52 protein-coding genes (1 of these 52 running past the window's edge) are annotated in these 57,671 nt (G+C 44.4%); 33 read left to right on the top strand and 19 right to left on the bottom strand.

The genetic code is table 11. The annotated features are described in order from the left end of the window. The 11 genes from fabD to BCU12_RS17955 all read left to right on the top strand — a co-directional run. Positions 1 to 32, top strand: partial view of an ACP S-malonyltransferase gene (fabD, locus tag BCU12_RS18005; RefSeq protein WP_102405629.1) — the 3' portion only. The gene continues 895 nt to the left of window position 1, outside the view; only the last 32 of its 927 coding nucleotides appear in the window; its start codon lies beyond the left edge, outside the window; the stop codon is at positions 30 to 32. 39 nt (positions 33 to 71) lie between these two features. Then, the gene (gene fabG, locus BCU12_RS18000) at positions 72 to 809 is read left to right on the top strand and encodes a 3-oxoacyl-ACP reductase FabG (protein ID WP_102405628.1); all 738 of its coding nucleotides are present in this window, start codon (positions 72 to 74) and stop codon (positions 807 to 809) included. A gap of 234 nt (positions 810 to 1,043) precedes the next feature. Then, positions 1,044 to 1,277, top strand: coding sequence for an acyl carrier protein (gene acpP / locus BCU12_RS17995; RefSeq protein WP_005595964.1), 234 nt, complete (start codon positions 1,044 to 1,046; stop codon positions 1,275 to 1,277). 90 nt (positions 1,278 to 1,367) lie between these two features. Beyond that, positions 1,368 to 2,609: a beta-ketoacyl-ACP synthase II gene (gene fabF, locus BCU12_RS17990; protein ID WP_102405627.1), complete on the top strand. Its 1,242-nt coding sequence runs from the start codon at positions 1,368 to 1,370 to the stop codon at positions 2,607 to 2,609. A 105-nt stretch (positions 2,610 to 2,714) separates the two neighbouring features. Further along, positions 2,715 to 3,518: an aminodeoxychorismate lyase gene (gene pabC / locus BCU12_RS17985; protein WP_102405626.1), complete on the top strand. Its 804-nt coding sequence runs from the start codon at positions 2,715 to 2,717 to the stop codon at positions 3,516 to 3,518. Continuing rightward, a complete protein-coding gene (gene mltG / locus BCU12_RS17980) occupies positions 3,515 to 4,531 on the top strand; it encodes an endolytic transglycosylase MltG (RefSeq protein WP_102405625.1) in 1,017 nt (338 codons plus the stop codon). The genes pabC and mltG overlap by 4 nt, the downstream gene beginning before the upstream one ends. Then, positions 4,528 to 5,163, top strand: a complete 636-nt coding sequence (gene tmk, locus BCU12_RS17975) for a dTMP kinase (RefSeq protein ID WP_102405624.1) — start codon at positions 4,528 to 4,530, stop codon at positions 5,161 to 5,163. Before mltG ends, tmk begins: the two co-directional genes overlap by 4 nt. Before the next feature lies 1 nt (position 5,164). Further along, complete coding sequence (gene holB / locus BCU12_RS17970) at positions 5,165 to 6,127, top strand: DNA polymerase III subunit delta' (protein WP_102405623.1); 963 nt, start codon at positions 5,165 to 5,167, stop codon at positions 6,125 to 6,127. Continuing rightward, the gene (locus BCU12_RS17965; protein WP_102405622.1) at positions 6,118 to 6,885 is read left to right on the top strand and encodes a YchF/TatD family DNA exonuclease; all 768 of its coding nucleotides are present in this window, start codon (positions 6,118 to 6,120) and stop codon (positions 6,883 to 6,885) included. Before holB ends, BCU12_RS17965 begins: the two co-directional genes overlap by 10 nt. Before the next feature lie 444 nt (positions 6,886 to 7,329). After that, positions 7,330 to 8,763 (top strand): PTS glucose transporter subunit IIBC, encoded by a 1,434-nt coding sequence (gene ptsG, locus BCU12_RS17960; protein ID WP_102405621.1) that lies wholly within the window; start codon positions 7,330 to 7,332, stop codon positions 8,761 to 8,763. Between the two features lie 158 nt (positions 8,764 to 8,921). Beyond that, positions 8,922 to 9,329 carry a hypothetical protein gene (locus tag BCU12_RS17955; protein WP_102405620.1) on the top strand — a complete coding sequence of 136 codons (408 nt, stop codon included), beginning with the start codon at positions 8,922 to 8,924 and terminating at the stop codon, positions 9,327 to 9,329. Positions 9,330 to 9,394: 65 nt separating this feature from the next. On the opposite strand, the gene BCU12_RS23080 is transcribed toward BCU12_RS17955, so the two are convergent. The 3 genes from BCU12_RS23080 to BCU12_RS17945 all read right to left on the bottom strand — a co-directional run bounded on the left by BCU12_RS23080 (position 9,395) and on the right by BCU12_RS17945 (position 12,024). Beyond that, positions 9,395 to 9,490, bottom strand: a complete 96-nt coding sequence (locus BCU12_RS23080; protein ID WP_017034046.1) for a MetS family NSS transporter small subunit — start codon at positions 9,488 to 9,490, stop codon at positions 9,395 to 9,397. Between the two features lie 2 nt (positions 9,491 to 9,492). Continuing rightward, a complete protein-coding gene (locus BCU12_RS17950) occupies positions 9,493 to 10,962 on the bottom strand; it encodes a sodium-dependent transporter (RefSeq protein WP_102405619.1) in 1,470 nt (489 codons plus the stop codon). Between the two features lie 477 nt (positions 10,963 to 11,439). Continuing rightward, the gene (locus BCU12_RS17945) at positions 11,440 to 12,024 is read right to left on the bottom strand and encodes an outer membrane beta-barrel protein (RefSeq protein ID WP_102405618.1); all 585 of its coding nucleotides are present in this window, start codon (positions 12,022 to 12,024) and stop codon (positions 11,440 to 11,442) included. Between the two features lie 130 nt (positions 12,025 to 12,154). Here BCU12_RS17945 and BCU12_RS17940 point away from each other — a divergent pair, with 130 nt between their 5' ends. Together BCU12_RS17940 and BCU12_RS17935 are read left to right on the top strand one after the other, a co-directional pair. Further along, positions 12,155 to 12,244: a YnhF family membrane protein gene (locus BCU12_RS17940; RefSeq protein ID WP_102405617.1), complete on the top strand. Its 90-nt coding sequence runs from the start codon at positions 12,155 to 12,157 to the stop codon at positions 12,242 to 12,244. 12 nt (positions 12,245 to 12,256) lie between these two features. After that, the gene (locus tag BCU12_RS17935; protein WP_102405616.1) at positions 12,257 to 13,444 is read left to right on the top strand and encodes a patatin-like phospholipase family protein; all 1,188 of its coding nucleotides are present in this window, start codon (positions 12,257 to 12,259) and stop codon (positions 13,442 to 13,444) included. A 21-nt stretch (positions 13,445 to 13,465) separates the two neighbouring features. Here the strand turns inward: BCU12_RS17935 and pyk are convergent, their stop codons facing one another. Continuing rightward, positions 13,466 to 14,911: a pyruvate kinase gene (pyk, locus tag BCU12_RS17930; RefSeq protein ID WP_102405615.1), complete on the bottom strand. Its 1,446-nt coding sequence runs from the start codon at positions 14,909 to 14,911 to the stop codon at positions 13,466 to 13,468. Positions 14,912 to 15,172: 261 nt separating this feature from the next. On the opposite strand from pyk, the gene BCU12_RS17925 reads away from it, so the two are divergent. Together BCU12_RS17925 and BCU12_RS17920 are read left to right on the top strand one after the other, a co-directional pair. Then, the gene (locus tag BCU12_RS17925) at positions 15,173 to 16,390 is read left to right on the top strand and encodes an ROK family protein (RefSeq protein WP_102405614.1); all 1,218 of its coding nucleotides are present in this window, start codon (positions 15,173 to 15,175) and stop codon (positions 16,388 to 16,390) included. Between the two features lie 122 nt (positions 16,391 to 16,512). Next, positions 16,513 to 17,460: a chemotaxis protein CheV gene (locus tag BCU12_RS17920; protein WP_102405613.1), complete on the top strand. Its 948-nt coding sequence runs from the start codon at positions 16,513 to 16,515 to the stop codon at positions 17,458 to 17,460. A gap of 357 nt (positions 17,461 to 17,817) precedes the next feature. Here BCU12_RS17920 and BCU12_RS17910 read toward each other — a convergent pair whose 3' ends face one another. The 4 genes from BCU12_RS17910 to BCU12_RS17895 form a co-directional block, all read right to left on the bottom strand. Continuing rightward, positions 17,818 to 20,889: an error-prone DNA polymerase gene (locus BCU12_RS17910; protein ID WP_102405612.1), complete on the bottom strand. Its 3,072-nt coding sequence runs from the start codon at positions 20,887 to 20,889 to the stop codon at positions 17,818 to 17,820. 12 nt (positions 20,890 to 20,901) lie between these two features. Next, on the bottom strand, positions 20,902 to 22,329 hold the full coding sequence (locus BCU12_RS17905) for a DNA polymerase Y family protein (RefSeq protein ID WP_102405611.1): 1,428 nt from the start codon (positions 22,327 to 22,329) through the stop codon (positions 20,902 to 20,904). A 3-nt stretch (positions 22,330 to 22,332) separates the two neighbouring features. Continuing rightward, positions 22,333 to 23,010 (bottom strand): translesion DNA synthesis-associated protein ImuA, encoded by a 678-nt coding sequence (imuA, locus tag BCU12_RS17900; RefSeq protein ID WP_102405610.1) that lies wholly within the window; start codon positions 23,008 to 23,010, stop codon positions 22,333 to 22,335. A 210-nt stretch (positions 23,011 to 23,220) separates the two neighbouring features. Further along, positions 23,221 to 23,961, bottom strand: coding sequence for a YciK family oxidoreductase (locus BCU12_RS17895; RefSeq protein WP_102405609.1), 741 nt, complete (start codon positions 23,959 to 23,961; stop codon positions 23,221 to 23,223). A 102-nt stretch (positions 23,962 to 24,063) separates the two neighbouring features. Here BCU12_RS17895 and sohB point away from each other — a divergent pair, with 102 nt between their 5' ends. Beyond that, complete coding sequence (gene sohB / locus BCU12_RS17890) at positions 24,064 to 25,131, top strand: protease SohB (RefSeq protein WP_198599371.1); 1,068 nt, start codon at positions 24,064 to 24,066, stop codon at positions 25,129 to 25,131. Positions 25,132 to 25,306: 175 nt separating this feature from the next. Here sohB and rrtA read toward each other — a convergent pair whose 3' ends face one another. Further along, the gene (rrtA, locus tag BCU12_RS17885; protein WP_102405608.1) at positions 25,307 to 25,870 is read right to left on the bottom strand and encodes a rhombosortase; all 564 of its coding nucleotides are present in this window, start codon (positions 25,868 to 25,870) and stop codon (positions 25,307 to 25,309) included. A gap of 3 nt (positions 25,871 to 25,873) precedes the next feature. Between rrtA and BCU12_RS17880 the strand changes: the two genes are divergently transcribed. Continuing rightward, positions 25,874 to 26,536 carry a DTW domain-containing protein gene (locus BCU12_RS17880; RefSeq protein ID WP_102405607.1) on the top strand — a complete coding sequence of 221 codons (663 nt, stop codon included), beginning with the start codon at positions 25,874 to 25,876 and terminating at the stop codon, positions 26,534 to 26,536. A 22-nt stretch (positions 26,537 to 26,558) separates the two neighbouring features. Here BCU12_RS17880 and BCU12_RS17875 read toward each other — a convergent pair whose 3' ends face one another. The 3 genes from BCU12_RS17875 to BCU12_RS17865 form a co-directional block, all read right to left on the bottom strand. Beyond that, positions 26,559 to 27,878 carry an anti-phage deoxyguanosine triphosphatase gene (locus BCU12_RS17875; RefSeq protein WP_102405606.1) on the bottom strand — a complete coding sequence of 440 codons (1,320 nt, stop codon included), beginning with the start codon at positions 27,876 to 27,878 and terminating at the stop codon, positions 26,559 to 26,561. A gap of 94 nt (positions 27,879 to 27,972) precedes the next feature. Then, on the bottom strand, positions 27,973 to 30,474 hold the full coding sequence (locus BCU12_RS17870) for a cache domain-containing protein (RefSeq protein ID WP_241909869.1): 2,502 nt from the start codon (positions 30,472 to 30,474) through the stop codon (positions 27,973 to 27,975). A gap of 113 nt (positions 30,475 to 30,587) precedes the next feature. Then, on the bottom strand, positions 30,588 to 33,941 hold the full coding sequence (locus BCU12_RS17865) for a response regulator (protein ID WP_102405605.1): 3,354 nt from the start codon (positions 33,939 to 33,941) through the stop codon (positions 30,588 to 30,590). A gap of 157 nt (positions 33,942 to 34,098) precedes the next feature. Here BCU12_RS17865 and nagZ point away from each other — a divergent pair, with 157 nt between their 5' ends. The 6 genes from nagZ (at position 34,099) to BCU12_RS17835 (ending at position 40,911) form a co-directional block, all read left to right on the top strand. Next, positions 34,099 to 35,142, top strand: a complete 1,044-nt coding sequence (nagZ, locus tag BCU12_RS17860) for a beta-N-acetylhexosaminidase (RefSeq protein ID WP_102405604.1) — start codon at positions 34,099 to 34,101, stop codon at positions 35,140 to 35,142. 274 nt (positions 35,143 to 35,416) lie between these two features. After that, complete coding sequence (locus BCU12_RS17855; RefSeq protein ID WP_102405603.1) at positions 35,417 to 37,105, top strand: ABC transporter substrate-binding protein; 1,689 nt, start codon at positions 35,417 to 35,419, stop codon at positions 37,103 to 37,105. Between the two features lie 113 nt (positions 37,106 to 37,218). Then, on the top strand, positions 37,219 to 38,196 hold the full coding sequence (locus BCU12_RS17850) for an ABC transporter permease (protein ID WP_102405602.1): 978 nt from the start codon (positions 37,219 to 37,221) through the stop codon (positions 38,194 to 38,196). Between the two features lie 12 nt (positions 38,197 to 38,208). Further along, on the top strand, positions 38,209 to 39,153 hold the full coding sequence (locus tag BCU12_RS17845) for an ABC transporter permease (protein ID WP_198599370.1): 945 nt from the start codon (positions 38,209 to 38,211) through the stop codon (positions 39,151 to 39,153). Further along, positions 39,146 to 39,970: an ABC transporter ATP-binding protein gene (locus BCU12_RS17840; protein ID WP_102405600.1), complete on the top strand. Its 825-nt coding sequence runs from the start codon at positions 39,146 to 39,148 to the stop codon at positions 39,968 to 39,970. The genes BCU12_RS17845 and BCU12_RS17840 overlap by 8 nt, the downstream gene beginning before the upstream one ends. Then, positions 39,967 to 40,911 carry an ATP-binding cassette domain-containing protein gene (locus BCU12_RS17835; protein ID WP_102405599.1) on the top strand — a complete coding sequence of 315 codons (945 nt, stop codon included), beginning with the start codon at positions 39,967 to 39,969 and terminating at the stop codon, positions 40,909 to 40,911. The genes BCU12_RS17840 and BCU12_RS17835 overlap by 4 nt, the downstream gene beginning before the upstream one ends. A gap of 105 nt (positions 40,912 to 41,016) precedes the next feature. On the opposite strand, the gene yfbR is transcribed toward BCU12_RS17835, so the two are convergent. Together yfbR and BCU12_RS17825 are read right to left on the bottom strand one after the other, a co-directional pair. Continuing rightward, positions 41,017 to 41,619 carry a 5'-deoxynucleotidase gene (gene yfbR, locus BCU12_RS17830; RefSeq protein WP_102405598.1) on the bottom strand — a complete coding sequence of 201 codons (603 nt, stop codon included), beginning with the start codon at positions 41,617 to 41,619 and terminating at the stop codon, positions 41,017 to 41,019. A 136-nt stretch (positions 41,620 to 41,755) separates the two neighbouring features. Further along, the gene (locus tag BCU12_RS17825; RefSeq protein ID WP_102405597.1) at positions 41,756 to 42,970 is read right to left on the bottom strand and encodes a pyridoxal phosphate-dependent aminotransferase; all 1,215 of its coding nucleotides are present in this window, start codon (positions 42,968 to 42,970) and stop codon (positions 41,756 to 41,758) included. 217 nt (positions 42,971 to 43,187) lie between these two features. Here BCU12_RS17825 and BCU12_RS17820 point away from each other — a divergent pair, with 217 nt between their 5' ends. The 7 genes from BCU12_RS17820 (at position 43,188) to BCU12_RS23155 (ending at position 50,995) form a co-directional block, all read left to right on the top strand. Then, on the top strand, positions 43,188 to 44,495 hold the full coding sequence (locus BCU12_RS17820) for an isochorismate synthase MenF (RefSeq protein ID WP_102405596.1): 1,308 nt from the start codon (positions 43,188 to 43,190) through the stop codon (positions 44,493 to 44,495). Continuing rightward, positions 44,492 to 46,231 (top strand): 2-succinyl-5-enolpyruvyl-6-hydroxy-3-cyclohexene-1-carboxylic-acid synthase, encoded by a 1,740-nt coding sequence (menD, locus tag BCU12_RS17815; protein ID WP_102405595.1) that lies wholly within the window; start codon positions 44,492 to 44,494, stop codon positions 46,229 to 46,231. The genes BCU12_RS17820 and menD overlap by 4 nt, the downstream gene beginning before the upstream one ends. Then, the gene (gene menH, locus BCU12_RS17810) at positions 46,221 to 47,000 is read left to right on the top strand and encodes a 2-succinyl-6-hydroxy-2,4-cyclohexadiene-1-carboxylate synthase (RefSeq protein WP_102405594.1); all 780 of its coding nucleotides are present in this window, start codon (positions 46,221 to 46,223) and stop codon (positions 46,998 to 47,000) included. Before menD ends, menH begins: the two co-directional genes overlap by 11 nt. 62 nt (positions 47,001 to 47,062) lie before the next feature. Beyond that, positions 47,063 to 47,929: a 1,4-dihydroxy-2-naphthoyl-CoA synthase gene (gene menB, locus BCU12_RS17805; protein ID WP_102405593.1), complete on the top strand. Its 867-nt coding sequence runs from the start codon at positions 47,063 to 47,065 to the stop codon at positions 47,927 to 47,929. A 262-nt stretch (positions 47,930 to 48,191) separates the two neighbouring features. Continuing rightward, a complete protein-coding gene (gene menC, locus BCU12_RS17800; protein WP_102405592.1) occupies positions 48,192 to 49,178 on the top strand; it encodes an o-succinylbenzoate synthase in 987 nt (328 codons plus the stop codon). Then, positions 49,178 to 50,653 (top strand): o-succinylbenzoate--CoA ligase, encoded by a 1,476-nt coding sequence (gene menE, locus BCU12_RS17795; RefSeq protein WP_241909868.1) that lies wholly within the window; start codon positions 49,178 to 49,180, stop codon positions 50,651 to 50,653. The genes menC and menE overlap by 1 nt, the downstream gene beginning before the upstream one ends. 135 nt (positions 50,654 to 50,788) lie before the next feature. Beyond that, positions 50,789 to 50,995: a hypothetical protein gene (locus BCU12_RS23155; RefSeq protein ID WP_133153895.1), complete on the top strand. Its 207-nt coding sequence runs from the start codon at positions 50,789 to 50,791 to the stop codon at positions 50,993 to 50,995. Positions 50,996 to 51,078: 83 nt separating this feature from the next. Here BCU12_RS23155 and BCU12_RS17790 read toward each other — a convergent pair whose 3' ends face one another. The 3 genes from BCU12_RS17790 to BCU12_RS17780 all read right to left on the bottom strand — a co-directional run bounded on the left by BCU12_RS17790 (position 51,079) and on the right by BCU12_RS17780 (position 54,611). Continuing rightward, positions 51,079 to 52,002 (bottom strand): putative sulfate exporter family transporter, encoded by a 924-nt coding sequence (locus BCU12_RS17790; protein ID WP_102405590.1) that lies wholly within the window; start codon positions 52,000 to 52,002, stop codon positions 51,079 to 51,081. Positions 52,003 to 52,130: 128 nt separating this feature from the next. Continuing rightward, the gene (locus tag BCU12_RS17785) at positions 52,131 to 54,005 is read right to left on the bottom strand and encodes an MFS transporter (RefSeq protein ID WP_102405589.1); all 1,875 of its coding nucleotides are present in this window, start codon (positions 54,003 to 54,005) and stop codon (positions 52,131 to 52,133) included. A 15-nt stretch (positions 54,006 to 54,020) separates the two neighbouring features. Continuing rightward, a complete protein-coding gene (locus BCU12_RS17780) occupies positions 54,021 to 54,611 on the bottom strand; it encodes a TetR-like C-terminal domain-containing protein (RefSeq protein ID WP_102405588.1) in 591 nt (196 codons plus the stop codon). A 177-nt stretch (positions 54,612 to 54,788) separates the two neighbouring features. On the opposite strand from BCU12_RS17780, the gene BCU12_RS17775 reads away from it, so the two are divergent. Next, positions 54,789 to 55,685, top strand: a complete 897-nt coding sequence (locus tag BCU12_RS17775; protein WP_102405587.1) for a TIM44-like domain-containing protein — start codon at positions 54,789 to 54,791, stop codon at positions 55,683 to 55,685. 161 nt (positions 55,686 to 55,846) lie between these two features. Then, positions 55,847 to 56,167, top strand: a complete 321-nt coding sequence (locus tag BCU12_RS17770) for a DUF1244 domain-containing protein (protein ID WP_102405586.1) — start codon at positions 55,847 to 55,849, stop codon at positions 56,165 to 56,167. Between the two features lie 55 nt (positions 56,168 to 56,222). Here BCU12_RS17770 and BCU12_RS17765 read toward each other — a convergent pair whose 3' ends face one another. Further along, positions 56,223 to 56,471: a YkgJ family cysteine cluster protein gene (locus tag BCU12_RS17765; RefSeq protein ID WP_102405585.1), complete on the bottom strand. Its 249-nt coding sequence runs from the start codon at positions 56,469 to 56,471 to the stop codon at positions 56,223 to 56,225. Positions 56,472 to 56,629: 158 nt separating this feature from the next. Here BCU12_RS17765 and BCU12_RS17760 point away from each other — a divergent pair, with 158 nt between their 5' ends. Next, complete coding sequence (locus BCU12_RS17760) at positions 56,630 to 57,067, top strand: YcgN family cysteine cluster protein (protein ID WP_102405584.1); 438 nt, start codon at positions 56,630 to 56,632, stop codon at positions 57,065 to 57,067. A gap of 96 nt (positions 57,068 to 57,163) precedes the next feature. Here the strand turns inward: BCU12_RS17760 and BCU12_RS17755 are convergent, their stop codons facing one another. Further along, positions 57,164 to 57,511: a hypothetical protein gene (locus tag BCU12_RS17755; RefSeq protein WP_102405583.1), complete on the bottom strand. Its 348-nt coding sequence runs from the start codon at positions 57,509 to 57,511 to the stop codon at positions 57,164 to 57,166. Positions 57,512 to 57,671 lie beyond the last annotated feature (160 nt).

Genomic DNA, 57,671 nt, shown 5'->3' with positions numbered 1-57,671 from the left:
ATGCTGCTTCACTTGACGCTGTAAAATCTTAATCGCAAGCATTATATAGCTAAGACAAAAAGGAAATTCAAATGATCAATCTAGAAGGCAAGATTGCCCTTGTAACTGGCGCAAGCCGTGGTATCGGCCGTGCAATTGCTGAATTGTTGGTTGAACGCGGTGCAACGGTTATCGGCACAGCTACTAGTGAAAATGGTGCAGCTGCAATCAGTGAGTATTTAGGTGAGAACGGTAAAGGTCTTGCTCTGAACGTGACGGATGTTGACTCAATCGCGGCGACATTGAAGACAATCAATGAAGAGTTTGGTGTTATCGATATTCTAGTGAATAATGCTGGTATTACTCGTGATAACCTACTAATGCGCATGAAAGATGACGAGTGGAACGACATCATTGATACGAACCTGACACCGATTTACCGTATGTCAAAAGCGGTACTACGTGGCATGATGAAGAAGCGTAATGGCCGTATCATCAATGTTGGTTCAGTTGTGGGTACTATGGGTAACGCAGGTCAGGCTAACTACGCAGCAGCGAAAGCGGGTGTTATTGGCTTTACTAAATCCATGGCTCGCGAAGTCGCTTCTCGTGGCATTACTGTTAACACCGTTGCTCCAGGTTTTATCGAAACTGATATGACTAAGGCGCTTAACGAAGACCAACGCGCAGCAACATTGTCGAACGTTCCTGCAGGCCGTCTAGGTGACCCTCGTGAAATCGCTTCAACAGTCGCATTTTTGGCGTCTCCAGAAGCGGCTTACATCACAGGTGAAACTTTGCATGTTAATGGCGGCATGTATATGGTTTAATACCAAAGTTTTCTACACAAGAGCGAGCTTGTTTCCAAATTTGCTCTACAATGTGGAGAATATGATTATATCATGCTCAACATTTGGGCATGATATAAGTCAAAAATGTACTGAATTTCGGTTAAAATCGCTAAAATTGTGGTTTGACCAGCAAGGTCCCCCTTGCAACTTTCAATAGTTTGAATAAACTACGGAAACATCGCATTTAGGCGACATCTGTAAAGGAAAAGAAAAATGAGCAACATTGAAGAACGCGTAAAAAAAATCATCGTTGAACAGCTAGGTGTAGACGAAGCAGAAGTTAAAAACGAAGCATCTTTTGTTGACGATCTAGGTGCAGATTCTCTAGATACAGTTGAGCTAGTAATGGCTCTAGAAGAAGAATTTGATACTGAGATTCCAGACGACGAAGCTGAGAAGATCACTACTGTTCAAGCTGCAATCGACTACGTAAACAGCGCTCAGTAATATCTCTCCCAGGCGGCTTTCTAGCCGCCTGTGTTTTTCTTGTATTTCAACCCCTTTCATAGAACCAATTCAATTCCGGAGAATTATATCGTGTCCAAGCGTCGTGTTGTTGTCACTGGCATGGGTATGCTGTCACCGGTAGGCAACTCTGTAGAATCTTCATGGAAAGCCCTGCTAGCCGGTCAAAGCGGTATCGTGGATATCGATCACTTTGACACTACCAATTTTACTACTCGTTTTGCAGGTCTAGTCAAAGACTTTAACTGCGAAGAGTATATGACGAAAAAAGATGCTCGTAAGATGGATTTATTCATCCAGTACGGCGTCGCAGCAGGAATCCAAGCAATGGATGACTCTGGCCTTCAAATCACTGAGGAAAATGCTCCACGCGTTGGCGTAGCAATAGGTTCAGGTATTGGTGGCTTAGAGCTTATCGAAAAGGGTCACAGCACTCTTATCGAAAAGGGTCCTCGTAAAGTAAGCCCATTTTTTGTTCCATCAACAATCGTCAATATGGTTGCTGGACACTTGTCTATCATGCGTGGCTTACGCGGACCGAACATCGCAATTTCTACAGCTTGTACTACAGGTCTTCATAATATTGGTCATGCTGCACGTATGATCGCTTACGGTGACGCTGAAGCTATGCTAGCTGGTGGATCTGAAAAAGCATCATCAGAGCTTGGTATGGCTGGGTTTGGTGCTGCTAAAGCGCTTTCAACTCGCAATGATGAACCTCAAAAAGCTTCTCGCCCTTGGGATAAAGACCGTGATGGTTTTGTTCTTGGTGATGGTGCGGGCATGGTGGTACTTGAAGAGTATGAACATGCTAAAGCGCGTGGCGCAAAGATTTACGCTGAACTTGTTGGCTTCGGTATGTCTGGTGACGCTTATCACATGACTTCTCCAAGCGAAGATGGTTCTGGTGGCGCACTGGCGATGGAAGCTGCAATGCGTGATGCTGGCATCACTGGTGAGCAGATTGGTTACGTTAATGCTCATGGTACATCAACCCCTGCGGGTGATGTTGCTGAAGTGAAAGGCATTAAGCGTGCTTTAGGTGAAGCAGGATCAAAACAAGTACTCGTCTCTTCAACTAAGTCAATGACTGGCCACCTTCTTGGTGCGGCTGGCTCAGTTGAGGCAATCGTTACAGCGTTGTCATTGGTCGACCAAGTGGTTCCGCCAACCATCAATCTGGATAACCCAGAAGAAGGATTAGGCATTGACCTTGTTCCTCATACTGCTCGAAAAGTAGAGATGGAATATGCGGCATGTAACTCATTTGGTTTTGGTGGCACTAACGGCTGTCTCATCTTCAAAAAGATCTAGATAACCGCAAGCCTGAATTGACTTGTATTAAAACGGCTTAATGCTTAGCATTAAGCCGTTTTGTTTTTTAGGAAATGTATTCCAACTAAGGACAGGTACGTAAGCATGTTTTGGGTAAATGGACATCCTAGTAATCATATTTCTCTCACCGATCGTTCGTTTCAATATGGCGATGGATGTTTTACCACAATACTGACTTGTCGTGGTGAGCCTGTGCAGTGGCCGCTGCATCAAGCTAGAATGGAAAAATGCTTAACAGTATTAGACATCCCTCAGCCAAATTGGAACCAAGTACACGAATGGCTTAGTAAAGCCGCCTCAAATGCCTCAAAGGCAGGCTTACGTCTTAATATAACGCGTGGCGAGGGCGGTCGAGGTTACAGTTCTTCAGGTATCTCTGATACTAACATTGTAATTAGTCACTTTGATTATCCAGAACATTATACTCAGTGGTCACAGTTGGGTATTGAGCTTGGCGTGAGTGAAAAACGTCTTGGAATCAACCCATTACTTGCTGGCCACAAGCACAATAATCGATTAGAGCAAATATTGGCAAAACAGGATATAGATAAGCAGGGGCTTGTCGATGGCTTGGTGCTTGATATCTCGGATCATGTTGTGGAAACGACGATGGCCAATATATTTTGGGCGATAGACGGGAAGTTATATACTTCGTCATTGAGAAATAGTGGTGTCGCTGGAGTGATGCGCCAGCAAGTCATTGAAGAGTTAAAGCTTAAAGCCATTTCGTTAGAGGTTGGAAATTACCCGCTTAGCCATTTGATGAGCGCTGATGAAGTGTTTATCACCAATTCAATTTGTTGCGTTATCCCAGTGAATAAAATTCTAGGTAAAACCTTTGAGGTTGGCGCATTGACACGAGAACTTCAGGAGACATTCAGTTCGTGATTAAAAAGCTATTCATTCTAATTATTTTGGCGGCGGCATTTGTTGTTGGGGCCTTTTACTATGTGTCTGCTCAGGTTGATACCCACTTAGACCAACCTTTGAAAATAGAGGCCCCTCAAGTCATTACTATCAAATCAGGGACAAGTTTTAATGGGGTTTTGAACCAATTTGCTGAGTCCGGTTGGGTTGATGAGAGCCAATACGATCCCCTTATTCATCGTTTGTACCCGGAGTTAACGAAAATACGAGCGGGTACTTTCCTACTCGAACCTGAACTGAGTTTACGAGATAGCTTAGCTTTTCTAATTAAGGGTAAAGAGCATCAGTTCTCGATTACTTTCGTTGAAGGAAGCCGGTTTGATGAATGGCGTGAATCACTGGCTGCCGCAGAGCATCTAGAGCACACTATCGATGACCTGACTGAGGAAGAGATCGCTAATGCGCTAGGCAGTGAACACAAAAAGCTAGAAGGTTTGATGCTAGCTGAAACCTACAATTACACCTTAGGGACAACTGACCTTGATATTTTAAAGCGTGCATATGCCAAACTTAGTGAGACACTAGAGCAAGAATGGCAGAACAAGCAAGCCGATCTTCCACTAAAGTCACCTTATGAAGCCTTAATCTTGGCTTCTATCATAGAGAAAGAAACCGCTGTTGAGTCTGAGAGAGAGCGCGTTTCGTCTGTATTTGTTAACCGTTTAAATAAGCGCATGAGATTACAAACAGATCCAACGGTGATTTATGGCATGGGCGACAGTTACAAAGGGAGAATCGGCAAGAAGGGTTTGCGCACTCCAACGCCTTATAACACATATACGATTCATGGGTTGCCACCGACACCGATAGCGATGCCGGGTAGAGCTTCGATTGTTGCTGCTCTAAATCCAGAAGATGGACAGTACCTGTACTTTGTCGCCAGTGGCAAAGGCGGGCACGTTTTTTCTAAGAATTTGAGAGATCACAATAGGGCGGTTCAGGCCTATTTAAAAGAGATAAGAAGTCAAAAATGAAGTCAGGTAAATTTATAGTTGTTGAAGGCCTAGAAGGCGCAGGTAAAAGTACCGCGATCAATGCCATTCTAGAGACGCTGCACGACGCTGGTGTATCTAACATTGCTCAAACGCGCGAGCCTGGCGGAACAGTACTGGCTGAGAAGATGCGAGCGTTAGTCAAAGAAGAACATTCAGGTGAAGAGCTTCAGGATATGACTGAGCTACTTCTCATGTACGCAGCTCGAGTTCAGTTAGTCGAGAATGTCATCAAGCCCGCACTTACCGACGGTTCTTGGGTCGTAGGAGACCGGCATGATATGTCCTCGCAAGCTTATCAGGGTGGTGGTAGACAGATACCTTCTGAAACCATGAAAGCATTGAAAGAGACGACGCTATCCGGATTTAAGCCTGACTTTACACTCTATCTGGATCTTGACCCAAGAGTGGGTTTAGAGCGTGCAAGAGGTCGAGGTGAGCTCGATAGAATTGAGAAGATGAATATTGAATTCTTCGATAGAACACGCGAAAAATATCTGCAGCTTGCGAATGAAGATTCGACGGTCGCGATCATTAATGCAGAGCAAGAGATTGAGCTTGTTGCATTAGAGATTAAGAACGCACTCACTACTTGGCTAAACGAGAACCTATAGTATGGCTGAGCTTTACCCTTGGTTAGAGAGTACATGGCGGCTTTGGCAGCGTAATCTTGCTAACGATACCTTTACCAACTCGACGTTATTAAATACGCGAGATGGGCTGGGTACTGAACGTTTAGTTCAAGCATTCAGCAAGGCGCTAATGTGCAGTAACGATAAGTCTGAAGCTTGTGGTTTCTGCCATAGCTGTAGCTTGATGCAATCTTCTAATCACCCTGATGTTCATATTATCTCACCAGAAAAGCAAGGTAAGAGCATCTCGGTTGAACAGATTAGGCAGTGCAATAAGCTCGCTCAGGAGTCATCACAGCTATCGGGTTATCGTCTATTTGTTATCGAACCTGCCGAAGCGATGAATGAATCTGCCGCTAACGCGCTTCTAAAAACACTAGAGTCTCCCGCTGAGCAATGTGTGTTCTTACTTGTTACACAAAGAAGAGAGCTGCTATTGCCCACAATAGTCAGCCGTTGTCAGCAGTGGGAAATCAGTGCACCTAGCTCTGTAGAGGCGTCGGATTGGGTAAGCCAGAGAGTAAACCAACCTGTCTCTCACTATATAGCACAGTTAAATGATAACGCGCCACTCAAGCTTCAAGCGTTTATCGATGAAGGCAAGTTGTCAGTCTATAAGCAAGTTGAAGCATCAATGGTGTCGTTTGTGAGAGGTGATGAGAATTTTATAGGCTTAGCCAGCACTCTTAGTGATAACCCGGATGAAAAGTTGCAATGGCTATGGTTTCTACTGTGTGGTGCCCAAAAAGCGCACTTTGACATTACCGAAGATTCAATCAGTCCCGCTACAAAACAACTCGTTGAACATATGAGCTATGATTTACTGTACAAGCAAAGTAATAAGCTTACTTCACTGATTACCCAACTCAGGACCTTTCCTGGCCTTAATGCAGAATTGCTGATTTCAGACTGGCTAATTAAATTTAATGAGGAAATATGTTTGTAGATTCTCACTGTCACTTAGACAAACTCGATTACACAGAATGCCACACTGGGATTGATGACGTGCTTGATAAAGCAAGGGAAGCCAATGTGACCCAACTGCTTTCTGTCGGTGTCACGCTAGATTCGTTCCCAAAGATGATTGAAATGATCACGCCTTACGATCACGTGAAAGCATCTTGCGGTGTCCACCCACTCGACGTAGAAAGTGAGTTTGCTCTAGACATACTTCATGAGTATGCGCGGCATCAAAAGGTCGTCGCCATTGGTGAAACGGGCTTGGATTATCACTATAAGCCTGAAACGGCTGAGTTACAGAAGCTGAGGTTTTCTCAACAGGTCGACCTTGCCGTGGATCTAAATAAGCCGCTTATTATCCATACTCGTAATGCTCGTGAAGATACGCTAGCCATTTTAAAAGAAGGAAATGCTCATAAGTGCGGTGGTGTTATTCACTGTTTTACTGAAGACTTAGCGTTTGCCGAAGCGGCGATGGATCTCGGGTTTTATATCTCTATTTCTGGCATCGTGACATTTCGTCAAGCGAACGAGCTTAAAGAGGTGGTGAGATCTTTACCCCTAGAACGATTGCTGATTGAAACCGATTCTCCTTATCTTGCACCGGTTCCGCACCGTGGAAAAGAGAATCAACCAGCCTATGTTGTCGAGGTCGCCGCGTATATTGCGCAACTTAAAGGCCTGAGTTTAAGTGAGGTTGGACAAAAAACGACCAAAAACTACACGGATCTTTTTTTGCGATAGAATGTGTTAACTGGATAAAAAAAGAGCATTGGCTCTTTTTTTTTGTGTCAGAAGTGATGCGAAGCATGAAAAAATCATTGTTTACTAAATATGTTGAAAATTTTGGCGGAAAAGCTAATTATGTAATTTTGTTACATGAAATAACAATTAGGTGGATTTTATTTACGTCGTAAAATTAATGCTGTTTTTATTTTAATTAAATAATAACAATGGTTTACAACCTAAATGCAGGTTGTTACACACCGTTTTTGACTGTGATCTATCTAGTGTTTTGAAACTAAATTTCGTTACTGTCTAGAAAACATGAGAGGCATCAATATATATTTAGAGCCGAAAAATATAATGCAATACGTGGTTACATTTTCGTTGGGTGCTAACATCAAAGCTACGGGGGTATGCCGTTAACGCCCAGAAAAATCTAATAATTAATTCAGGAGCACAATTATGTTTAATAACCTTTTTGCTAACTTGCAAAAAGTCGGCAAATCTCTGATGCTGCCAGTATCAGTATTGCCGGTTGCAGGTATCCTTCTTGGGGTGGGCGCTGCCAATCTAGGTTTCATTCCAGATATTGTTTCAAACTTAATGGAACAAGCTGGTGGTTCGGTATTTGGTCAAATGGCACTACTTTTTGCAGTAGGTGTTGCACTTGGCTTTACAAATAATGACGGTGTAGCTGGTTTAGCTGCGATCGTTGGCTACGGCATTATGACAGCAACGCTGAGCGTTATGGCTGGCATTATGGGCGTAGAGAGCATCGATACGGGTGTTTTAGGCGGTATTCTTGTTGGTGGTGTGGCTGCATGGGCATTCAACCGCTTCTTCAAACTACAGCTTCCTGAGTACTTAGGCTTCTTCGCTGGTAAGCGTGCTGTACCAATCATTACTGGTTTTGCTGCTATTGGTCTAGGTGTTGTACTTTCAATCGTATGGCCACCAATTGGTTCGGCTATCGGTTCATTCTCTCACTGGGCTGCCGATCAAAACCCACAAGTAGCATTCGGTATCTACGGTATTGTTGAGCGTTCTCTAATCCCATTTGGTCTTCACCATGTATGGAACGTACCATTCTTCTTCGAAGCGGGTAGCTGTGTAAATGCTGCGGGCGAAACGCAAAATGGCGTACTGACTTGTTACCTAGTTGCTGATGAAGCATCTCGTGCTGCTGGTAATGGCTTCGGTCAGCTAGCGGGTGGTTACATGTTTAAGATGTTTGGTCTTCCAGCAGCAGCAATCGCTATTGCTCACTCTGCGAAGCCAGAGAATCGCGCAAAAGTTATGGGTATCATGGCTTCTGCGGCTCTAACTTCTTTCCTTACTGGTATTACAGAGCCAATCGAATTCTCTTTCTTATTCGTTGCTCCTGTACTTTATGCAATCCACGCGCTTCTAGCGGGTTCTGCATTCTTCCTAACTAACACGTTTGGAATTGTACACGGTACTTCGTTCTCACACGGTTTGATTGACTTTACTGTATTGTCTGGCAACGCACAGAACATGATGTTGATGGTTGGTCTAGGTCTTGTTTACGCTGTTATCTACTACGTGGTATTCCGCGCAGTGATTAAAGCGATGGATCTTAAGACTCCAGGTCGTGAAGATGAAGCGGATGACGTTGCATCAGTAGCAACAGGTTCTGAGCTTGCTGGTGAATTAGTTTCAGCATTTGGCGGTAAAGCAAACATCACTGGTTTAGACGCTTGTATTACACGTCTACGTGTATCAGTGGCTGATACTGAAGCTGTAGACCAAGATCAACTGAAGAAGCTAGGTGCAGCAGGTGTCGTTGTCGTATCTGGTGGTGTTCAAGCTATCTTCGGTACAAAATCTGATAACCTGAAAACGGATATGGATGAGTGGATTCGCAACAACGCGTAATCACTGCCAAAACTGTTTAATAGGATAATAATGATAAGGGGGCTTCGGCCTCCTTTTTTGATCAAGCTTTTTGACGTGTTCTTACTTCTGTTTACTTTCTGCTGACAACCTTAATCGAATAAAAAATAGAATGCAGGCAGAATTTTTTGGAGAATACGATGAAAAAGCTTATCCCTTTATTTGCTACTCTTGCTTCCTTTTCAGCACTCTCTGAAGAGCCTTCGAGCGCCACCAATCTTTCTGTCGGTATGGCGGTTGATCAGCAGCTGAGCGTGGTGGTTGAGCTAGACAGTCAGTATCGATTCACTGTTGGTAACAAAGGGGCAGCGTTTGATTACATTATTGAACGCGGTCGTTTTGATACAGAGATGCCGCTATCGTGGTATGTCGGTGCTGGTGCATGGGGAGAATGGGAGCATGACTTTGGTGCGCGAGTGCCACTAGGCTTAAAAGTTGACTTGCCCAAAGGTTGGGACATGTACGCTCAAGTGCACCCGGAATTGAATCTCTACAAAAAGCTACACCTTCAAATTGGCGCGGCTGTAGGTATTAAGTACTCATTCTAAAACGGTACAGTAACAACAAAAAAGCCAGCGCAATGCTGGCTTTTTTATGATAAACGGTAGAACTATTATTGCTTATTCATCGCTCTACGAATGCAGTAGATGGCTCCACCCCATGTAATACCAAGTCCTAAAACCATCATGATGATTGCGCTAGTTGTCATAATTAAGCTTCCTTCTTGCTCGTTAGGTTGATGATCACACCACCTACGAATAGTAATGCCAGTAAACCCCAACCAAGCATGAGTAGGTCTGATTGAGCGTAACCACCGTAGCCTTCAGCCAGTGTTGTTTTCAGTGTGTTAAAAACAATCACGGCTAGTATCGCAGGGCTGATAAAGCGTAAGCAGATCTCAAACCAACGGCCGACTTCAAAGTCAGATACTTTATTCACGTAGCTACGAACATTAGAAATTTTGAATACCCAAACCATAAGTAGCAGCTCAACAAAACAGCTGACAACAATACCAATGTTATTGGTAAAGTAATCGACCAAGTCGAGAAGCAGTAGGCCGCCATTTGTTGCAAATGCTAAAGAGACAATTGCGCCGACACCACAAACAATGGTTGCCGCTTTTTTACGGCCCCATTTTAGCTTGTCGATAATTGCTGACGTCACCGCTTCAATGATTGAGATATGTGAACTTAGACCTGCGATGGTCAGTGCTAAGAACAGAAGTGGGCCTAAGATGTATGGCGCTGGTAATTCGTTGATAGCAGCTGGTAGTGTAACAAACGCAAGACCGACACCCGCAGAAACAACATCTGTCAGCTCTTTACCTTGTTCATGTGCCATGTAACCAAGTATCGAGAAGATCATAATACCGGCTAGAATTGAGAAACCACAGTTAATCAATACAGTCATGAACGCATTGTTGTTGATGTCTGACTTTTCAGGTAAGTAGCTTGAGTAGGCAAGCATGATGGCAAAGCCAATACTTAAGGTGAAGAATATTTGTCCGTACGCGGCTGCCCAAACTTTTAGATCCCAAATCTTGCTAAAGTCAGGTTCAAAGAGATAGTTCACACCGTTTAGAGCGCCAGGTAGGAAAATCATACGACCAATCAGCAGAATGACCATAAAGAAAAGCACGGGCATCATGATTTTGGCCGCGCGTTCGATACCGGATTTAACTCCGCCAACAATCGCAGCGTAAGTCACTGCCCAAGCAATAAGCATGGCACCCGCTATCTTCCACTGAATAGAGCCAAGGCTAGACGGTGAGTTATCACCAAGCTTTAGGTATTCACTAAAGAAGTAAGCATTGGTATCGGCTCCCCAGCTTTGATTGAATGACATACCTAAATACGAAATTGACCAGCCAATGACCGCAACATAATACACAGCAATCGAGGCCGCAATACCCACTTGGAACCAGCCAAGCCACTCGAATTTACTACTGATCTTGGATAGTGAGATAGGTGCAGAGCCGCGATTGCGTTGGCCCATACTGAATTCCATGATCATGAATGGAATACCGGCTGTCAGCATTGCAAACAGGTAAGGAATGAAAAAGGCGCCGCCGCCATTTTCGTATGCCATGTAAGGGAAACGCCAAATGTTTCCTAGTCCGATTGCAGAACCAACTGCCGCTAGAATGAATCCAGCGCGTGATCCCCATTGTTCTCGCTTCATAATTAACTCCTTCTTACAACTCTCTGAGGAATGAAGCTTTTCTTAGGTTTTTTGGGCGAATAATAGGAAAGATAGGCGTGGCCGACTAAATTCGGCTTCTTGGGCTGCGTTATCATCCGTGATATTGCGAAAATTTAGATTTTAAATCTAGTTAACTTAAGAAAACTCAGAATATTGTTCTGCTTATTTTAAATTGTGTTTGCGTAAACTGAAATAAATCACTACGCAGTGTTCGGGAGATTACCGATTTAACTATTGAAGTGCAATATTATTGGTTTGTCGAAAGTTACAGTAAAAGCAGCAATAATGTTGATGTGAGTAGCAATAATTGGCTGTATATGTTGATTATTATAATTATGCTGGGTTGTTAAACTGGTTTTTAATGTTTAGGTGGACTATAAAACTTTTTGATCTTTTAGAGCGTATGACTGAATTTTCGTCAATGACTAGCATTATATTGGTTTTCGGTCGTTCAGATTAGAAGCGTACAACCAGGCCTACATTTGCCGAAAATTGATTCATCCAGTCGGTTTTGAAGCGAATCACACATGATTCTGAAGAGGGGAGGTTACAAACGCCTGTCGTTTCATTATCGACGACGGTACCAAGCCAGCGGAGTTGGCTGTTAAGTGCCACTGCATCATTAATTTGATATTCGAGACCCCCAAATATACTGGCTGAAAAGCCATACTTGTTGTCTGCCCAATTCACATCAACGTGAGACCCCCCAAGGCCAACACCGACATACGCCTGAAATTTATCTTCAACCGGATAGTAGACACTACTTTGTAAATGTAGATACCGAATGGTGCTCTTTTCGTTGAGCTTTTCTATCTTGCTATCTTGTTGCCCGTAGAAGAATCCGATCCTGCCTTTATCAAGCGTTGCCTCCAGAGTGAGAGCGTAGCTTTCAGAGCCTTTAAGGTCATACTCGACGTCGTTTTGATCAACAACAGCGCCACCACCTGTATAGCCAATCCAAGGGGAGAGGTAAATATCAGCGTAGCTTGGTGCAGCGGTGATCAAAGTAACCAATGCAGTTAAGATTATTTTCGGCTTCATAATGAGTGACCCTGTCGAATATGCATTCATCAAGTGTGAGACTAACAGCATAATTGTGCACGAAAAATACGCATAATTTGAAGATGCTTCACACTGCTGTTATTACTTTAATACAGACAAGGAGGAATCTATGGAACAAGATCTAAAGTACGCGCTCTTAATTGTGACCACCGTTGTTGCTATTTTGGCTATTTTTGGAGTTGTCGTCATCACTCACTAGTGGGGTGTCTCTATGAGAAATTGTGGTTTAGTCACCAATCTATCAAGCCAAGTTGATAGGCATCGTCTCTCTCAGTACATATTCGGAAAGCACGCACTCGTTGCGCAAGGTGGTGGACAACGGAGTATTTTTACTGCCGGCGTTCTAGATGCTTTTCTCGCGAAACAATTTGACCCCTTTGATGAATTTTATGGTACCTCTGCAGGTGCATTAAATTTATGCGCGTTTCTTTGTCGCCAGTCTGGCTTAGGCCATTCCTTCCTCATCGACCTGACCACCGATGACCGCTTCTTCCATCTTTTCCATTACATTCGCCGCAAGCAATACCTCGGTATTGAATGGGCGCTAGACACCATTTGTCGCCCGCCTTACAAGTTAGATATTGATATGGGAAGAAGAGTGCTAGGGCAAAGAAAAGCCTTTGCGGCGGTGACTCATGGTTCGACATTACACGATCACTATTTACCTCTTTTGGAAGAAGACTGGTACAAGGTGATGGTCGCAACTTGTGCCATTCCACGCTTGTATCCCTCTGACGTTGAGATTGATGGGCAAGGGTATGTGGATGGTGGCGTTTCAGCGGCCATTCCAGTTCAACAGGCATGGCGAAATGAAGCTCGCTGCATTGTTGTCATTCGAACCGAGGGCGCAGATATTGAAACGGAAGTGGATGCGCAAAATATACCGAGTGATGTGGAGTGGTACCGGGAGTCTCTGAATACGATTCAAGAGCAGTGGCAAGAGAAATTAGGTCAGTGGAAACTGGACTGGAATGGTTTCTTCCAGCAACAAGTCGTGAAATCGAAACAACAGAAATTGGGTCATCAACATTTGGAGTCGATTAATGGTGGGCGTTGGTTATTTGGTGCCGATGACATTTATCGATTAAGTCACCTCATTGGCGACAAGTTTGACTCTGGTTTGGCTGATATGTTGATGGCGCATTACCAGACATACTCATTAACGCAAGATTTCCTACATCATCCGCCAGATGACTGTTTTATCGTTCAAATTAAGCCAGACAGCCCACTGAAATCTAAGTCTTTAATGAGTGATAAAGACGATCTTCTTCATGATTATCAGTTAGGGCTTGATGCTGGTGAGCAGTTCATTCGAACGTACTCCAGCGTAAAAAGCGAAGCAGTTGGTCAGAGAGGCTCGCTAAATGAGCCTCCCTATTCTGAGGTGGATGAGCTATAAACGCTCTTTTTTGGCTGCTTTTTAGGTCACGGGTAAGATTCTTAAGCAGTTGGTTGAGCCTGCGACATCCATAATATCGCCCTGAGTCATAATGAGGATGTCACCAAACTCGACTAGTTTCCTCTCCTTTAGAGAGTTCAGAGCATCAATGGCGATATCTACCCCTGTTTCTTTTGATGTATCAAAATAGAGTGGGGTAACGCCACGATAGAGGCTGCATCGATTAAGTGTCCCCTCATTTCTGGAAAGTGCAAAAATAGGGAGTCCGGAGTTTAATCGCGACATCATCAACGCAGTTCGCCCTGATTCGGTTAGGGCAATCATGCCTTTAATGCCTTCCATATGGTTAGCCGAGTATATCGTGGCCATAGAGATGGTTTCTTCTGCGGTCGCAAAAGTTCGATCAATACGATAGCTGGAGGTGTTTTCGAGGGCTTTTTTTTCCGCACCAACACAGACTTCAGCCATCGATTTCACGGTTTCTACTGGGTAAGACCCTGCGGCGGTTTCACCCGATAGCATGACCGCATCAGTGCCATCTAATACTGCATTCGCAACATCCATCACTTCTGCACGGGTTGGCATAGGGGCGTTGATCATTGATTCCATCATTTGTGTGGCTGTTATGACGGTGCGGTTAAGCGCCCTAGCACGCTGTATAAGCTGTTTTTGTACTCCAACCAGTTCTGGGTCACCTATTTCTACACCAAGGTCTCCACGTGCGACCATGACGGTATCTGATGCCATTATAATGTCATCAATGTTCTCTACGGTGGCGACAGTTTCAGCACGTTCAACTTTAGCGACTAAGTTGGCTTCTAACCCAGCATCTCTTGCCAGTCGTCTCGCGTATTTCATGTCTTCCCCATTTCTTGGGAAAGAGACCGCGAGGTAATCCACTTTTAACTCTGCCGCGAGAAGTATGTCTTTCTTGTCTTTTTCGGTGAGAGCATCAGCTGAGAGTCCGCCACCTTTTTTGTTGATCCCTTTATTGTTTGATAGCGGACCACCGATAACAACGGTTGTGTGAACCTTGTTCCCGTCAACGGCGACCACTTTGAGTTGTACGCGACCATCGTCAAGAAGCAAAATATCATTCGGTACGACGTCTTCAGGGAGCTCTTTGTAATCAAGGCCCACCGACTCTTTGTCTCCTTCACCCAAGCCTAGGTCACTGTCTAGAGTAAAACGGTCGCCTTCTTCGAGTGTCACTTTGCCTTCTTTGAACGTTGAAACTCGGATTTTTGGCCCTTGCAAGTCACCGAGTACAGCAATATGAATTCCGAGCTTGGCGGCGATTGCTCTAACCTGAGCTGCTCGATTTTTATGATCTTCTGCTGTACCATGCGAAAAATTCATGCGGACAACGTTTGCACCTGCTTTTATTATCTCGAGTAAGTTGTCATCTTTATCTGTGGAAGGGCCAAGGGTTGTAACGATCTTTGTTCTTCGTGTCGCTGGGGTCATCCTGTTCTCCTAAATTACACTTAGCTACTTAAGTATATGCGGTGTTTGCAATTTGGCTGACTTATCATTCCTATTCCGTGTCATACCAACAATTACTTCGCGGAGTTAAAAAAGTGCTGAATGATAAATCCGTAACAATTCGACATATTCCGCAAAGATGAATCTTTCTACGTGATACCTGTCACGGCAAACTATCAAAGCACTTCACAATTACTTCGCAAAGTAAAAAAATTAATATGTTGTTGAATTTTGGAGTACATCATGTACATGGCCCAACCCGGTCACATTGATCATATTAAGCAAGTCAATGCTGGTCGAGTCTATAAACTCATAGACCAGAAAGGTCCTATATCTCGAATCGATCTTTCGAAAGAGAGTGCGCTTGCACCTGCAAGTATTACTAAAATTACTCGTGAGTTAATAGAGTCACATCTTATTCATGAAACCACCGTGCAAGAGTCGACCAGCCGAGGAAGACCTGCTGTCGGTTTACAAGTGAATAATCAAGGTTGGCAATTCCTATCTATGCGTCTAGGGCGAGGTTACTTGACCATTGCTTTGCACGAACTAGGTGGTGATGTTCTCATTGATACCAAAATTGATATTCATGAACTGGATCAGGACGATGTGCTTGCTCGACTGCTCCATGAGATAGACGAGTTTTTCCAAACCTATTCTGAGCAGCTCGATAGGGTCACCAGTATTGCGATTACGCTACCTGGCTTGGTGAACTCTGAAGATGGTATCGTGTTGCAAATGCCTCACTATAATGTGAAGGATTTGGCGTTAGGCCCTGAGATCTATAAAGCAACAGGACTGCCGGTTTTCGTGGCGAATGATACACGTGCTTGGGCACTCGCTGAAAAACTGTTTGGTCATTCTCAAGACAACGATAACTCTGTTTTGATTTCCATTCACCATGGCTTAGGCGCAGGGATTATCTTGGATGGCCGAGTGCTACAAGGTCGTCACGGTAACATTGGTGAGTTGGGGCATATTCAAATCGACCCGAATGGCAAACAGTGTCATTGCGGCAACCGTGGGTGTCTTGAAACCGTAGCAAGCTCTCAAGCGATTCGAGAAGAAGTGGTTCGACGTATCGAAAATGGTGAAGAATCCTCTCTGAGCTCGCTAGAAGAAATGACAATTGAGTCAATATGTTCTGCTGCGGCGAATGGCGATCCTCTTGCCGTTGATGTGATTGAAAAACTCGGCCGTTATTTAGGGGCGGCGATTGCCATTGTGATTAACCTATTTAATCCAGAAAAAATCCTCATCGGTGGCGTGATCAATCAGGCGAAAGATGTCTTGTACCCTCAGATTTCAAACTGCATTAAAGAGCAAAGCTTACCGGTGTATCATCATGATCTCGAGCTCGTAGAATCACGATTTTACAAGCAAGCGACGATGCCCGGCGCAGCGTTGGTGAAACAAGCCCTTTTTGATGGCCTGCTATTGATGAAAGTTATTGAAGGCTAATACGCGCTATGTAACGCATTAAGAAGAACCCACGTGACAAGTCTGTTATGTGGGTTTATTTTTTGTCTAAGCCTCTTACTATGGACTATGTTATTTATAGGCCACCAATCCCGAGAGATTCTATGTCCGGAGTTCTAAATTCAGTTGACCAAAGAACAAACCTTGTCGGTGAGAACCGTCTTGAGTTGCTGTTGTTCAGCTTAAATAGCCGTCAGATTTTTGCTATTAACGTGTTTAAGGTTAAAGAAGTACTTAAGGTCCCTGTATTGACAAAAATGCCGGGCTCTCACTACAACATTACGGGCGTTGCTTCCCTAAGGGGAGAGTCGGTTCCTGTCATTGATCTTCGCAGTGCGATTGGTTTTCCACCCGTTCGAGGTGAAGCAGAAGAGCAAAACTTGATCATCACTGAATATAACCGCTCGACACAGGGGTTCTTAGTTGGTCAGGTTAGAAACATTATCAACACGGCATGGACAGAGATTCAGCCACCACCCAAAACAGCGGGTAGGGCGAATTACCTGACGGCAATTACGCATATTAAAGAAGAAGACCAATCGCATATCGTTGAAATTATTGATGTTGAGAAGGTGTTGGCTGAAATCATTGATTATGATGTTTCTATTTCGGAAGGGGTTCTGGACGAAGATTTGTCAACACAGATGATTGGTCGCAACGTTCTTATTGTTGATGACTCCTCGACAGCAAGAAACCAGGTTAAAGGCACGCTCTCTCAGCTTGGGCTGAACATCATTGAGTGTAGCGATGGCCTTGAAGCCCTTAATTTACTGAAGTCGTGGTGTGATGAAGGGAAAGACATCAATTCCGAGTTGTTGTTGATGATAACCGATGCGGAAATGCCTGAAATGGATGGCTATAAATTGACGTTTGAGGTTCGCAATGACCCACGAATGAAAGATTTGTATATCACATTGAATACTTCCCTAAGTGGAAACTTTAATGAAGCCATGGTTGAGAAAGTGGGATGCGATCGATTTATTTCTAAATTTCAGCCAGACCTTTTAGTTCAAGTCGCGCAAGACAGATTGCGCTCTTTACTGTCTAGCTGATTTGTAGTGGCAGTGAATGATGTTGAGAACATAAAGTGATGTGTAGAATAGGGAGTTCGCTCCCTATTTTTGTGTCTAAAAGGCGTTGATTGCTAGGGTCTGTTGATCTTTCGTGGTTAAGTTTTGTTCGAGATAAAATCGTTTTAGGCGAGGCAATGAGTGTGTAGCCTAGTCATTCTAAGCAAATACTCATTAACAAAGGATAAAACGATTTTAGCCGAACCCTTCGGGCAGCGTTTGTGGCTTATTTCTACCGCGTTATCGGCTTCTTATGTAGCACATTACACCTCAAAGCCTCTGCCTTGTATAAATTAACCACAAACTGCTGCAAAAATCAGCTCGAAAGTTCAACAGATCCTAATGAAAATCTCGAGATTTCGTCTCTAAGCGCTCTAAATGATCGGTTAAATCAATTAGCCGTCCGGCAATAATATGGGTGACCTCTCCCTCACGCTCTAATATCCCTTTGACCATTAACACTTTTGACGTCAGGTAGGCTTGTTTTTGAGCTCTTGCTGTTGCCTGCCAAACCACGACGTTAATGTTGCCGGTGTCATCTTCTAGAGTGAAGAAAGTGACGCCAGCCGCCGTGCCTGGAGACTGTCTCCCCGTGACGACACCCACTACCGTGACCATTGATTGGTGGGCTTTTGTTCGCAGCTCTCTCTGCCGAGTAAAGGTTCCAAGCCAGTTGGCATTATCAAGTAGGGTGATGGGGTGTTGGGTAAGAGAAAGCCCTGTGGAGGTGTAATCTTCAGCGAGGGTTTGCATGGCACTTGGGCCTGATAGTGGTTTTTCATTGAGCTCATCCATATTCTGAAATAACGGTAAGTCAGTGATTGAGTTCATCATGCTCCAACGAGTCTGGTAGCGATTATGGGCAAACTCATGCATGGCATCGGCTGAGGCCAATCGTTCTAGGTCTTTTTTGTTGAGACCGATATGCTGAAGTTGATGGGTATGTTGATAGCCGGTTGCTGGCCTTGCTTTCAGCAATTGCATCATTCCGTCATGGCTTGCGCCCTTTATCTGCCGTAAACCAAGACGAATCGCGAGCCCTGAGTCGCAGTGAACAACCTGATGTTGGTAATCAGAATAGTTGACGCACACTGGTAATATCCTGATGTTATGCCGCTTAGCGTCTTGCACCAGCTGAGCTGAGCTGTAGAAACCCATGGGTAAACTGTTCAGTAATGACGTATAAAATGCTTCTGGATAGTAGTATTTAAGCCATGCGGAACAATAGGCTAAGACCGCAAATGAGGCGGAATGACTTTCCGGGAACCCATACTCACCGAAGCCGCAAATTTGATCAAAGATACGCTCGGCAAACTCTCTCTCGTAGCCGCGAGAAAGCATGCCATCGATGAGCTTGTGCTTAAATTTGATTAAGTCTCCGCTCTTTTTCCAGGAGGCCATTGCTCGGCGAAGCTGATCGGCTTCACCACCACTAAAGCCTGCCGCAACCATGGCTAACTTGATCACTTGCTCTTGGAAAATAGGCACGCCCATGGTGCGAGAAAGAACGGCTTCTACCTCTGTTGAGGGGTAGGATACGGGGTCGATCCCATCCCGCCGCTTTAAGAATGGATGCACCATGTCTCCCTGAATCGGGCCAGGGCGTACAATCGCAATTTGAATCACTAGATCGTAATAACATTTGGGCTTAAGCCGCGGCAGCATACTCATCTGTGCACGTGATTCAATTTGAAAAACGCCAATCGTGTCGGCTTGTTGAATCATACGATAAACATCTGGGTCGTCGGCCCCTCGGGTGATATCGGCAATGCTCAAAGTACGGCCATGATGCTGCTCTACCAACGAGAAGCATTTACGAATCGCGGTCAGCATGCCTAAGGCCAAAACATCCACTTTCAATAGGCCCAGACTTTCTAAGTCGTCTTTGTCCCACTGAATGACCGTGCGATCTTCCATCGCAGCATTCTCAACAGGGACCAGTTCATACAAAGGGCCAGAAGAGATAACAAATCCCCCGACATGTTGAGAAAGGTGGCGAGGAAAGCCGATGATCTCATTGACGAGTGAGATAAACTGCTCACCTTTGAGAGAGTCAGGTTTCAAGCCCAACTCAACTAACTGAGCTTGCCAACCTAACTGCCTATCACGACGATTCACATTCTTGATGAAAAAATCGAGTTGAGTTTCATTGATCCCCAGTGTTTTACCGACATCCCTAAGTGCACTTTTAAAGCGGTAGGAAATAACAGAAGCGGCAAGGGCTGCGCGTTCACGCCCATACTTCTTATAGATGTATTGAATGACCTCTTCTCGCCGTTCGTGCTCAAAGTCGACATCAATATCGGGTGGTTCATTGCGCTCTTTACTGATGAAACGCTCGAACAAGACAGAGACTTGTCTTGGATCCACGGAGGTTATCTCTAGGCAGTAACAAACGACGGAATTCGCCGCAGAGCCACGGCCTTGATAGAGAATACGTTGCCTTTTCGCAAACATCACAATGTCATGAATGGTGAGAAAGAAGAAGGCGTAATCAAGTTGCTCGATAAGTATCAGCTCTTTTTCTATAGTTTGAGCGATATCGTTAGGCACGCCATTAGGAAAGCGGCGTTTCTTGCCTTGTTCTGTAAGATGACGCAGATAGCTAATGGGTGTGAGTTGGTCAGGAATGAGTTCGCTAGGGTATTCGTATCGTAGTGAATCTAGCTGAAAATCACACCGCTCGGCAATGTGATGGCTCTCTGCGATCCACTGTGGTTGAAACAGCTTTGCAATTTTCTCTTGACTGCGAAGCGCGGTTTCAGCATTGGTTAACATGTGTTGACCAATGGCATCTAATGTTTTGCCGTGTTTAATCGCAGTGAGTGTGTGCTGAAGGGGGAGTCGGGTTGCGTTATGCATGAGTACACCACCGCAGGCAGTAATAGGCAGATGAAACTCTGTGGCGAGAGTTTCACAGTGCGCGATGTACTCTTTATCATTGGACTTGAGGTGACGTTGAAGTCCTAACCACAATCGATGCGAGTGATGCTGGCTTAACCAGTTTCCCCAATGATGATCCGTTTTTCTGTGGCAAGGGAGCCAGAGTATAAGACAATGCTGCACAGACATAATATCCCATTCAGAGAGTTGATATTCTCCCTTGCTCGCCCGTCTTCTGGCATTGGTAATGATTCGGCACAACTCTGCGTAAGCTTCTCTACTTGGGCAAAGCAGCACTAATTGGCAATCGGCATTTAACCAAAACATGCTGCCGATGATTTGCTGAATGGCCAGTTGGTGGTCTTTGATGGCCGTATGGGCTCTGACTACGCCCGCAACCGAGCACTCATCGGTGATTGCAATGGCTTGATAGCGTAAAAAATCAGCCTGAATCACAAGCTCTTCAGCATGTGAAGCGCCCGTTAGAAAAGAGAAATTGCTCTGACAAAAAAGCTCTGCGTATCTCATCGCACGACTCGGCTAACTGAATTGGCCATGTGAATACCAACGTTTTTGTTGATCGCGAAAGACCCATATCCAGCGTCCTTCATTACTGCGGGCTATGAAGTAATCTCGGGCCATGTCATCGCCATCCCACCATCCTGTTACGATACGCTCTGGCCCATTGATGATAGAGACTTTCTCGGTCAGCGGCTGTGGGGTTGGAAACATCAACGACGGTCGAAGCCTTGGCTCTGTGTTGTGGCTGATCCGCTTTGTTTCGGTGTATTTCCCTGACTTGTATTGGCTCGGATTGTAGAGCAGGGTAGACTTTTCAGGTCTTGGATCATCGGTTTTAGACATTTTACATACCCTCTCTTTTCCTAATTTCGCTTGCAGTAAAGAGAGCAGCTCTGGTTCTGTCTGTTGGCCTTTGGTGCCACAGAAAATATCTTGGGTCGTGCTTTGACGCTCTCCACCCCGAGCAATGCTCAGTGTGATGCCATGAATTGGCGCGTTGAGTGTGATTGACTCCAAAGACAATCGACACAATGTTGTCCATTTGCTTTCTAGGTAATCGCCCGCTGCGGAAGTAAACATGATCGCTTGGTCATCATGATCACGGAGGTGAAGCGTTAGACGCAGTTCATACGCGACCTGATTACGTAGTGTTAAAAACAGCTCTAACTGCCTGAGGAGCTTCATCAGTGGTTTTTCTAACCACTGTACGTTATCTATATCAAACAGTAGCTCTAGGTAGCTCCTGAAGGATTCTGGGGGGTGATACAAGATCACTGGGTGTTTAAATTGCCCAAGCAAGCGCCCCACGTAGTTGACCAAATCAATATTAAACCGCTTGGCGAGCTCTTGCATCGGCAGAGCAAGCAGCTCTTGGAATGTGTTAATGCCAATACGACTGAGTTGCTCTACCTGCTTTTGATCAAGCTCACTGATACTGAGAGGAAGTAAGTGGATTTCAGAAAGTATCGACTCTTTGCTGCTAAAAATCCTGTTTTTCGCCGATTTTGCCAGTAACATCGCTGAATAAGGAGAGAGTCCCGTTGAAAATTGATAGCGAAGGTTGAGCTTGTCAAGATGCTGATGTGTGGCTTGCCAATAACACTCTAAGTTTTGATAAAGAGAGAGCATATTGGTGATTTTGAGCAGGATCCCTTGAGGAGGATAAAGCGTAATATCTGAGGTTTTTAAGTAGAGCCACTGCGCAATGTTGGTTAAGGTCTGCTGTTCAGTGTGATCATCATAAGCGTGCACCTGCAAGTTGGAGCACAGAGCCGCGGCGCTACCCAGACCCATCCCAAATTTGATGCCGTGTTCTTCGGCTTTTGAGTTGAGTTGCACGATCTGGTGCTTCTTCGTGTCGACGATAACCAAAGGCAGATCGGCGTGCTGGGAAAAAAGCGCGTCTAATTGGAGGTTTGGGAAATGTAAATAGAGCCAGATCTGCACGGTTTATCCCTGTTTGAGCATTGGGAATGGGACGACAACCTGAGAGTCTTGTTCAAGGGTAAGGCTTGGCCATAAATGACTCATCATCAGTACAAAATTTCCTTGAGGCCAACCGCCTTTTCGCTTGGTAATGGCAACTTCAACGCCATGTCGATGCGGAGACAACGTCATGCTGAGGCTCACTGGCAGTGAAAATTGCCTTTGTTGCTGTTGTCGAAAGATAAACTGCAAGCAATCGCCTTCTTCGCTTGCAACTTGTAGCCGCCTTGCTTGATGCACTTCTAGCTCGGATTGCCACAGAAATACGTGGTTGCACACACCACTTTTTAGGCACTGCTCGGCCGCCCATAAGGCGTGTTGCGTTGTTTGAGGATAGATGACGACGATATTTTTTTGATCAACGTCTTCAGAGGCGAGCTGTTCTGCACATAAGTAGCCTGGAGGTTGGATAAAAACCGACAACTTGTTTGCGTCAGATTGCCTAATATGTGGAAACATCAGGCGAAGCTCGCCAATGCCGCTGAGCGATTGAATCTCAACCACGCCGTGTTTTGGGTAACCGCCCTCCAGCTTTTGATCTAGGATATCGAACCCCGTAGAACGGAATTCACCAAGAGTGGGAGTATGGGATCCTTGCCATAGTAGCTGGTTGCTTTTTAATCTTTCAATCAATTCGTGCATATCAGGTCACACACAATAAATAACTGTACATATATACAGTATATATCATGCAAACTTTGCAGCAATAAAAAGATCGATCTTCTGCTTTTAAGAGTTGAGCGTCGGGGATGAAAAATAGCCAATAAAAATGCCTTGCTGTGTAGGCAAGGCATTGTTTCAAAATAAGTTTAGCGTGAAGCGCTATAAATAGACGCTGCTTATTGAACGATCTTATTTGGGTTGTGCGTCGATGCATTGACCATGTAGGCCTTTACCTTCGGGCGCCATTAAGTAGATATACAGAGGGATAATATCTTTAGGTGTCTTCAACAGGTCAACATCTTCCGCAGGGAAAGCTTTCGCACGCATACCAGTGCGTGTACCACCAGGGTTGATCGCATTGACTCGAATTGGCGTATCTGACACTTCATCCGCTAAGACCTGCATCATGCCTTCAGTGGCAAATTTGGAAATAGAATAAGCGCCCCAGTAAGCTCGGCCAACGTGTCCAACTGTTGACGAGGTAAACGTTATCCGAGCGTCGTCAGATTTACGCAATAGCGGCAGAAGCGCTTGAGTCATAATGAACTGGGCTTTCACGTTCACTTGCATGACATCATCAAAAGTGTCTTCACCGATTTGATCAAACGGGCTAATCACGCCCAAAAGGCTTGCGTTGTGTAGTATCCCATCCAATCGGCCAAACTGATCTTTGATGGTGTCTGCCATATCGATGTAGTTCTGCTTGGTTGCACCTTTCATATCTAGGGGCACAATTGCAGGTTGGTTAAAGCCTGCGTTAACGATCTCATCGTAGGTTTGCTCAAGCTTTTTCACCGTACGACCAAGTAAAATAACCGTTGCTCCATGCTCTGCAAAACTCATGGCTGCTTGTTTGCCGATCCCGGCTCCAGCCCCTGTTACCAAAATAACTTTATCTTTTAGGGCATCTGCAGAAACTGAATAATCCACCGTTAGCTTCCTTATTGTTATGATTTTCTTTTTTTCTTTGCGATAAGACGGTTACAATAACCGAGTAGAACGAACAATACACTAATTCGCACATTTGAGGATATGACATTGGAATTTTTGTTGGACTATGGCCTGTTTTTGGCCAAGATTGCGACTGTCGTCGTCGCGATAATTGCGATTTTAGTGATTGCGAAAGGCGTTAGCAGTAAAGGCAGCACTGCCAAGGGTGAGTTAGAGATTACTAACCTTACAGAGCAACACAAAGAGCGTGTTGAGCAATTGGAACATCACCTACACGATGACGCTTTCATTAAAGCGCGTGACAAAGCAGAAAAGAAAAGCGAGAAAGAGAAAAATAAATCTCGTGAGAAAGACATTAAGAAGGCCGTTAAAGAGGGCGAGCTTGATTCAAAGCGTGAACCCCATCTCTTCGTTTTAGATTTTAACGGCAGCATTGATGCGAAAGAAGTAGCGTCTCTGCGCGAAGAAGTCACGGCTATTTTAGCGGTTGCTCGTGAAGGCGATGAAGTGTTACTGCGCCTTGAATCAGGCGGTGGCATGGTTCACGGTTATGGCTTGGCTTCCTCACAGCTTGACCGCATCAAAGCAGCAGGCTTACCGCTCAGTATCTCGGTTGATAAAGTGGCTGCTAGTGGCGGTTATATGATGGCGTGTATTGCAGATAAAATTATTTCTGCGCCATTTGCTATCGTGGGTTCTATTGGTGTTATCGCCCAGCTACCAAACTTTAATAAATTGCTTAAGAAACACGATATTGAGTTCGAACAGCTTACCGCTGGTGAATATAAGCGTACTTTAACGATGTTTGGCGAGAACAGTGATAAAGCGCGTGAGAAATTCAAGCAAGAGCTGGAAGAGACGCACGGTTTATTCAAAGACTTTATTCGTGAACGTCGCCCTGATCTTGACCTTGAAAAAGTGGCAACAGGTGAACACTGGTTTGGCACACAGGCGAAAGAACTGGGCTTAGTTGACGAGATTAAAACCTCTGATGATGTGGTTGTTGAAGCGTGTAAAGATAAGACTGTTCTGTCTATTCATTATGTTCAGAAGAAAAAGATCACCGATAAGTTAGCGGGTGTTGCAGGTGAAGTGGCTGATAGCGTACTCATGAAGCTAATCGATCGCGGACAAAAGCCGATCGTTTAGAACTATTGGTTATTTAGATCTAGTGGTTGCTTAGAGTGATTGGTTATTTAGAGCCATCGGCCATTTAGAGTTCACGATTGTTTGGGCCTTGGCACCAGTATAACTTGTCAAATGAAACGCCTCGCGAGAAGCTCATTCAATGAGTGAAAGCGAGGCGTTTTTTATGATTCGGTTTTTAGGAGTCAGTGCTTTTTTGCTTGGACGCGCTAATAAAGTGAGAAAGACAGGCCAGTAAAAGCCCAGATAAGGCACCAAATAGGTGAGACTCAATGGCTACACGCGCTTCTATTAGCCCACTCGTGATAGACGATGCCCCAAAAGCAAACTCCCAAGCCACTTTCCCAAGTAACCCAATAACCAGTAATCCACTGCCTCTTCGTCCTTGTAAGCTTTCACGAAGTGCGTAATAGCCAAAAAGGCCGTGAAGTGTGCCCGATAAGCCAGAGTAGAGTTGCATGTCAGTGAATAGGTTGCCGACACCCACCGCAATACTGGTCATGAGCAGCGGCAAAAGAAGTGTTTTATAATTGGGTTTGAAAATGAAACAGATAAACCAAAGCCCAACTAGGTTCATGGCTAAATGCGTGAAGTTGGTATGAGTGAAATTTCCTGTTAGGATGCGCCACCACTGCCCCGATTGAATTACACTGGCATGCCATTCAGCATAGGGGTGAAAGGCATCAAGCTGTAAGCCCAAGCAAATTATACTAATCACAGACAGAGTAAGGTAAACGCGCAAGATATGTACCGATATTGTTCACAGTGTGGAAAATCACACAAAGCGTGTATTTGTCGTTGGATAGAAAGCCTATCATCGAATGTCGAACTTATCATCCTCCAGCACGCCACTGAGTCAAATCGCCCGATGGGGACGGCCAAGATCCTGACACTATCGTTAGACAACAGTTATTGCTTTGTTGGCGAAGATTTTTCCCAGCACTCAGACCTTAATACGTTACTTAGCGATTCAGAATATTCACACTTTATTATGTACCCGTGTGAGCATTCCCAATGTGTTTCTTCTTTGGTGTTGAATGAATCTGAAGTGATGGAACGTGAGTTGAATGGGAAAGAAGAAGCGTTAAAAAGCAAAAAAATCAGAATCATCTTGTTGGATGGAACCTGGAAAAAAGCCTACAAGATGTGGCAACTTTCAGAGAACTTACATTCCCTGCCGATGATCCACTTACCCAAGGAACTCAAGGGCAATTATCGCATTCGCAAGGCGCCAACGGATAATAGTTTGTCGACAGTTGAAGCGGGTTACCATGTGTTGTCGATCTTACAGCCGGAACTGGACTTTTCACCCTTACAAACCGCGTTTGATAACATGATTCAGTTTTACATCGACCAAATGCCTGAAGGGGTATTTGAGCGAAATTACAAAAACTCGCTCTCTGATTAAGAGCGAGTGAATGACAAAATGGCTAACTGCTTGCAAATAACTGTTGATGAAGCCGCTGGGCGTGACCATCGGTCATCCCTGAGATGTAATCCGCAATCACACGCAACTTTTGACTTGGATTTCCCCGGGCGAGCTGCCATTTACTGCGCTCTATGTCAGGCAATAAACGCTCAGCATTGGCGCTTAGTGCCTCGAACAAATCCATAATTATCTGCTGCCCTTTGTATTCAACGACTTGAACTTGCGGAATTTGGATAACATGCTGATTAACAAAATGCTTTAGAATGTTGAGAGCCTTGTCCATGCTGCAATCTAAGAAGGCATTGTAGGCTAGAAGCTGACTTTGAAATTCGGCTTTAACCGGTTTAATGGTGATGCTTGTGAGTAACGCATTCACCATGCCTCCAATCGCATCTTTTCGCTTGTGGTGTTTGCCCGAAAAAAGCATGTCTGTAATTGACGCAATGTGCTCTTCAAACCAACTTTCTCCGCATTCAGCTAACTGACTTGCGGCGGCTTCTACCCACTGATTACGGTTGATCATTCCAAGCGCAATGGCATCTTCTAAATCGTGGACACCATAAGCAATATCATCGGCGAGTTCCATGATGGAGCAATCGAGAGATTTAAAGCGTGTTTTATTGTGTTGGTGGCTAGATAAAGGTGCGGTTCTCAATTGACACAGTAATTCTTGGTCACCTTTAGAAAGTGGCTTTATGATCCAGTCAAAGAAATGTTTGTCGCAGTCGTAAAGACCTTTTGCGGGCATCCAGTCTTTTGTGTTCAACCTTCGTTGATCAAAGCTGGCTTTCGCGCGTTCTTTCGCCTGAGTTTGGCTTAGAAATGCGGGGTACTTAATCAAACCAAGAAGTGCGCGGCGTGACAAGTTCATACCAAAGTGTTCGGTATAAGGTTCGAGCTGCGTGACAATACGAAATGTTTGAGCATTACCCTCAAAGCCACCATGATCTCTCATCATATAGTTGAGCGCGATCTCACCACCGTGTCCATAAGGCGGGTGACCAATATCATGAGCCAGGCAGAGTGAATCAATCAGGCTATCAGACGGAAGTAAATCTCTAAAGTTGGGTTGTTTCTTCTTTAGCTGGGCGACGATGCCAGTGCCCAATTGAGCCGCTTCCAGAGAATGGGTTAAGCGTGTTCTATGAAAGTCATCAATGCTGTTTCCATGAACCTGAGTTTTAGCTTGCAAGCGACGAAATGCAGCGGAGTGGAGTATACGAGCACGATCTCGCTGATAAGGGCTGCGATGATCATCTCGCCTAATCTTGTGTTCGTCATCGTGTCTAGCTTGCCAGAGAGGGTTTATCTCTGTATCCATTCTAAGTTTCCTTATTTGCTCCTTAAAACCACAATAGTCAACGACGCAATTCGAAGGGGATTGTGGTGTGAAGGGGAGAACATCACATCAAGTACTATGAACGCTCTAATGTACGGTCATTGCGAAAGTTTACAAGCTCATCAATCGGGATAGGTTTAGAAAAGTAGTACCCTTGGCCTAGATTACACTGGTATTGATTAAGCTTTTTATATTGGTCTAAAGATTCAATGCCTTCCGCGACAACCTTCAATGAGTGGGAGTCACCGATCGCAATAATGGCTTTAACGAGCGCATCGCTTTGCTTACTCACTAGCAATTTATCGACAAAGCTGCGGTCAATCTTGATCTCGGTAATAGGTAAATTACAGAGGTAGCTGAGAGAAGAAAATCCGGTGCCAAAGTCGTCCAAAGAGATAGCAAATTGGCACTCACGGAGCTGTTTCAGTATCGGTGTGACGACTTCGAGGTCGTTGATTAAGACATTCTCTGTGATCTCGACAGTAATGCGTTCTCTATCGATGGCGTACTTGTCGACAACGGTCACTAAATTGTGGATGAAGTTTTTTGCAACCAACTGACTCGGGGATACGTTGATGGATAGGGCAATACTGTCTTGGCCATTCGGGTAATGGTCAATGATTTGTTGGCAAGAACGTTCAATGACAAATTGACCAATTTCATGAATGAGACCAATTTCTTCCGCTTTACGGATAAGCTCTACGGGTGATACGTGACCCAATGTTGGATTTTTCCAACGAATGAGCGCCTCTACGCCCTCTAATTGACCATTGTTAAGATCTATCTGAGGTTGGTAGAGCATATACAGTTCATCACGCTTCAGCGCACTACGTAACTCTTTTTCAAGGGAAAGTTCATACTGAACTTGCTGGTTGATCGATTCATCATAAAACAGGATATGCCCTTTCTTACGGGCCTTAGAGGTATACAAGGCCGTGTCTGCTTTCGAAATAAGCTCTTCCGCCTCTGAGGCATCTTGCGGATAAATGGAGACACCAACGCTGCAACTTGATGAAATGATCTTTCCCGAAATCATGAACTCTTCTTGGAATATTTTATATATTTCAGAGCCTTTATGTTCCGCTTCTCGAGCGTTGGAGAGATTAGAAAAGCAGAAAACGAACTCATCACCACCGAATCGAGCGACGATGTCATCGTGCCCAAGAAGCGTCTCAAATTTGGCACCAATTTTGGCCAGAAGTTGGTCGCCTGTCGCGTGACCAAAGGCGTCATTCACCTTTTTAAAATCATCAAGATCAACAAACATAATGGCAAGGTGCTGATTACTTTGTTCGCTTTTCTTTATTTGCTTTCTGATGAATTCGATAAGAAACAGCCGGTTAGGTAATTCGGTTAAGCTGTCATGCAGCGCGAGGTACTGAAGTTTGTTCTTCGTCTCTTCTAGCTCATGAAAATCGTGTTTTATTTGTCGTTGTAAGCGCAGGAACCGATGGCCTACGGCATTACCAATGAACAACGACAAAGCGGCAAGCACTAGAGAAACGACTAGGCTGAAGAAGATAATCTTTAAGATCTCTTCAGAATTCTTTTGTTGAATAGATTCTTCCCTTTCTGCCAAAAATCTATCGATGTTTTCGGTATAAATACCTGTCCCAATTATCCAATCCCAACCGGGTAGGTGGCTGACATAACTGAGTTTATCAGGGGTTAGTGTACCGACTGGAGTGAAGCTAGATTGATATTGTACAAACCCTCCGCCTGAAAGCGCTTTGTCGACGATATTCTTTACGTAGTATGCTCCTGCGCCATCTTGTGCATCGAGCCGCTCCACACCAATTAAAGATTTATTAGGGTGTGAAAGTAACGCGCCTTTACTGTTCATGACAAAAATATAGCCGCCTTCACCATAGCTATAGTCAGATAAGCGTTCAAGCAATCGAGACTGGATATCGTTCTCAACATCAACGACATACTCACCAGTACCGATAAACCAGTTGAACGGTTTAAATAATGACACATAGCCAATTTTATCAAATTCTTGATCGGTAGCGCCTGGTTTTACCCACCACCAGCGATGAAACGCTTTGATTTTTGTTCTAGCCAATTTGGACGTATCTCTGATGACATAAGCGCCTCTGGCATCTTGCAAATCCCAAAGCGATTTTCCTTCCACATGAGGAAGAATGGGGTGCATGACATTCGTGCCATCCAATTTATAAATGAAAAAATACCCGCGACCTTGGTTGAAACGAACGTTCCTGAGTGCGTCGGTAATCATTTCAGTGATGACAGTTTCATCGAGGTGCTGGTTTTGAGCGTAGATGTTATTGGCGATGGATATGGCTTCATCAACGCGGCTTTTAATGTCTTGCTTGAGGATTTTTTCGGTATTTTCTTTTTCAAACTCAATTTGTTCAACCACGTTCGTAATACGGTGTTGTATGTCTTCTCGCTGATTTTGATAGAAATTCTTGTGAAGCGCGGCGATATCTTCTTTTAAGGCGGTACGGTTGGCAGATAAAACGATAACCACTAATACAACGACAAAAAGACCAATGATCGTTATTGGGAGATACTTTATTAGCCGCAAAAGCTTTTGATCGCTAGTTATAGACACAGACAACCTATGTGTTTTATTCGTTAAATAAAGTGTAGTTAACCCTTGTCTAAATGGTTAATTATCAGATGATTTCGTCGAGATAGGGCACACTTTCTTTGAAAATAAGTGCTTTAGCGAGATTCCAAGTATTCTTTAATCTTAGCGCTTGTGTTGGTCATGTATTTAATGGCTTCAAAGTGTTCTGTTTTGTCTACGTGATGAGTCACATAACTGGCGGTGCGAAGAACATCTCTCCAACGGGGCTTTTTAGGGAGTGTTTGTTCTAAGAAATACTTATCCATCGTCCGAGTTTGAGCTGAGCTGCGGTCAAGGTAGACACTCCAGATCTTGCTTTGTTCAGCAAGACAGATCTTTGATTTCCCCGTTCCTTTTTGCCAGACGTTTAATGCCTCATTCATCAACAAAACGAGATTCTTTCGAAAGTCAGACTCATCGTTAAGTACAATTGTCGTAGACGAAGTGCTGTGGGTGGCGAGCAGTAAATGCCATTCTTGGTGTTGACCTTGTCCACGACTAAACAATTGTGCTTGTACTGCGTGTTGGCTACCGTCAGCGCAGCGCAGTTCAATATTCGTATTTCGATAGGATTCCGAAGTGTTTATTGAGGGATTCACGCTACGTCGTTCAATTTCACGAACGCCTTCGATTCCTATAAAACGACCAATATCATCGCCAATTATGTCGGCGGCTTCAAGACCGAGTATATTTAACGCCGCTGGGTTTACATAGATCACCTGCTTAAAAGCATTAACGCTGATGATTGCTTCATCAATATTCTCAAGCAGTTGTTGCATCCTACTTTGCCCCTCTTTTAAGTGAGCTTCAGATTCAATCCGTTTCGCTACTTCCATTTTCAGCAGGCGGTTTTCTTCAACGCTTTGGTCCGTCTGTTTTGCTTTAAGCAAATGGCTGACACGGGTTAGTAGCTCATGCTGCAAAAATGGTTTAGTTAAGTAGTCATCAGTACCGCATTCGAAGCCTTGTAGGAGGTCTTTTGTTTGGGTTTTTGCGGTGAGTAACAGGACGGGTAAGTCATCTAAATTGGGCTGCTTTCGGATCTCTTGCAGCATCGACAAGCCGCTAATTTGCGGCATCATCAGATCCAAAATCAGTAAATCAACATTGTTTTGTTGTAAGTAGTCTAGTGCTTCTAAACCTTGGCTACATACAACCACCTGATAGCCTGCGAGTTCTAACTGATTTTTAAGGACCTGTAGATTCATTATTTCGTCATCAACGACGAGAATTTTGCTGCCTTTTTGTTGTTCTGAATACTCTTGAGTCGCTAAATGACTTGTCTCACTAATGTTATTGATAATTTGTGCGGGAGCGACCCAATGAGATTGAGCAGTGCTGTCTAAGGCTGAGATCGAATCACTTTCATAAAGTGGTAAATTAAAGCTAAAACAGCTCCCGCTGCCCACCTGACTTTGCACTGTTAACTCACCATTCATCAATTCAACTAACTGAGAAGAGATTGCTAGGCCTAATCCGCTACCATTTTGGGCTCGAGTCACACTAGCATCAACCTGAACAAATGGGTCAAATATGCTGATTTGATCAGTGTGGGCGATGCCCACTCCACTGTCGGTGACAGAAATCATGACTTGCTTATCCGCGCCTTCTTCGAGGGAGAGGACAATGCTGCCACGTTCGGTGTATTTAATTGCATTACTTAATAGGTTGTATAAAACCTGTTCAAGCCTTGCGGTATCGGCTAAAGCAATGACATTGCTTTGTGGCAATCTGACTTCTAAGGTGACAGGTTGACCGCTAAGTTGATAACGAGAAAGTGCCACTACTGTGTCGATACAACGTTTAACATCGACGGCATCAAGTGTTAAACGAAGCTTGTTGTTCTTTATTTTATGAAAATCAAGCAGGTCGTCTACTAAGTGAGCTAAACGCTGGGCTCCATTTTGAACCATCAGTAATTGTTCATGTTGTGAAGCATTAAGTGGCCCAGCGACACCTTGTAACAAAGATTGGCTGATCCCAATCACACCTGTGAGTGGTGTCCGTAATTCATGTGAGGTGTTGGCGAGAAACTCATCTTTAATTTTATCGGCTTGCCTTAACGCTTCGTTCTGCTGATGAATTAAGCTAACGTTTTGCTCTAGTTGACTATTTTTATCTCGAATGACGGTTATTTGCCGGCTGACTGCTTTTGCCATTACTTCAAATCGTGACGCGAGACGTCCTATTTCATCATTACGCTTAACGCCGATGATAGGCGGAGTATTGTCACCGTAAGTGATCGATTCTGTTGCCGATATTAGCGAGTTCAGTGGTTTGGTGAGTGATCGAGACAACCAATAGATCATCGCAATAACGACGAGAATAAAACCAGATCCTATCAACAGGATTTGTTTTCCAAATCGTGAGCTTACGGCCTGAGCGTGCTGCTGTTCTTGTTCGGCAATGACAACCCACCGTAGAGCTCCAATATCAACGTAGCCAAAGGCTGAGAGTACAGGTTGAGACATGTAATTAACACTTGGCATGACGCCACTTTCACCCAAGATTGCTCGATCTATGGTAGGCATTTTAAGTGTTGGTCGCTCTATTAAGAGCGGGTTATATGCGTTGTCTCCGGTTGAGACTTGGCGCAATGCTGAGATTGGTTGAGAAAGAGTATTTAACACGTAGACTTCTGCGCCTTCCCCTAACCCTGTCTCTTGCGCCATGAGTTCAGTCATTGACTCACTGGGTAACGCATAAACGACATATCCAGAAACTCGAGAATGATGCTGAATGGGATTGATGAAATAGGCTTGCATGTGACCGGTAATAGGATCCGATGTAAAGTCACTCAACACTCTGTGTTCTTGAACTGGGGTCGAATAAATAGCGGGATCAACCTTAGGTATTCTGATCGTTAAGTCTTGGAATGCAGCACCAAGTGGACTGTCAATATAAGCAGGGTCATTGAGGTTAGCAGCAAAGTAGTGATCTTTTTTCTGGCTGTAAATCACATTACCTAATAAGTCGACTAATAATAAGTCGCTGAACTCGCTGCGCTGAATAAATTGCTCAAATCCCGGATGAAAACGGTCATGGACTTGTTGATAGCTCCCGGCAACACCGGAGGTTTTCACTGGTAGGTTCTTAAAGTGCCCATATTGTGTGTAATGGGATTTCAATTTTTGGGTTACTTTTTTGTCATCATCGGAAATTAGACCAAAAGCATATGAAAACCCATAGAATCGACTCATAGAGTAGTTAATGAAATCTGTTTCGCTATGATGTGCGGCTTGTTGACGAAGGTTATTAATATGCGAAGCGATAGCCGCTTGTTTGGCTTGAGCGACAGAGTAGAGGTTGTCGTAAACTTGCTGCTGGGTGCTAGAAATAAAAGAGGAGTAAAAGATACTGGAGATAAGCAGCATTGGCCCAATGGAAAGGAAAAGAAACGCTAAGATGAGCTTATTTTTAAAGCTTAAACTTCTTAATTGATTGACCAAATGAACTTAATTCCTAGCGTGCATTGAAAGCCAGAGTATCAGTTTTTATGAGCCAACGTTAATAATAAAGAAATATCGTTAATATAGGCGTTATTTTTTGAACGAGTTCTCACGGCGGTGAAAAGATGGAGTGCATCTAAAATCACAAGGAAAAATCATGCAATCTAATACACAAGCTCGTCTTTCTCGCTCCCCGTTAGTCATCGGTTTCCCAGGCTCAGAGTTCACTCAGCAGCAACTACAGTTCATCCACGAGTTTCGTCCATTTGGTTTAATGATCACTCGGGATAATATTGTGAGTAAATCTCAACTTTCTGATTTGATTAAGGATTTCAAACAAGCGGTCGGTGAAGAATTTGTTATGGTCACAACGGATCAGGAAGGAGGACGTATCCAGTATTTAGAGGGTAGTGAATGGCAAACTTACCCTATCTATGGAGACTTTTCTCAGCTTGCAGAGCGTGATATTGAGTTAGCTAAGAAAGCGGCTTATAAAACGAGCCATACAATGGCAACAGAGATGGCGCAGCTTGGTTTCAACGCTAATTGTGGTCCTGTTCTTGATTTGTTAGTGGGGGGCGCTGACGCGGTCATGTCAAATCGCTGTTTTCATTCAGATCCCAAAATAGCGGCTGAGCTCGCCAGTGTGTATGTTCAAGGTCACATGGATGCGGGGGTTATGCCAATGCTGAAACACATCCCTGGTCATGGACGGGCGACAGAAGATAGCCATAAAACAACGCCTAGCATCGACACACCATTAGACGAACTTGATCGCACCGATTTCTTTCCTTTTTCACAGCTCAAGAGCGCTCCGATGGCAATGGTGGCTCATGTGGTGTTCTCTAATGTGGATGATAAACCAGCGAGCATCTCAGCAAAAACAGTGGATGAATTGATACGCAATAGAATTGGATTTGAGGGCTGCTTAATTTCTGATTGTGTCTACATGGAAAGTTTGTCAGGCCCATTAGAGCTGCGTTGCCAGCAAGTCCAAGAGGCAGGCGTCGACTTAGTTTTAGCATGTCATGGCGATGTGGAAGAGTGGTATAAGTGGCAAGAAAACCTGCGTCCACTCTCAAGTGAGAGCCTTATTCGTCTAGAGCGAGCTATGATAAATACGGCTAAAGCCAACCTTGAAAAAACAATCAATCTTGCCGATGAAATGACTCAGATAGAAGCGATACTTGCCACTGAGTAGTTAAATAATTGTATCGTTTAAGTTAACTGGTTTTGGCGTAATTGTGACGTGGGTAAGGTTTTAAATAACTGAATGTGCGTTGATTTTATGTTTATTAAATACAATCACTTAACTATCTACTTTTACGTTATTGACGCTAGTTTAACGACTTTACACTTTGCTTAAATCGGCGATGGCGTGATTGAATGAAATCACGCCAACACGAAGTTTAAGTTGATATGTTAATGACTTGTAGATTGGCTCCTCGGTATAATAATTCAAGGACGTGAAACACATGAAAAAGCTTCTCTTGACCACGAGTATTACAACGATACTTGCCAGTGCAGCTATGCTGCCTTCGATTGCTACCGCAGATGATGGGGGGGCAAATGCTGAGAAATCAGTGTTGAATATTGCCCCTCGTATGCGTACATCTTGGGTACGTAACTTTAACCCATACAATCAAACGACATTCCTTCCGACCACCAATGAGTTTGCCTATGAGCCACTGGCGATATTTAACTCTATGCAAGGGGGAAAAATCCATTACCGACTTGCGACGTCTTTAGAATATGCAGACGATCTGAAGTCTGTAACGTTTACTATCCGCCAAGGTGTTAAATGGTCTGACGGTCAAGAATTTACTGCGGAAGATGTGTTGTTTAGCTTCAACTTGGTAAAACAGAACCCAGCGCTTGATAGCCGTGCGATTTGGGATCGAATTAGCGGTGTTGAACTGGTTGACTCCCACACCATAAGATTCGATCTCCCGATGGCAGATGGGGGAGCCGCAATGGAAATCGTTCAAGTTCCTGTTGTTGCAGAGCACGTATGGAAAGACGTCAGTGATCCTATTTCGTTTACTAACGAAAACCCTGTTGGCACAGGCCCAATGACCGAAATTGAGCGTTTCACACCTAGAGTATACGTTCAGTGTCGTAATCCGCATTACTGGGATACAGAGTCTTTGAAGGTAGACTGCGTTCGATTACCTCAGTTGGCCAATAACGACCAAGTGTTGGCGCTCGCGAAAAAAGGGGAACTCGATTGGTTTGGCTCGTTTCTACCCGATATCGATAAAACGTACGTTGCTGATGATGAAGATAATCATAAATACTGGTTTCCAGCAGGTTCAATGGTAGCGTTTAACTTTAACCTTGAGTCTCGACACGAAGGTAATCGACAAGCCTTTAATAATAGAGAGTTCCGCCGTGCACTCTCTATGGCCATGGACCGAGAGGCGATGGTTGATATTGCGGGTTATGGTTACCCAACCATCAATGAATACCCATCAGGTCTCGGTGCTGGCTATCACGCATGGAATAATGACCAAGTCGACCAGAAATTTGGGCAGTTTACTAAATACAATGTTGAATCGGCTAAGGCACTTTTAGAATCGGCAGGTTTTAAAGATAGCAATGGCGATGGTTATGTGAACAACGCGGATGGTTCAAAAATTGAATTCAGTATCATTGTGCCAAACGGGTGGACGGATTGGGTCAATACGGTACAGATTGCCGTAGATGGCTTACAAGAAGTGGGTATCAATGCGAAAGTCCAAACTCCAGAAGCACCAGCTTGGACGTCTGCACTTATTGATGGCAGCTACGATGCGGGTATTAACTCTTACTATCAAGGAACGACGCCACACTATATGTATAACTCGGCGTTCAATGGGGAGCAACAGGGTAAATCGCGCTTTGCCGTCACTCGTTTTAGTACGCCTGAACTCGATGCCTTGCTGGATAGTTTTTACCAGACCATCGATCCAACGAAACAGAAAGAAGTCATGGATGATATTCAGTATGTGATTGCTGAAAACATGCCTTACGTGCCTGTTTTCAATAACCCAACTTGGTATCAATACAACGAGAAGCGCTTTGAAGGGTTCTTCAGTGCAGATAACCCAGTGGCACGCCCTCAAGTTCACCCTGGTGTACCTGAACGTCTGTTGCACCTGTTGAGTATTAAGCCAAAGTCTTAGTCGTTAAATCCTAAATGTGGCTCATTGATCCACTATTGAGCTAGGTTTGTTGCCTAGCTCAATCTCCCCCTTTCCAAAAACTACGATAAGCTCAACCATACTAGGAGTGAGATATGGATTTTGTGCTTCGCCGCCTCGCGTTTTATGTGATTGCATTCTTCTTTGCGGCTACTTTCAATTTTTTCCTGCCCAGATTAATGCCGGGTGATCCCATCATGGTGATGTTTGCCTCTCAAGGAAACCCTTTGCCCGTTGAAAGTTTAGAGTCACTAAAGCAAACATTTGGCTTTGTTGATGGCCCGTTATATTTGCAATACTTTACTTATATCAAAAGTGTTTTCACTTGGGATTTAGGAATCTCAGTGAAGTTTTACCCACTCGAGGTTAATGAGGTCATCGGTCGTTCGATGATCTGGACTCTGTTCCTTGTCGGTACATCAACCCTTATCAGTTTTTTCATAGGTTCTATTTCAGGCATTGTTGCTGCGTGGAATCGAGGCAGTTGGTTGGACACGATTTTATCGCCCCTCTCGTTGGTCTTACAATCCATTCCGGCTGTGGTACTCGCACTGACCTTTATGTTTATTTTTGGCGTTGCGTTGAATTGGTTTCCTTATTCTTACGCGTACGACATTGAGCTGGACCCAGCGTTTACATGGCAATACATCTCTAGTGTCTTAGAACACGCCATGATGCCCATTATCTCTTTGGTCATTGTGCAAATTGGTGGTTATCTGCTGACCATTCGTAACAATTTAATCAACATTCTTGGTGAAGACTACATAATCATGGGGCGTGCAAAAGGCATTTCAGAGCGTCGTGTCATGTTTAACTACGGAGCCCGCAACGCTTTGTTACCGTCAATTACGGCTTTCGCAATGACCGTTGGTGTGGTCATGGGGGGCTCGTTGATTACAGAGGTTGTCTTTAACTATCCTGGGCTTGGTAACACGCTGTTTGAAGCGATTGTCGCTCGCGATTATCCGGTCATTCAGGGGCAATTACTGATCATGACCATTGCTATGCTGAGTGCCAATTTTGTAGCCGATATGGCTTACGTTTATCTGGACCCTCGTCTACGTCGCGACTAATAGGAATTGATTATGAAAGGTTTAATTAAATTACTGGGTCGCAATAAAAAAGTTGCTTTTGGCCTATCCATTGTCTTGTTTTATATCGGTATTGCCGTCGCAGCGCCGCTATTGACCAATCATGATGCAAATAAACGCGTTGCTCGGCCTCATCAGGCACCGAGTGCTGAACATGTTATGGGGACGACTCGAATGGGACGGGATGTTTATCATCAGTTCATTCAAGGAACAGCGACCTCACTGTCCGTTGGTCTGAGTGCTGGAATCATCATTGTGCTTTTAGGTACAACACTTGGCGTATCGGCGGGGTATTTTGGTGGCAAGTTTGATGACGCGGTGAATTTAGTCACCAACATTGCCCTTGTGGTCCCTCAGTTGCCACTATTGCTGGTGTTAGCTGCATTTATTGGAGAAGTTAGCCCCTTTACCATCGCTCTTATCATCGGGATGACGAGTTGGGCATGGGGAGCGAGGGTGACTCGAGCGCAGACACTCTCATTGCGTAATAAAGAGTTTATTCACGCCAGTGAACTGGCTGGAGAGCCGACTTGGCGGATTATCTTTGTTGAAATATTGCCGAATCTAGCATCGATTGTTGGCTTGAACTTTTTGGGTTCAATTATTTTTACCATTATCACCCAAGCGACTATTGAGTTCCTCGGTTTGGGTGACCCATTATCGATCAGTTGGGGAACCATGCTGTACAACGCTCAAAATTCATCAGCTCTCATCGTTGGTGCATGGTGGGAAGTTCTAGTTCCTTGTGTGGCGATCGCTATTTTAGGGATGGGGCTTGCTCTTCTCAACTTTGGTATTGATGAGTTCTCTAATCCGCGTTTACGCACCTTTACGGGTATGAAAAAGTTCAAGCAACGAATCAAGCTTATTGAAGAACGTAAAAAGCAAGCGATGAAATCGCAACCTGATTTAGAAAAAAAGGACGTCATCTATGAGTAATACATTGGAAATTAAAAACTTATGCGTTGACTACTTACTAGAGGAAAGCGAATTTACTGCGGTCAATAATGTCAGTTTTAATATCAAAAAAGGTGAGATTTTTGGCCTTGCTGGTGAGTCAGGGTGTGGAAAAAGCACCATTGCCTTTGCAGTCAGTCGCTTGTTGCAACCGCCTGCGTATATCTCCCAAGGTGAAGTTCTGTTAAACGGTGAAGATACGTTAAAGATGAATGACAAGCAGATCGCCAATCTGCGTTGGAATAAAGTGAGCATGGTTTTTCAAAGTGCCATGAACAGTTTGAACCCGGTGCTCACCGTGGAAGAGCAGTTCCGCGACATGTTTTATAAGCACCGAGGCTACAACCGCGAGCAATCGGCTGAAAAAGCGCGAGAGCTATTGACGATGGTGGGCATCAGTGGCGATCGTTTATCTGATTATCCTCATCAGTTTTCGGGAGGAATGCGTCAGCGCATTGTGATTGCGATTGGTTTAGCGCTAAAACCTGATTTACTTATTATGGATGAACCCACCACCGCGCTCGATGTGGTTGTTCAGCGTGAAATTCTGATGCAAGTACACGCCTTACGTAAAGAGTTCGGCTTTTCGGTGCTGTTTATTACTCATGACTTGAGTTTGATGACCCAATTGTGTGACCGAATTGGTGTGATGCTAAAGGGGGAGTTAGTTGAGGTTGCAAAAGCAAGGGACATTTTAATTAACCCACAACATGACTATACAAAAAAACTGTGGCAATCCATTCCTGCTGCCTTTGAAAATAAGATGAAGCAGGAACAAACCGAGGAGACACTAGCATGAGCGAGTTAAACTACGGTGAAACGATTATCTCAGTTAAAGATATGGTTAAAACGTTCCAAACCGGGAAAGGCGGAAAGAAGAAAGAGGTCAAAGCGCTGCGCAATGTGAGTTTTGATCTAAAGAAAGGGCGAGCGATGGCGCTGGTTGGAGAGAGTGGCTCAGGGAAAAGTACCGTCGCCCGATTATTGACAAAGATGCATCAACACACCAGTGGAGAGGTTTTCTTTAAGGGTGAAGATATTAATCAGATTAAAAGCCGTAATCAGTTAATGGAATATCGCAAACAGATTCAGATGATATTCCAAGACCCCTATGGCTCGCTTAATCCTGCTCACACGATCTACCATCATATTGCTCGACCTTTATTGACGCACAATCATGTAAAAAACAGTGCAGAAGCAAAAATCCGAGTCAACGAGCTGTTAACCATGGTGGAGTTGGATCCTGAATTAACCGCATCAAAATACCCACATCAGCTTTCTGGAGGACAGCGGCAACGTGTTTCTATTGCAAGGGCGGTTGCGGTGGGCGCTGAGGTTATTCTCGCCGATGAACCCACATCGATGTTAGATGTATCGATTCGTCTCGATGTTCTAGACCTTCTTAAACGGCTCAAAGATGATGAAGGGTTTACTTTCTTGTACATCACACATGACATCGCCACAGCCCGTTATTTTGCTGAAGAGGTTGCCATTATGTATCAAGGGCAAATCGTTGAGTTTGGTGATACAAGCAGTGTCATCGATAACCCTCAGCATCCCTACACACAACTTCTGCTTTCAGCAATACCGAACCCTTACATCAGCTTTGAAGATGCAGCGGAAAGCGGGGCGGAATTGTTAGCAAAAGCCAACGTGATCCGTGAGGCAAGCTTCGCCCCGGTGACGGGTTATAAGCAGTTTGATGGCAATCATTACGTTGGCGAGATTGAGATGGCTTAGCGCTTGAGATTTGACAATATTTGGTGCACAAATTGGTTGGATAAAGTAACGGCAACAATAATGATCAAGGGCGACTGATGATGCAGTCGCCCTTCGCTTATTGACTTAGGTTATTTCGTCGAGTGACAACTCAAAGCTAGGCGCAAATGTCTCTAAGAAATAAACCATTTCATCGGTTTGACGTTCTTTGAGCGTGATATCTAAGCGTTTTTTAGCAAGGGCATATTCGTGGTTGCCTGCACTGAGCTCTTCTAAGCATTTCAAATACGCGCAAATAGTGTCGGCTTGCTTTACGATCGCAGCGTCGTCGGGGTGTGCTTTTTGAGTGATAAGGAAGGGGGAAAAATCGTCATGGAATTCTTCTGGCAGCATCGAAAGCAGTTTTTTCTCGGCCGCGGCTTCTATTTTCTTATACTCTTTTGCAATCTCCTGATTGTAGTACTTAACAGGAGTAGGAAGGTCGCCCGTTAGCACCTCACTGGTGTCGTGATACATCCCTAAAATGGCGATGCGCTCAGGATTCAACTGACCGTCAAATTTTTTGTTTTTAATAACAGCAAGGGCGTGAGCGACAAAAGCGACTTGAAGACTATGCTCCGAAATGTTCTCGGTAGAAACAGAGCGCATGAGTGGCCAGCGCTGTATCAACTTCATTCGCGCAAGGTGGGCAAAGAAGTGGCTTTCATTCGGGGTGTGGTTATCGTCCATAACAGCGTGACTCCTTATCTCTAACTGACCAGTCTATGCTTCTTCGTCTCAAATAAAAATGGACACTTTCTCATTTTAGCAATGTTGCCAAAATCGAGACAGTGTCCATGAAGATGTCACCAAGCGCTTATGATCGTTACTGGCGATACGTCGTGAGGAAGCGCTCAAAACGACCGATGGCGGTTTCTAAATCTTCAATATGTGGCAGAGTCACAATGCGGAAGTGATCCGGTTTTGGCCAGTTAAAGCCGCTGCCTTGAACGAGGAGTACTTTTTCTTGAATTAAGAAGTCCAACACCATCTTTTGGTCATCTTTGATGCTGTATTTCTTGGTGTCTATTTTGGGGAACAGATACATTGCCCCTTTCGGTTTCACACAGGAGACACCAGGGATTTGGTTGATGAGTTCCCAAGCCCGATCTCTTTGCTCAAGCAAACGCCCGCCCGGTAAGATAAGCTCGTTAATACTTTGATAGCCACCAAGAGCAGTTTGAATGGCGTGCTGCATGGGAACATTGGCACAAAGACGCATGGACGCCAACATTTCTAGGCCAGCCACATAACCAGACGCGAAATGCTTGGGACCGGTCAAAAACATCCAACCACTGCGGAAACCACAAACACGGTATGCCTTAGACAGCCCGTTAAAGGTCACGACCAAAACATCTTCTGTTAGTGTCGCGATTGACGTATGAGTCGCGCCGTCATAAAGGACTTTATCGTATATCTCATCAGCAAAAATAATGAGCTTATGCTTGCGAGCGATCTCGATAACCTCAAGCAGGAAGTCACGGCTGTACACCGCACCGGTTGGGTTATTCGGATTGATCAGAACAATGCCGCGAGTTTTAGGGCCGATCTTCTTTTTAATATCATCAAGGTCTGGATACCAGTCAGCGCCTTCATCACAGATATAGTGAACCGCTTTACCGCCAGACAACGCAACGGATGCCGTCCAAAGAGGGTAGTCGGGGGCAGGAACCAGCATTTCATCGCCATTGTTCAAGAGCGCTTGCATCGCCATCACAATCAGCTCAGATACACCATTACCGATATACACATCTTCTACGTCGAGCGAATGGATGCCCTTCTTTTGATAGTGCTGAACGACCGCTTTACGAGCAGAGTAAATGCCTTTTGAATCACAGTAACCTTGTGAAGTAGGGAAGTTGCGTATTACATCAACTAGAATCTCATCTGGGGCGTCAAAACCAAATGGGGCGGGGTTCCCAATATTTAACTTAAGAATTTTATGCCCTTCTTCTTCCATGCGTTTAGCATGTTTGAGCACAGGCCCCCTAATGTCGTAGCAGACATTATCGAGTTTTGACGACATCCCGATATTTTCCATTGCGCAATCCCTAAAAATGATTCAAATCTATATTTAAAGTATCCCATTTTTTGATTTGATAGAATTAAAATCTGCTATTAATTGAACTGATGATTATTCTTTGTACGTTTCTTATCACAGGAATCCTTTAAATTTAATATACAACCTTGATCTCATTAAGGTCTATAAATAGAGTATCCATCTAATAATAGTAATATCATCGATATACGAGGTTGGTTTGTCTCAATTTCATCAAGCAATAGCTGAACTTATTGAACGCGTAAAGAGCGCCAAAGATGGTCAAGTTCGTGTGGTTCAAGTTCTTGAGGAAAACCCGAATATTGCTTTTATTGACTGGCTAGAAGCTCAGCCTATTTTCCCCAAATTTTACTGGCAATCGCGAGATACGCGCGAAGAAGTGGTAGCACTTGGCCAACTTTATACTTTTTCAGAACTGGCACCCGCCTACACCATATTAGGTGCAGACCAGCGTATTTGGGGTGGTCGATCGTTTGATGGGAACACAGAGAAGAACAGACGCTGCATGCCGTCGTTTTTCTTCCTACCACAAGTGGAATTGATTCGATTTGACGATTCCTGGGCGTTAGCAGCAAACATCACAAGAGAAAAGCAAAGAACCCTCTCGACATTAGCCAAGTTGCAAGCTGAAGCATCACTAATTCACCCTCTCTCTTCTCATATTACTAGCATTGAACACACACCAAGTAATCACGAGTGGGCGCAGCTGGTAGATAAAGTATTAGCGGGCATTGGGCAAGGTGAGTTTAAAAAAGTTGTGCTGGCGAGAAAGACAGTACTTGAACTTGATAAACCTCTCAGTGCGGCGCAATTGCTCAAGGCAAGCTATCAGCAAAATCATCACAGCTTTCATTTTTTAATGGCACTGGACCAAAAGCACAGCTTCATGGGCTCTACGCCTGAGCGGCTTTATTCCCGTGTCGGACAAGAACTGCACACAGAAGCGCTGGCGGGCACCATCGGCCGTGGTGAAAATGCAACGCAAGATATGAAGTTAGCTAATTGGCTTTCTCAAGACATTAAAAATTTAAATGAAAATCAATATGTTGTTGACGACATCGTAGAGCGTTTAACCCCTCACTCGGAAGATATTGAAGTGGAAGCGGATACTCGTCTGGTGAGACTGCGCAAGGTGCAACACCTTAAAAGAAGCATTCGAGCGCATCTTTATAAAGGGACAAATGGGGTTCAGCTATTGAGTGCTCTACAACCGACGGCTGCGGTTGCCGGCCTTCCACGACAAGAGTCCATTGACTTTATTCGTGAAAACGAGACTTTTTCAAGAGGCTGGTACGCAGGCTCTGTTGGGTATGTCAGCCATCAAAAAGCAGAATTTTGCGTTGCAATTCGCAGTGCGCTTGTGGTGAACAATCAAGTTCAACTGTTTGCCGGAGCGGGTATTGTGCCTGGATCTATCGCAAGCCATGAATGGCAAGAACTCGATAAAAAAATGTCGACCCTACTTTCCCTTATTTCAGACAGTGCGCCATTAGGAGTCGCTTCATGATCGAAAACCAAGCGGTGATGAATCGAATTTGGTGTGAGGTCATTTTAGAAGAGCTAACTCGTTTCGGCGTGAAAGATATCTGCATTGCGCCAGGCTCACGTTCTACACCTTTAACGCTCGAAGCCGATGCGAATAATAACCTCGCTATTCATACCCATTTTGATGAGCGTGGATTAGGCTTTTTAGCCCTAGGGTTAGCGAAAGCCAGCAAAGCGCCTGTTGCCATTGTGGTCACATCAGGCACTGCTGTGGCGAATTTATTGCCTGCAATAGCAGAAGCCAAACTCACTGGTGAAAAGCTAGTGGTATTGTCAGCCGATCGGCCACAGCAGTTGGTGGGATGTGGGGCAAATCAAGCGATTGTTCAGCAAGGCCTCTTCTCGACTCATGTTACAGCAGCGCTTAATCTTCCTAATCCATCTGAAAATATTAGCTTACATTGGTTGTTGACGAGTGTTGACGAAGCGATGCACAAGCAAAGTCAGCAAGGCTCTGCGATACACATTAACTGCCCGTTCCCTGAGCCACTGTATTCCAATGAAGATAAAGCCATTTACCAGCGTTACTTGAAAACGGTTGCCGTTTGGAAAGCGTCGAATCAACGCTATAGCCAATCTATTTTTATGTCTGGAGAGCATTCAGTTGATGACGATCTCTTTACGAAGAAAGGGTTAATCGTTGTTGGTAGCATTGGCGTCGCTGAAGCCCTACAAGCCCTCGAACTTGCCAAATTCTTAGAATGGCCAATACTGTGCGATCCTCAGTCAGGGGTCAGCAGTGAATGGGCACACTATGATTTATGGCTGCAAACGGATGATGGTGATGTGCCGCACAGAGCCATACTGAGAGAGTGTGAAGCGGTGGTGCAGTTTGGCTCTCGAATCATCTCGAAACGTCTCAATCACTGGCTAGAAGAGCATGTGTCTGACTCAGGTTGCGATTACATCTATGTATCTGAAAGTGCAGACAGAAACAACCCGTCTCATTTGAGGCAGACTCATTACGTCGCAAATATCAGTGAATGGATTGAATGCCATTTAGATTGTGTTCGCCGATTCAAAGGTGACATTCAGGTTGGTTGGGCGGACCAAATTAAGACTCTCTCCACATCAGTCAATACCACAGCCCAAGCTTTGTCAGACAGTGATGACCAAGTCAGCGAGCTTGCGTTAGCTTGCTCAATACACGACTTATTAGCACAGTTACCGAAAAAAACGCCACTCTTTATTGGCAATAGCTTGTTTGTGCGCTTAATCGATATGTTTTCTATTTTGGATAATCGAGAGGTGTATACCAATCGTGGCGCGTCAGGTATTGATGGGTTAGTCGCAACGGCGGCAGGAGTCCAAAGAGCGCGTTCTCAGCCTTTGGTGTTGTTTATTGGCGATACCTCTTTGCTCTATGACCTCAACTCTCTTGCGCTGCTCACTCATCAAGAGGTGCCTGTGGTGATCGTTGTTACGAATAATGACGGCGGAGCCATATTTGATCTTTTACCTGTACCAAAAGAGCAAAAACAAGCCCTCTATCAAATGCCTCACGGCTATCAATTTGAATACGCTGCGAAGCAGTTTGGGTTGCTTTACGACAAGCCTCATACCCTTTCGGGTTGCTTGACAAGTATATCAACGCATATACAACATGGATCTGGCGCGCTAATTGTTGAAGTTCAGACCTTGCCAGGCCAAGCGTCTTTGCAACTCAAAGAGTTTTATAACCACATTCATGCTAAGTAACGATAGCTACCACCCAGTACACAAACTGGAAAAGCCTACGTTGGTTTTTCTACATGGCTTGCTCGGCAGTGGCTATGATTGGTGTGAGAGCATCGCTTTACTTAATCAATATTCTTGTATCACCATTGATCTTCCAGGGCACGGTCGAAGTGCCCACTCGTCGTGTGCGAATTTAGATGAATGCTGCTCTTACATCACAGAGACATTGACGCAAATTTTAGAGCCTAACCAACCTATTTATCTGATTGGTTACTCCTTAGGGGGACGGGTTGCCATGCATGGCGTCGCCAGAAATCTTTTCCAAAAACTCAATCTCCAAGGGCTGGTTATTGAGGGAGGGAATTTTGGTCTAAAAACCGCTCAAGAAAAGAGAGAACGATTGATCAATGATGAGAATTGGGCGAATCGATTCATTCATGAACCAATTGAACAGGTATTATTCAATTGGTATCAACAAAGCGTTTTTTCTTCACTAAATGATGAGCAAAGACAATTATTGGTGAGTAAACGAAGTGATAATCTTGGCCCATCTATTGCGCATATGTTGCTTGCTACATCACTGGCAAAGCAGGAGTATTTGCGAGAAGTCTTAATCGAAGCCTCGCTTCCCATACACTATGTCTGTGGTGGCAAAGACAACAAATTCAGCACAATGGCGAAAGAAAGTGGCTTATCCTTCAGTGTCGTTTCAGGTGCTGGGCATAATGTGCACCAAGAGTGCCCGAACGAATTTACGAAGATCATTATGGATTTCATACAGAATCGATAAAGACAAGACAAATAATATAGGCTCGCATCGAGCGGGCGAAAACGAACAGATGGATAATAAAAATGGCAAAAACAGTAGGCATTACAGAAGAAGAACTTTATGCACCCGTTGATTGGCAAGAGTGCACGGGTGAATACGAAGATATTTACTACCATAAGTCATCCGATGGCATCGCAAAAATCACCATAGCCCGTCCTCAAGTTCACAACGCTTTTCGCCCTCAAACGGTCAAAGAGATGATTGATGCACTGGCGAATGCGCGCTATGACGAAAAAGTCGGCGTTATTATTCTTACTGGGCTCGGTGAAAAAGCGTTTTGCTCTGGTGGCGACCAGAAGATCCGTGGTGACTACGGTGGCTATAAAGATGACAGCGGTACTCATCACCTCAATGTTCTGGATTTCCAGCGTCAAATCCGTACCTGTCCTAAACCTGTGATTGCAGCGGTTGCTGGCTGGGCTGTCGGTGGCGGTCATGTACTCCATATGATGTGTGACCTAACGATTGCAGCTGAGAATGCTCAATTCGGTCAAACAGGGCCAAAAGTCGGCTCTTTTGATGGTGGTTGGGGCGCGTCTTATATGGCGAGAATTGTGGGGCAGAAAAAAGCCCGTGAGATTTGGTTCTTATGCCGATTCTACGATGCGCAAGAAGCCTTAGATATGGGGCTTGTAAACACCGTCGTACCGGTTGAAGACTTAGAAAAAGAAGCAATTCGTTGGTCTAGAGAGACACTACAACATAGCCCAATGGCACTGCGTTGCCTAAAAGCAGCGCTCAATGCTGATTGTGACGGCCAAGCAGGTTTGCAAGAGTTAGCAGGAAACGCAACGATGATGTTCTACATGACGGAAGAGGGGCAAGAAGGGCGTAATGCGTTTAATGAGAAACGCCGTCCTGATTTTGATAAGTATCCGCGTAACCCGTAATGAAAAGCTCAAATTTGATGTAGAAGAATCAGGTCATAAGTCATCCAAGTGGAATTGGAATAGACAACGTCAGTTCAATGAGCATGAAATATGGCTCATTGGGCATAACGAGAAGCAAGACGTTACTTTTGTGTTAGAAAGCGAGGAAACACAAAATGATCCTTGCTATTGGGCGGTCTGTATTGGTAATTGATGAACTTATGATTGGGTATGATGGTCTATGTATTAGTCATGATCGCGTATTACTAAAGCGGAACCTTGTATGAAATCAGCTAAATTGTATCGTTATCAATTACCTATGGATAGCGGTGTTATTCTACGAAACCACAAGCTCACAGAGCGAGTCGGGTTTATCGTAGAATTGAGTGAAAATGGTCGTGTTGGCCGAAGCGAAATTTCGCCTCTGATTGGGTTTAGCCTCGAGACAACCGATGAGGCAGGCCTACAGGCACAGCAACAGCTTGAAATGTGGATTAACGGAGAGAGCTTTGTCTATGATGAACTCTATCCTTCAGTCGCTTTTGGTTTATCCATGGCCGAATTAGAGCTAGCAGGCGAGTTACCCCCTGAAGGGAACTACCGAGCTGCGCCGTTGTGCAGTGGCGACCCTGATGAACTTATTCCCGTGCTCAGTGCGATGGAAGGTGAAAAAATCGCCAAGGTCAAAGTGGGTTTGTACGAGCCGATTCGCGATGGGATGATCGTGAGCTTACTACTTGAATCTATCCCTGACCTATCACTTCGACTGGATGCTAACCGCTCTTGGTCTCTAGAGCAGGCACAGAAATTTGCGAAGTCTGTAGCGCCTTCCTTGCGCCAACGTATTCATTACCTGGAAGAGCCTTGTATGTCACCTGGGGATAGCTTTTCACTGGCTATTGATACTGGTATCGCCATTGCTTGGGATGAAACTCTTCAGCACGCTGTACAAAAGAGCGGCTTCTCACTGGAGGATTTAACCGGTGCTAAAGCGATAGTGATAAAGCCTATGTTGATAGGGTCTGTGCAGAGATGTATCGACCTTATTGAAAAAGCGAAAGTATTGAGCATTCAAACGGTGATCAGCTCTAGCATTGAATCAAGCCTCGGCCTGGATCAATTAGCCCGCTTCTCAAAATGGCAACTTCCAAATGAGGTTCCTGGGCTAGACACATTGAACATGTTCCAAACTCAGTTAGAAACAGCGTGGCCTGAATCGACGCTACCCGTTGCTAGGCTAAGCGAACAACAATTGATGTGGCAATCCTAGTGCTAACGATTCAATCGTCAATCAAACAGTGGGCTCAACAGAGCCCATTTTCTTGCGCTTTGATCACACCAGAGAAAAACTACAGTTGGACAGAGCTGCAGCGCCAAGTCTACCAGTACACTTGTTCCCTAACCGCACAAGGTGTTCGGCAAGGAGACGTTGTTACACTTGTCGGAAAGAATCATCAAGAGATGTTATTTGTCTACTTGGCGTGTTGTGCACTAGGGGCTGTACCAGCACTTACAATGCCTCAGCCGCGCACCACATTGGTTAAAAAACTGATTGTTTTGTCTCAAGAGCAACAACCTACATATCTTTGGCTGACTAACGATGTTTGGTGTCGCTATTCCGAACAGGAAAGGGAAGCGATTGAGCATCAATGTCAGTTATTAAGCTTTGAGCATTCCTTTGAAGAACCACAGCTAGAATCTGATAAAGAAAGTGGATTTGACGATAAAGATATCGCCCCCAATGACTTGGCTTCAATAATATTCACGTCGGGGTCAATGGGCGACCCCAAAGCGGTTGCGCACACTTTTGAGCAGCACTTTTCGTCTGCTGCTGGCTTGCTCAGCGTCTTTGAGTACGGCGCGGATGATACCTGGTTACTGAGCCTGCCTCTGTATCATGTTTCAGGATTGGCGATTGTGTATCGCTGGCTCAGTGGCGGCGGGTGTATGAAGGTAGGGACGGGAGAGCTGAGCGCTGATATACAGGGTGTTACTCATGCCTCTCTCGTCGTAGCTCAATTGCGTCGGCTTATAGAGAGTAATCAGCCTTTAACGCTTGTGAGAGTGTTACTTGGTGGCAGTCACATACCACCCGAAATTGGCATGCAATGCGCATCACTGGGCATTGATACTTGGCTTGGATACGGAATGACAGAGGCGGCTTCCACGGTCACGGCTAAACCGGTTAATGTTCACCCGAGTGCGGGTAAGGTTCTGCCCAATCGACGCCTCATGATTAAAAATAATCGTATATATATTGGTGGAAAAACCCTAGCCAAGGGGTATTTCTATCAAGGAAAAATCACGCCTTTGATTGATGAGAATGGGTGGTTTGATAGCAAAGATTTAGGCAACTGGACTCAAGATGAACTCGAGGTTATTGGGCGAGCCGACAATCAGTTTATTTCTGGTGGCGAAAATGTGCATTGTGAAGAAATAGAGGCGCAATTGAATCAACACCCACAGGTTTTACAATCGATCGTGATTCCTGTTGAAAATGCTCATTTTGGACATCGGCCTGTTGCTATTGTTGATGCGACGAAGCTGATTAAAGGAGATTCAGGCTACAAAGAACTGTCAGAGCAGATAAAACAAGAATTAGACGACTTCCTAAAAAGCCGACTGGAAAAATTCAAGTGGCCGATTCGATATTATCAAATGCCTTCTGATCTGAATACCTCAGGAATCAAAGTCTCTCGAAAAGCGCTCAAGCAATGGCTGCAGAACAAAGCTTCGACAGAATAATAAATTATTAGGTCGACATAACATGAAGCATATAGTGGTGGCTAATGTCAGTTTCTAACGAGGTTAGTTAATTTTGGCATTAAATAGTCCAAAACAGAATTTCACTCTATATAACCATAACTCATAATAGGAACTATGAATCAATGGATTTCGAATATAGGCATAGGGATGAAAGCAATGTTTTTGGTAGGGACGGTATCTCTGATAGCGTTAGCAATTAACAGTGAAGGCTTAATTAGAGCAACGGCTGAGCTCTTCGCGTTTCTCTGCTTGATCAGCTTTGTTATCAGCGTCAAGCAGAGCAGAAAAACGAATATTCAGGTTGAGGCGGAAGAATTGTAGTTTCTATCAATACAGCCATTCAACACATGACCTTCAATGGATTCACTTTCTATCAGGTGTTGAGTTAGCGCGATGAAGCAGATTTAAACCAATGTTAGCCATGCTAAAGACGTTGTAGAGATTAAAACCCAGAGCGTTATGCCAAATAATAGAGGTTTTGGCCCGGCTGCTTTTAGTTTGTCGATAGAGATCCCACATCCAATTAAGAATAAGCATACAACCAGCGCCTGTTTTGCAGCAGCAAAAATCCCCTGATACACCACCTCAAATTGAGGCAGTAAGTCACTGACCAAAATTGCGACACAATAGAAGACGATGAACATTGGAATCGACACTTTTTTTGACTCGTTGCGAAATATAAATGAGCTAATCAAAGCGACCGGTACAATCCATAGAGCGCGGGCTAGTTTCAATGTTGTTGCGGTAGTAAGTGCTTCTTCTCCATAAGCTGAGGCTGCACCCACAACAGAAGAGGTATCGTGAATGGCAATGGCCGCCCATGTTCCAAATGTGTGTTGATCTAAGCCTAAGGCATGACCGATAACAGGGAATATGAATAGCGCTACGGAGTTAAGAACAAAGATAACTGCCAGAGCTAGCCCAGTTTTATCGTCATCCGCTTTAATGGCTGGTGAAACCGCCGCAATAGCGCTTCCACCACAAATAGCGGTACCCGCAGAAATAAGGTATCCCGTAACTTTTTCCAGTTTGATTAATCTTGCAAAGAACCAACCGATGATCAAGGTCCCTGCAATGGTTGAAATAATGATCCCAATACCATTCGATGTGACCGCAATGGCCTCTTCAAATTGAATACCAAATCCGAGCCCAACGATTGAAACTGCCAAGAGTTTTTTGGTCATCTTACCAATGGGGAAATTTTGTGGAACGAGACCAAAGCTTGCCAAGAAAAAACCGACGACTAAAGCCGTAGGCGAAGAGGCATAAGGGGTTAAACAAAATAAGCCCGCAAGCCAGAAAGGAATTTGGTGTTTTAGCTGGTTCATATTTTTGGTCGCTGAGGAAAAGAGAGTCTAGTGTATAGGAAAATTAAGTTCAGTCAGTCTCAGTGTTTCGAACAAGCGTTCAGAAAAACTAAACGTTTGTCTCTGCATTCTCGACGTCCATGCTTAATTTAGCGATATTCACCACGAAGTTGCGTAACCTTTTCTCGTAAAAGCGTTGTCGTTGCGATAGTAGGCTCCACAGGTTCGCCCACTTCAATCTCAATTTTAGACCAAAAACGATTAGGCAACCCATGACAAGCTTTACCTTTATACCGACTGAAGTAACTTCCCCAAAGGCCTTTGAGTGCAACGGGAATGACAGGGACAGGACTACGTTTCAAAATAATGTCCAAGCCGCGCATGAACTCTGAAACTTCACCATCAGACGTTAAGCTCCCTTCAGGAAAGATACAGACGATGTGCCCTTCGTTGAGTGCGGCCTCAACATCTTGAAATGCTCGACGAATGGATGATCGGCGACCGGCTGAGATAGGAATAACCCCTGCTCGGTTTAAAAATCGTTTGAGAGGAGGCAGGTTAGCGTAGTCTTCTTCCATCACAAACCGAATGAGCCGAGGACAAACAGCACTAAGCAGTAAAGCATCCATATAGCTGACATGATTACACACAATCAGTGCGCCACCTTCTTTGGGCAGATGATGAAGATTTTTGTGCTTAACGCGATACATAGTGTGGGTGAGAATCCAAACCAAAAATCGAGTGACAAATATGGGTACCTGAATACAAAGGTAAATTGCTACCAATAGGTTCAATACCGCTAAGAATGTGAATAATTGAGGAATGCTGAGCCCCAGGACACTCAGGAAGACGATGCCTAATACTGCGCTACCGACCATCAATAATGAGTTGTAAATATTGAGCGCTGCGATGACCTGGGCACGCTGCTTTGGCTTTGCTCGAAGCTGTAAGAGCGCATACAGCGGAACAATAAAGATACCGCCTGACGCCCCTAGCAATAATAGGTAAGTAAACACTGACCAAAGGGGCTGATGGGACACGAAATCCATGAAGGAAGTGAAAGTTGGCAAAGATTCAGGGATTGAAGCGATCATTAGGTAACCGAAAATGGTAATGCCAAGGCTACCAAGAGGAACGATTCCTACTTCTATTCGGTGATTGGATAACTTGTCACAGGCTAGCGACCCTAATGCGATACCCACTGAAAACAGAGCAAGCATAAATGAAACAGCACTTTCCTGACCATTTAAGTGGAGCTTAGTAAAGTTAGCAAACTGCGTTAAGTACGTTGCGCCCAAGAACCAAAACCAACTGATCGCCATTATCGATTGGAAGATCACACGATCAGATTTGGCGATAGAAAGCGTGGCTTTGGTTTGCTTGATGGGTTGCCATTTAAATTCTAACTCAGGCGCACTCGACGGTGCTTCGGGAATGGCGCGACTGGCTAAGTAGCCAATGATGGCTGAGATCACGACGCAGAAAGCCGCGACAAACTTGGCGTGCTCTGTTGAGGCAATGATGCCCGCTGCGAGTGTACCGAGTAAAATTGCTAAAAATGTGCCGGTTTCAACGAGCGCATTGCCGGGAACAAGCTCTTCGGATTTTAAATGTTGAGGTAATAACGCGTACTTTACTGGGCCAAAGAACGCGGACTGTGTGCCCATTAAAAACAGCAATACAAGTAAGATGAAGTAACTTTCGGTGATAAAGCCAATTGCACCGAGGCACATGATTAGAATTTCAAACGATTTGATGATTCGAATGAGTCGCGATTTCTCATATTTGTCCGCTAATACACCTGCGGTGGCGGAAAACAAGAAAAAAGGCAGAATGAATAACCCTGCCGCCAGATTAATGAAAAGGTTACTAGAAAACGGCAAGCTGCCTACGGTTGCAAAAGCAACAAGTAAGAGCAGGGTATTTTTGAAGATATTGTCGTTAAAAGCGCCGAAAAACTGAGTGATGAAATAGGGTAAAAAGCGCTTTTTTGTCAGTAACGAAGCCTGAGGCTGCTCTGGCATTTCCGGTCCTTATTATTACCAGTTACTTAGGTAATTAGAGAGTAAGTTTTCGATAAGCTCTTTCCCATCAATTGGGCTTGAAGCAAAGAATTTATCATCAACACTTAAAAGTGTAATACCGTGAACGCCGGACCACAACACACGGCTTGCTTGTAACACTTCGCTTTCTGTTCTTTTGGGTGCAAGAACCCGGAGCAGGCTTTCTAGCATTCCCGTCATGTTGTCGATTCGCTCTGATTGCCATTGAGGCAATGTTTCACCATTCATGTTATGAGCAAAAATGAGTTGCCATCTATGCGGGTGTTTTTGAGCAAAATCGTGATAGCAGTAGGCCAACTCGTAGAGCGCGGTCTTATGATCTGCACTTTGTTCCATCACTTCGAGCGCCTCAGCGCCCAATTCGTCGAGCGTTTGAGCGACAGCGTGAAGCAGCAGCAAATTATAATTACCAAAGACATTCACTAACGTACTCGGTACATAGCCAATCAAATTCGCGATCTTTCTTAAGCTAAGGTCGTGATGAGGCTGCTCAGCCAAAAAGTCTTTTACGGTATTAAGGGTAAGAGCTACGAGCTCTTCACGAGTATGATCGTTTCTACGGGCCATGATAAATTTACAATTATGAACAACGTTCAATATTCTAGGGAAGGGATCTCGAAGCGTCAACTAAGCAGACCTCTTTTTGCAATATTCTGATACATAGAATCTAAGTTGGATGTTTTAATAGTCATTGGAACTGGTTATGATTGAACTGCTCAAATAATAATTACCCTAAGGAAACGCATGAAAAAGATTTTTTCGCTTATAGCATTGCTGATGGTATCAGTTGCTGTAGCGCCATTAGCTGAGGCAAAAAGGTTTGGTGGTGGTAAGTCGTTTGGTAAAAGCTTTAAAACAGCGCCTGCACCAAAACAACAAACAACCAATACTAGCCGAGTTAATCGAGACCAGGGCGCAGCCCAGAGCCCAAGCCGTAAAGGTGGTTTAATGGGTGGCTTGATGGGTGGCCTCTTAGCGGGTGGTCTGCTTGCTGCGTTCTTTGGTGGAGCATTTGAAGGGATCCAGTTCATGGATATCCTTATCATGGGCTTAATCGCATTTTTTGCTTTTCGTTTTCTCCGCGGAATGCTGGGATCAAAACAAGGCAGCATGAATCAGCATCGTCAGCAGCCTGCGTTTGGTGGTACGAACCAAAAGTTCGAGCAACCGAACGTTCATAATTTTGAGCAACAAGCGAACTCAGGTAATTCAACGGCAAACAATACCAATGGCAGTTTTGGCTTTGGTGCACAAAGTGACGTACCTCATAACTTCCCGCCTGCGTTCGATCAAGCCGCTTTTGTTGATGGTTCACGTGAGCACTACCGTACATTACAAGGCGCATGGAACCACAATCAGCTTGATACGATTGAAGAGTATGTATCGCCAAGCTTGTTTGAAGACCTAAAAGCAGAACGCGCTAAAGCGGAAGGGGATCAGCATACAGAAGTCATGTATGTCGATGCGGAAATTGTCCGTGCTGATTACGACGCAACGAAAGCGCAACTAAGCTTACAGTTTAGTGGTCGTTACCGTGATGCGGTTGAAGGTATTGAAGAGAATATTGAAGATATCTGGCATCTTGAGCGTGATTTAACGCAAGAGAACGCGCCATGGCTTATTGTTGGTATTCAAGGTTAGGCACTCCTTCTCGTTTAACAACGTTGATGAGTCATTGAATATCACCATTACTTAGTTCTATTGAAACGCTCAGATCTCGGTCTGGGCGTTTTTTTATTTGAGTTTTAAAGACAAAAGAAGATAATCAGGGAATAAATAAAACAACATGAAAGGAATGTAAAGTGGCTGAATTCAAATACAAAAACTTATCTCAAGAAGAACAAGACAAGTTGGACGCCGCAGTATTTCGTCGTTTGCTTTCTCACTTGGATGAAAATAAAGACGTACAGAATATTGATTTAATGATTCAAGGCGGGTTTTGCAGAAACTGCTTTAGCAAATGGTACAAATCTGAAGCGGAACAAAGCGGTCTTGACCTGGATATTGATGATGCTCGTGAGCGTGTATACGGAATGACGTACGATGAGTGGAAACAAAACCATCAGCCTAAAGCCACGCCTGAGCAACTAGCAGCGTTTGAAGCTCGACAAAACAAAGGATAATTGAATTTCGAACTTTGGAGTCTATTTGTTTAGGATTCAAAGTTTCAAATAATTACTACGTTAATCGTTCAAGTTCAGTCAGAGCGATTAACGCACTTTGATTCGTCGTCCCACAAACGTCTGGACAAGCCTTGAATGTATGGCATACCTTTGGCCTTTCTGGCTTACCAAAAAGCTTACACAGATTCTCTTCATTCAATTGGATACAACGCTCTCCGGCAGGCTTACCATTCGGCATTCCTGGAATAGCGGAAGAGATACTTGGCGCTATACAGCAAGCACCACAACCAAGACGACAATCCATATTAATACCACCGGAAATAAAGGGGAGCGGATGATAACAAACATCTTAGTTCTATTGCTAGCCACTTCTGGTGCTTTCCAACCAAACAGAAGATTAAACTTGAAGTTTCGAGGCGTCAGCGGTATAAAACGCATCCGTTTCGAATCGAAGATAAAGTTATGACTTCTCCATTTTGGCAATCTAAGCCTCTCCAAGACATGTCCGAGCAAGAGTGGGAATCTCTATGCGATGGCTGTGGCAAATGTTGCTTGCATAAACTCATGGATGAAGACAGTGACGAGGTGTATTACACCAATGTCGCTTGTAGCTGGCTAAACGATAAAACCTGTTCGTGCAAAGATTATATGAATCGCTTTGAGTCTGGTGAAGAGTGTTTGAAGTTGACTCGAGATAAAATTGAAGAGTTTCATTGGCTTCCCGATACATGTGCGTATCGATTACTTGCGGAAGATAAACCGCTGCCTACATGGCATCCACTTATTACTGGCTCAAAAGCAGAAATGCATGCCGCGGGTGAGAGTGTTCGCAATAAGGTGGTGTATGAAATTGATGTAGTTGATTGGGAAGATCACATAATTAACCATCCAAACCGTTAATGACAAAATCTGTTCTTACTTTTTAGACGTCAACAATTGCAAGCCAGATTCTGCTTGTTTGAAACGGTATAAGGCGCTCTAAATTGAGTCGCCTTATTAAGCCAGCATTAAGAGAATGCCGCCAATAGTTGCCGCTGCGGAAAGATATTGCCCCGCTGAGTAAGAACCATCGCTTTCTTCTTTAATCTTGTCAGGGTGATCCATGCCTAGCGCACCGTGCGCAAAGGATTCAACCTTAGACGTTGTGGTTTTCTCCGCGTCAATTCCTTCTTTCTCTATATCTTTGAGAGCAGCCAGTAACGCTTTGCCTTCTTCAGACAACGTCACTTTATTTTGCTCTACTTTAAGAGGCGCTGCGCCTTTTTCTGGTGTTGCTTGGCTACCTTGAGGCTTGACCTGTTGGGCTTGGACCAGTTTAGCTGGCTCCATTCCTACTGGTGTCATACATATCTCCTTTACTCGCCTTCAGTCATTGTATCGACCAAGATATGAAAAACTTGTGTAAATTTATCCATAAATCTTATGAATAAGAGATAAGCAAAAACCGAGCCTATTTTTCAGGTGCCAACTTGCTTTAAGATTAGAGAGAAAAGAATCGAGAGGT

The organism is Vibrio sp. 10N.261.55.A7, assembly GCF_002877365.1.
GTDB lineage: Bacteria > Pseudomonadota > Gammaproteobacteria > Enterobacterales > Vibrionaceae > Vibrio.
The sequence above is the reverse complement of the archived record's forward strand: the minus strand, read 5'-3'. Positions and strand labels throughout refer to the sequence as shown.

Excerpts from the sequence above, each read along its gene's own strand:
- fabG (WP_102405628.1), top strand. The coding sequence starts at position 72 with ATGATCAATCTAGAAGGCAAGATTGCCCTTGTAACTGGCGCAAGCCGT.
- acpP (WP_005595964.1), top strand. The coding sequence starts at position 1,044 with ATGAGCAACATTGAAGAACGCGTAAAAAAAATCATCGTTGAACAGCTA.
- pabC (WP_102405626.1), top strand. The coding sequence starts at position 2,715 with ATGTTTTGGGTAAATGGACATCCTAGTAATCATATTTCTCTCACCGAT.
- tmk (WP_102405624.1), top strand. The coding sequence starts at position 4,528 with ATGAAGTCAGGTAAATTTATAGTTGTTGAAGGCCTAGAAGGCGCAGGT.
- holB (WP_102405623.1), top strand. The coding sequence starts at position 5,165 with ATGGCTGAGCTTTACCCTTGGTTAGAGAGTACATGGCGGCTTTGGCAG.
- BCU12_RS17965 (WP_102405622.1), top strand. The coding sequence starts at position 6,118 with ATGTTTGTAGATTCTCACTGTCACTTAGACAAACTCGATTACACAGAA.
- ptsG (WP_102405621.1), top strand. The coding sequence starts at position 7,330 with ATGTTTAATAACCTTTTTGCTAACTTGCAAAAAGTCGGCAAATCTCTG.
- BCU12_RS17955 (WP_102405620.1), top strand. The coding sequence starts at position 8,922 with ATGAAAAAGCTTATCCCTTTATTTGCTACTCTTGCTTCCTTTTCAGCA.
- BCU12_RS23080 (WP_017034046.1), bottom strand. The coding sequence starts at position 9,490 with ATGACAACTAGCGCAATCATCATGATGGTTTTAGGACTTGGTATTACA.
- BCU12_RS17950 (WP_102405619.1), bottom strand. The coding sequence starts at position 10,962 with ATGAAGCGAGAACAATGGGGATCACGCGCTGGATTCATTCTAGCGGCA.
- BCU12_RS17945 (WP_102405618.1), bottom strand. The coding sequence starts at position 12,024 with ATGAAGCCGAAAATAATCTTAACTGCATTGGTTACTTTGATCACCGCT.
- BCU12_RS17940 (WP_102405617.1), top strand. The coding sequence starts at position 12,155 with ATGGAACAAGATCTAAAGTACGCGCTCTTAATTGTGACCACCGTTGTT.
- BCU12_RS17935 (WP_102405616.1), top strand. The coding sequence starts at position 12,257 with ATGAGAAATTGTGGTTTAGTCACCAATCTATCAAGCCAAGTTGATAGG.
- pyk (WP_102405615.1), bottom strand. The coding sequence starts at position 14,911 with ATGACCCCAGCGACACGAAGAACAAAGATCGTTACAACCCTTGGCCCT.
- BCU12_RS17925 (WP_102405614.1), top strand. The coding sequence starts at position 15,173 with ATGTACATGGCCCAACCCGGTCACATTGATCATATTAAGCAAGTCAAT.
- BCU12_RS17920 (WP_102405613.1), top strand. The coding sequence starts at position 16,513 with ATGTCCGGAGTTCTAAATTCAGTTGACCAAAGAACAAACCTTGTCGGT.
- BCU12_RS17910 (WP_102405612.1), bottom strand. The coding sequence starts at position 20,889 with ATGAGATACGCAGAGCTTTTTTGTCAGAGCAATTTCTCTTTTCTAACG.
- imuA (WP_102405610.1), bottom strand. The coding sequence starts at position 23,010 with ATGCACGAATTGATTGAAAGATTAAAAAGCAACCAGCTACTATGGCAA.
- sohB (WP_198599371.1), top strand. The coding sequence starts at position 24,064 with ATGACATTGGAATTTTTGTTGGACTATGGCCTGTTTTTGGCCAAGATT.
- BCU12_RS17880 (WP_102405607.1), top strand. The coding sequence starts at position 25,874 with ATGTACCGATATTGTTCACAGTGTGGAAAATCACACAAAGCGTGTATT.
- BCU12_RS17875 (WP_102405606.1), bottom strand. The coding sequence starts at position 27,878 with ATGGATACAGAGATAAACCCTCTCTGGCAAGCTAGACACGATGACGAA.
- nagZ (WP_102405604.1), top strand. The coding sequence starts at position 34,099 with ATGCAATCTAATACACAAGCTCGTCTTTCTCGCTCCCCGTTAGTCATC.
- BCU12_RS17855 (WP_102405603.1), top strand. The coding sequence starts at position 35,417 with ATGAAAAAGCTTCTCTTGACCACGAGTATTACAACGATACTTGCCAGT.
- BCU12_RS17850 (WP_102405602.1), top strand. The coding sequence starts at position 37,219 with ATGGATTTTGTGCTTCGCCGCCTCGCGTTTTATGTGATTGCATTCTTC.
- BCU12_RS17845 (WP_198599370.1), top strand. The coding sequence starts at position 38,209 with ATGAAAGGTTTAATTAAATTACTGGGTCGCAATAAAAAAGTTGCTTTT.
- BCU12_RS17840 (WP_102405600.1), top strand. The coding sequence starts at position 39,146 with ATGAGTAATACATTGGAAATTAAAAACTTATGCGTTGACTACTTACTA.
- BCU12_RS17835 (WP_102405599.1), top strand. The coding sequence starts at position 39,967 with ATGAGCGAGTTAAACTACGGTGAAACGATTATCTCAGTTAAAGATATG.
- yfbR (WP_102405598.1), bottom strand. The coding sequence starts at position 41,619 with ATGGACGATAACCACACCCCGAATGAAAGCCACTTCTTTGCCCACCTT.
- BCU12_RS17825 (WP_102405597.1), bottom strand. The coding sequence starts at position 42,970 with ATGGAAAATATCGGGATGTCGTCAAAACTCGATAATGTCTGCTACGAC.
- menD (WP_102405595.1), top strand. The coding sequence starts at position 44,492 with ATGATCGAAAACCAAGCGGTGATGAATCGAATTTGGTGTGAGGTCATT.
- menH (WP_102405594.1), top strand. The coding sequence starts at position 46,221 with ATGCTAAGTAACGATAGCTACCACCCAGTACACAAACTGGAAAAGCCT.
- menB (WP_102405593.1), top strand. The coding sequence starts at position 47,063 with ATGGCAAAAACAGTAGGCATTACAGAAGAAGAACTTTATGCACCCGTT.
- menC (WP_102405592.1), top strand. The coding sequence starts at position 48,192 with ATGAAATCAGCTAAATTGTATCGTTATCAATTACCTATGGATAGCGGT.
- BCU12_RS23155 (WP_133153895.1), top strand. The coding sequence starts at position 50,789 with ATGAATCAATGGATTTCGAATATAGGCATAGGGATGAAAGCAATGTTT.
- BCU12_RS17790 (WP_102405590.1), bottom strand. The coding sequence starts at position 52,002 with ATGAACCAGCTAAAACACCAAATTCCTTTCTGGCTTGCGGGCTTATTT.
- BCU12_RS17785 (WP_102405589.1), bottom strand. The coding sequence starts at position 54,005 with ATGCCAGAGCAGCCTCAGGCTTCGTTACTGACAAAAAAGCGCTTTTTA.
- BCU12_RS17780 (WP_102405588.1), bottom strand. The coding sequence starts at position 54,611 with ATGGCCCGTAGAAACGATCATACTCGTGAAGAGCTCGTAGCTCTTACC.
- BCU12_RS17775 (WP_102405587.1), top strand. The coding sequence starts at position 54,789 with ATGAAAAAGATTTTTTCGCTTATAGCATTGCTGATGGTATCAGTTGCT.
- BCU12_RS17765 (WP_102405585.1), bottom strand. The coding sequence starts at position 56,471 with ATGGATTGTCGTCTTGGTTGTGGTGCTTGCTGTATAGCGCCAAGTATC.
- BCU12_RS17760 (WP_102405584.1), top strand. The coding sequence starts at position 56,630 with ATGACTTCTCCATTTTGGCAATCTAAGCCTCTCCAAGACATGTCCGAG.
- BCU12_RS17755 (WP_102405583.1), bottom strand. The coding sequence starts at position 57,511 with ATGACACCAGTAGGAATGGAGCCAGCTAAACTGGTCCAAGCCCAACAG.